Origin of the sequence: Nocardiopsis sp. JB363 (assembly GCF_900143625.1) — a bacterium.
In the GTDB taxonomy this organism is placed as follows: domain Bacteria; phylum Actinomycetota; class Actinomycetes; order Streptosporangiales; family Streptosporangiaceae; genus Nocardiopsis.
The window spans coordinates 55,583-112,784 of record NZ_FRFF01000084.1 but is presented as its reverse complement, the minus strand read 5'-3'; the positions used below and the strand labels follow the sequence as shown (position 1 = coordinate 112,784).

52 protein-coding genes and 1 tRNA gene (1 of these 53 only partly in view) are annotated in these 57,202 nt (G+C 67.9%); 27 read left to right on the top strand and 26 right to left on the bottom strand.

Going from position 1 to position 57,202, the window contains the following annotated elements; genetic code table 11:
- Window positions 1-102: 102 nt before the first annotated feature.
- Both BQ8420_RS12840 and BQ8420_RS12835 read right to left on the bottom strand, forming a co-directional pair.
- Entirely contained in the window at window positions 103-675 is a 573-nt protein-coding gene (locus BQ8420_RS12840; RefSeq protein WP_235006133.1) for a hypothetical protein, read from the bottom strand.
- Window positions 676-800: 125 nt separating this feature from the next.
- Window positions 801-1,445, bottom strand: a complete 645-nt coding sequence (locus BQ8420_RS12835) for a hypothetical protein (protein ID WP_235006131.1) — start codon at window positions 1,443-1,445, stop codon at window positions 801-803.
- Between the two features lie 272 nt (window positions 1,446-1,717).
- Here BQ8420_RS12835 and BQ8420_RS12830 point away from each other — a divergent pair, with 272 nt between their 5' ends.
- On the top strand, window positions 1,718-2,350 hold the full coding sequence (locus tag BQ8420_RS12830; RefSeq protein ID WP_235006130.1) for a DUF3558 domain-containing protein: 633 nt from the start codon (window positions 1,718-1,720) through the stop codon (window positions 2,348-2,350).
- Between the two features lie 76 nt (window positions 2,351-2,426).
- Here the strand turns inward: BQ8420_RS12830 and BQ8420_RS12825 are convergent, their stop codons facing one another.
- The 4 genes from BQ8420_RS12825 to BQ8420_RS12810 all read right to left on the bottom strand — a co-directional run bounded on the left by BQ8420_RS12825 (window position 2,427) and on the right by BQ8420_RS12810 (window position 6,513).
- On the bottom strand, window positions 2,427-4,112 hold the full coding sequence (locus BQ8420_RS12825; RefSeq protein ID WP_087098685.1) for a fatty acid CoA ligase family protein: 1,686 nt from the start codon (window positions 4,110-4,112) through the stop codon (window positions 2,427-2,429).
- A gap of 16 nt (window positions 4,113-4,128) precedes the next feature.
- Entirely contained in the window at window positions 4,129-5,031 is a 903-nt protein-coding gene (locus BQ8420_RS12820; RefSeq protein WP_087098728.1) for an alpha/beta fold hydrolase, read from the bottom strand.
- 51 nt (window positions 5,032-5,082) lie between these two features.
- Complete coding sequence (locus tag BQ8420_RS12815; RefSeq protein WP_087098683.1) at window positions 5,083-5,709, bottom strand: TetR/AcrR family transcriptional regulator; 627 nt, start codon at window positions 5,707-5,709, stop codon at window positions 5,083-5,085.
- A gap of 75 nt (window positions 5,710-5,784) precedes the next feature.
- Window positions 5,785-6,513 carry a class I SAM-dependent methyltransferase gene (locus BQ8420_RS12810; protein ID WP_087098681.1) on the bottom strand — a complete coding sequence of 243 codons (729 nt, stop codon included), beginning with the start codon at window positions 6,511-6,513 and terminating at the stop codon, window positions 5,785-5,787.
- Between the two features lie 194 nt (window positions 6,514-6,707).
- Here BQ8420_RS12810 and BQ8420_RS12805 point away from each other — a divergent pair, with 194 nt between their 5' ends.
- The gene (locus BQ8420_RS12805) at window positions 6,708-6,956 is read left to right on the top strand and encodes a hypothetical protein (protein ID WP_087098679.1); all 249 of its coding nucleotides are present in this window, start codon (window positions 6,708-6,710) and stop codon (window positions 6,954-6,956) included.
- Between the two features lie 131 nt (window positions 6,957-7,087).
- Here BQ8420_RS12805 and BQ8420_RS12800 read toward each other — a convergent pair whose 3' ends face one another.
- The 3 genes from BQ8420_RS12800 to BQ8420_RS12790 all read right to left on the bottom strand — a co-directional run bounded on the left by BQ8420_RS12800 (window position 7,088) and on the right by BQ8420_RS12790 (window position 8,784).
- On the bottom strand, window positions 7,088-7,411 hold the full coding sequence (locus BQ8420_RS12800; RefSeq protein ID WP_087098677.1) for a MerR family transcriptional regulator: 324 nt from the start codon (window positions 7,409-7,411) through the stop codon (window positions 7,088-7,090).
- A 631-nt stretch (window positions 7,412-8,042) separates the two neighbouring features.
- Window positions 8,043-8,228 (bottom strand): hypothetical protein, encoded by a 186-nt coding sequence (locus BQ8420_RS12795; protein ID WP_087098675.1) that lies wholly within the window; start codon window positions 8,226-8,228, stop codon window positions 8,043-8,045.
- 482 nt (window positions 8,229-8,710) lie between these two features.
- A tRNA-Gly gene (locus BQ8420_RS12790) sits at window positions 8,711-8,784 on the bottom strand.
- Window positions 8,785-8,931: 147 nt separating this feature from the next.
- Here BQ8420_RS12790 and dcd point away from each other — a divergent pair.
- From dcd to BQ8420_RS12765, 5 genes are all read left to right on the top strand, one after another.
- Window positions 8,932-9,522 carry a dCTP deaminase gene (dcd, locus tag BQ8420_RS12785; RefSeq protein ID WP_087098726.1) on the top strand — a complete coding sequence of 197 codons (591 nt, stop codon included), beginning with the start codon at window positions 8,932-8,934 and terminating at the stop codon, window positions 9,520-9,522.
- 408 nt (window positions 9,523-9,930) lie between these two features.
- Window positions 9,931-10,959, top strand: coding sequence for a glycine betaine/L-proline ABC transporter ATP-binding protein (locus tag BQ8420_RS12780; RefSeq protein ID WP_200815915.1), 1,029 nt, complete (start codon window positions 9,931-9,933; stop codon window positions 10,957-10,959).
- Window positions 10,956-12,179 (top strand): proline/glycine betaine ABC transporter permease, encoded by a 1,224-nt coding sequence (locus BQ8420_RS12775; RefSeq protein WP_087098673.1) that lies wholly within the window; start codon window positions 10,956-10,958, stop codon window positions 12,177-12,179. Before BQ8420_RS12780 ends, BQ8420_RS12775 begins: the two co-directional genes overlap by 4 nt.
- 44 nt (window positions 12,180-12,223) lie before the next feature.
- The gene (locus tag BQ8420_RS12770; RefSeq protein ID WP_087098671.1) at window positions 12,224-13,153 is read left to right on the top strand and encodes a glycine betaine ABC transporter substrate-binding protein; all 930 of its coding nucleotides are present in this window, start codon (window positions 12,224-12,226) and stop codon (window positions 13,151-13,153) included.
- 162 nt (window positions 13,154-13,315) lie between these two features.
- Window positions 13,316-14,221 carry a glycine betaine ABC transporter substrate-binding protein gene (locus BQ8420_RS12765; protein WP_087098669.1) on the top strand — a complete coding sequence of 302 codons (906 nt, stop codon included), beginning with the start codon at window positions 13,316-13,318 and terminating at the stop codon, window positions 14,219-14,221.
- Between the two features lie 97 nt (window positions 14,222-14,318).
- Here BQ8420_RS12765 and BQ8420_RS12760 read toward each other — a convergent pair whose 3' ends face one another.
- Window positions 14,319-14,927 carry a rhomboid family intramembrane serine protease gene (locus BQ8420_RS12760; RefSeq protein ID WP_087098667.1) on the bottom strand — a complete coding sequence of 203 codons (609 nt, stop codon included), beginning with the start codon at window positions 14,925-14,927 and terminating at the stop codon, window positions 14,319-14,321.
- A gap of 217 nt (window positions 14,928-15,144) precedes the next feature.
- A complete protein-coding gene (locus tag BQ8420_RS12755; protein ID WP_087098665.1) occupies window positions 15,145-15,618 on the bottom strand; it encodes a hypothetical protein in 474 nt (157 codons plus the stop codon).
- Window positions 15,619-16,256: 638 nt separating this feature from the next.
- Here BQ8420_RS12755 and BQ8420_RS12750 point away from each other — a divergent pair.
- From BQ8420_RS12750 to BQ8420_RS12725, 6 genes are all read left to right on the top strand, one after another.
- Window positions 16,257-17,960 carry an ABC transporter family substrate-binding protein gene (locus tag BQ8420_RS12750; protein ID WP_200815914.1) on the top strand — a complete coding sequence of 568 codons (1,704 nt, stop codon included), beginning with the start codon at window positions 16,257-16,259 and terminating at the stop codon, window positions 17,958-17,960.
- A gap of 83 nt (window positions 17,961-18,043) precedes the next feature.
- A complete protein-coding gene (locus BQ8420_RS12745) occupies window positions 18,044-19,054 on the top strand; it encodes an ABC transporter permease (protein ID WP_087098663.1) in 1,011 nt (336 codons plus the stop codon).
- Complete coding sequence (locus BQ8420_RS12740; protein ID WP_087098661.1) at window positions 19,047-19,964, top strand: ABC transporter permease; 918 nt, start codon at window positions 19,047-19,049, stop codon at window positions 19,962-19,964. Before BQ8420_RS12745 ends, BQ8420_RS12740 begins: the two co-directional genes overlap by 8 nt.
- On the top strand, window positions 19,961-22,108 hold the full coding sequence (locus tag BQ8420_RS12735) for an ABC transporter ATP-binding protein (protein ID WP_087098659.1): 2,148 nt from the start codon (window positions 19,961-19,963) through the stop codon (window positions 22,106-22,108). The genes BQ8420_RS12740 and BQ8420_RS12735 overlap by 4 nt, the downstream gene beginning before the upstream one ends.
- 210 nt (window positions 22,109-22,318) lie before the next feature.
- A complete protein-coding gene (gene dacB, locus BQ8420_RS12730; protein WP_087098657.1) occupies window positions 22,319-23,917 on the top strand; it encodes a D-alanyl-D-alanine carboxypeptidase/D-alanyl-D-alanine-endopeptidase in 1,599 nt (532 codons plus the stop codon).
- 426 nt (window positions 23,918-24,343) lie between these two features.
- Window positions 24,344-26,365, top strand: coding sequence for an AarF/ABC1/UbiB kinase family protein (locus BQ8420_RS12725; RefSeq protein ID WP_200815913.1), 2,022 nt, complete (start codon window positions 24,344-24,346; stop codon window positions 26,363-26,365).
- Window positions 26,366-26,555: 190 nt separating this feature from the next.
- On the opposite strand, the gene BQ8420_RS12720 is transcribed toward BQ8420_RS12725, so the two are convergent.
- Window positions 26,556-27,140, bottom strand: coding sequence for a TetR/AcrR family transcriptional regulator (locus tag BQ8420_RS12720; RefSeq protein ID WP_087098717.1), 585 nt, complete (start codon window positions 27,138-27,140; stop codon window positions 26,556-26,558).
- 40 nt (window positions 27,141-27,180) lie between these two features.
- On the bottom strand, window positions 27,181-27,504 hold the full coding sequence (locus BQ8420_RS12715) for a multidrug efflux SMR transporter (RefSeq protein ID WP_087098655.1): 324 nt from the start codon (window positions 27,502-27,504) through the stop codon (window positions 27,181-27,183).
- Between the two features lie 332 nt (window positions 27,505-27,836).
- Between BQ8420_RS12715 and BQ8420_RS12710 the strand changes: the two genes are divergently transcribed.
- Complete coding sequence (locus BQ8420_RS12710; protein WP_087098653.1) at window positions 27,837-29,153, top strand: Ig-like domain-containing protein; 1,317 nt, start codon at window positions 27,837-27,839, stop codon at window positions 29,151-29,153.
- A gap of 119 nt (window positions 29,154-29,272) precedes the next feature.
- On the opposite strand, the gene BQ8420_RS12705 is transcribed toward BQ8420_RS12710, so the two are convergent.
- Window positions 29,273-29,953 (bottom strand): TetR/AcrR family transcriptional regulator, encoded by a 681-nt coding sequence (locus BQ8420_RS12705; protein ID WP_087098651.1) that lies wholly within the window; start codon window positions 29,951-29,953, stop codon window positions 29,273-29,275.
- Window positions 29,954-30,122: 169 nt separating this feature from the next.
- On the opposite strand from BQ8420_RS12705, the gene BQ8420_RS12700 reads away from it, so the two are divergent.
- The 4 genes from BQ8420_RS12700 to BQ8420_RS12685 are packed head-to-tail and all read left to right on the top strand — an operon-like array spanning window position 30,123 to window position 35,893.
- Window positions 30,123-32,579, top strand: coding sequence for a beta-glucosidase (locus BQ8420_RS12700; protein ID WP_087098649.1), 2,457 nt, complete (start codon window positions 30,123-30,125; stop codon window positions 32,577-32,579).
- Window positions 32,580-32,619: 40 nt separating this feature from the next.
- Window positions 32,620-34,023, top strand: coding sequence for an ABC transporter substrate-binding protein (locus BQ8420_RS12695; protein WP_087098647.1), 1,404 nt, complete (start codon window positions 32,620-32,622; stop codon window positions 34,021-34,023).
- Window positions 34,020-34,982 carry a carbohydrate ABC transporter permease gene (locus BQ8420_RS12690; protein ID WP_087098645.1) on the top strand — a complete coding sequence of 321 codons (963 nt, stop codon included), beginning with the start codon at window positions 34,020-34,022 and terminating at the stop codon, window positions 34,980-34,982. Before BQ8420_RS12695 ends, BQ8420_RS12690 begins: the two co-directional genes overlap by 4 nt.
- Window positions 34,979-35,893, top strand: coding sequence for a carbohydrate ABC transporter permease (locus BQ8420_RS12685; RefSeq protein WP_087098643.1), 915 nt, complete (start codon window positions 34,979-34,981; stop codon window positions 35,891-35,893). Before BQ8420_RS12690 ends, BQ8420_RS12685 begins: the two co-directional genes overlap by 4 nt.
- 129 nt (window positions 35,894-36,022) lie before the next feature.
- Here the strand turns inward: BQ8420_RS12685 and BQ8420_RS12680 are convergent, their stop codons facing one another.
- Complete coding sequence (locus tag BQ8420_RS12680) at window positions 36,023-36,265, bottom strand: hypothetical protein (protein WP_087098641.1); 243 nt, start codon at window positions 36,263-36,265, stop codon at window positions 36,023-36,025.
- 256 nt (window positions 36,266-36,521) lie between these two features.
- Window positions 36,522-37,097, bottom strand: coding sequence for an NADAR family protein (locus BQ8420_RS12675; RefSeq protein WP_087098639.1), 576 nt, complete (start codon window positions 37,095-37,097; stop codon window positions 36,522-36,524).
- Between the two features lie 429 nt (window positions 37,098-37,526).
- Here BQ8420_RS12675 and BQ8420_RS12670 point away from each other — a divergent pair, with 429 nt between their 5' ends.
- From BQ8420_RS12670 to BQ8420_RS12650, 5 genes are all read left to right on the top strand, one after another.
- The gene (locus BQ8420_RS12670; RefSeq protein WP_087098715.1) at window positions 37,527-38,033 is read left to right on the top strand and encodes a MarR family winged helix-turn-helix transcriptional regulator; all 507 of its coding nucleotides are present in this window, start codon (window positions 37,527-37,529) and stop codon (window positions 38,031-38,033) included.
- Between the two features lie 190 nt (window positions 38,034-38,223).
- Window positions 38,224-38,670, top strand: coding sequence for a DoxX family protein (locus BQ8420_RS12665; protein ID WP_087098637.1), 447 nt, complete (start codon window positions 38,224-38,226; stop codon window positions 38,668-38,670).
- Between the two features lie 570 nt (window positions 38,671-39,240).
- Window positions 39,241-39,486: a hypothetical protein gene (locus tag BQ8420_RS12660; RefSeq protein ID WP_087098635.1), complete on the top strand. Its 246-nt coding sequence runs from the start codon at window positions 39,241-39,243 to the stop codon at window positions 39,484-39,486.
- Between the two features lie 2 nt (window positions 39,487-39,488).
- Window positions 39,489-40,157 carry a response regulator transcription factor gene (locus tag BQ8420_RS12655; RefSeq protein WP_087098633.1) on the top strand — a complete coding sequence of 223 codons (669 nt, stop codon included), beginning with the start codon at window positions 39,489-39,491 and terminating at the stop codon, window positions 40,155-40,157.
- A 3-nt stretch (window positions 40,158-40,160) separates the two neighbouring features.
- Window positions 40,161-41,630, top strand: coding sequence for a HAMP domain-containing sensor histidine kinase (locus BQ8420_RS12650; RefSeq protein ID WP_087098631.1), 1,470 nt, complete (start codon window positions 40,161-40,163; stop codon window positions 41,628-41,630).
- A gap of 33 nt (window positions 41,631-41,663) precedes the next feature.
- On the opposite strand, the gene BQ8420_RS12645 is transcribed toward BQ8420_RS12650, so the two are convergent.
- Window positions 41,664-42,614, bottom strand: a complete 951-nt coding sequence (locus tag BQ8420_RS12645; protein WP_087098629.1) for a TAXI family TRAP transporter solute-binding subunit — start codon at window positions 42,612-42,614, stop codon at window positions 41,664-41,666.
- 251 nt (window positions 42,615-42,865) lie between these two features.
- Between BQ8420_RS12645 and BQ8420_RS12640 the strand changes: the two genes are divergently transcribed.
- On the top strand, window positions 42,866-44,428 hold the full coding sequence (locus BQ8420_RS12640; RefSeq protein ID WP_087098627.1) for a DASS family sodium-coupled anion symporter: 1,563 nt from the start codon (window positions 42,866-42,868) through the stop codon (window positions 44,426-44,428).
- Between the two features lie 154 nt (window positions 44,429-44,582).
- Here the strand turns inward: BQ8420_RS12640 and BQ8420_RS12635 are convergent, their stop codons facing one another.
- The 9 genes from BQ8420_RS12635 to BQ8420_RS12595 all read right to left on the bottom strand — a co-directional run bounded on the left by BQ8420_RS12635 (window position 44,583) and on the right by BQ8420_RS12595 (window position 53,945).
- Entirely contained in the window at window positions 44,583-45,800 is a 1,218-nt protein-coding gene (locus BQ8420_RS12635; RefSeq protein WP_087098625.1) for an MFS transporter, read from the bottom strand.
- Window positions 45,801-45,977: 177 nt separating this feature from the next.
- Window positions 45,978-47,489: a DEAD/DEAH box helicase gene (locus BQ8420_RS12630; RefSeq protein WP_087098623.1), complete on the bottom strand. Its 1,512-nt coding sequence runs from the start codon at window positions 47,487-47,489 to the stop codon at window positions 45,978-45,980.
- A 238-nt stretch (window positions 47,490-47,727) separates the two neighbouring features.
- Window positions 47,728-47,931: a cold-shock protein gene (locus BQ8420_RS12625; RefSeq protein ID WP_087098621.1), complete on the bottom strand. Its 204-nt coding sequence runs from the start codon at window positions 47,929-47,931 to the stop codon at window positions 47,728-47,730.
- A 325-nt stretch (window positions 47,932-48,256) separates the two neighbouring features.
- A complete protein-coding gene (gene mnhG, locus BQ8420_RS12620; protein ID WP_087098620.1) occupies window positions 48,257-48,613 on the bottom strand; it encodes a monovalent cation/H(+) antiporter subunit G in 357 nt (118 codons plus the stop codon).
- Window positions 48,610-48,867 carry a monovalent cation/H+ antiporter complex subunit F gene (locus BQ8420_RS12615; protein WP_087098618.1) on the bottom strand — a complete coding sequence of 86 codons (258 nt, stop codon included), beginning with the start codon at window positions 48,865-48,867 and terminating at the stop codon, window positions 48,610-48,612. Before BQ8420_RS12615 ends, mnhG begins: the two co-directional genes overlap by 4 nt.
- The gene (locus tag BQ8420_RS12610) at window positions 48,867-49,244 is read right to left on the bottom strand and encodes a Na+/H+ antiporter subunit E (protein ID WP_087098616.1); all 378 of its coding nucleotides are present in this window, start codon (window positions 49,242-49,244) and stop codon (window positions 48,867-48,869) included. Before BQ8420_RS12610 ends, BQ8420_RS12615 begins: the two co-directional genes overlap by 1 nt.
- The gene (locus tag BQ8420_RS12605; RefSeq protein ID WP_087098614.1) at window positions 49,241-50,758 is read right to left on the bottom strand and encodes a monovalent cation/H+ antiporter subunit D family protein; all 1,518 of its coding nucleotides are present in this window, start codon (window positions 50,756-50,758) and stop codon (window positions 49,241-49,243) included. The genes BQ8420_RS12610 and BQ8420_RS12605 overlap by 4 nt, the downstream gene beginning before the upstream one ends.
- Complete coding sequence (locus BQ8420_RS12600) at window positions 50,755-51,063, bottom strand: sodium:proton antiporter (protein WP_087098612.1); 309 nt, start codon at window positions 51,061-51,063, stop codon at window positions 50,755-50,757. Before BQ8420_RS12600 ends, BQ8420_RS12605 begins: the two co-directional genes overlap by 4 nt.
- Window positions 51,060-53,945 (bottom strand): DUF4040 family protein, encoded by a 2,886-nt coding sequence (locus tag BQ8420_RS12595; RefSeq protein ID WP_087098610.1) that lies wholly within the window; start codon window positions 53,943-53,945, stop codon window positions 51,060-51,062. Before BQ8420_RS12595 ends, BQ8420_RS12600 begins: the two co-directional genes overlap by 4 nt.
- 603 nt (window positions 53,946-54,548) lie before the next feature.
- Between BQ8420_RS12595 and BQ8420_RS12585 the strand changes: the two genes are divergently transcribed.
- The 3 genes from BQ8420_RS12585 to BQ8420_RS12575 all read left to right on the top strand — a co-directional run.
- The gene (locus BQ8420_RS12585) at window positions 54,549-55,454 is read left to right on the top strand and encodes an alpha/beta fold hydrolase (protein WP_087098606.1); all 906 of its coding nucleotides are present in this window, start codon (window positions 54,549-54,551) and stop codon (window positions 55,452-55,454) included.
- A gap of 74 nt (window positions 55,455-55,528) precedes the next feature.
- The gene (locus BQ8420_RS12580) at window positions 55,529-56,125 is read left to right on the top strand and encodes a TetR/AcrR family transcriptional regulator (protein ID WP_087098604.1); all 597 of its coding nucleotides are present in this window, start codon (window positions 55,529-55,531) and stop codon (window positions 56,123-56,125) included.
- A 61-nt stretch (window positions 56,126-56,186) separates the two neighbouring features.
- Window positions 56,187-57,202: the 5' portion of a cytochrome P450 gene (locus BQ8420_RS12575; protein WP_087098602.1), read on the top strand. Its footprint extends 196 nt past the window's final position; the window shows 1,016 of its 1,212 coding nt (coding positions 1-1,016); the start codon lies at window positions 56,187-56,189; the stop codon falls past the right edge of the window.

The window sequence follows — 57,202 nt, the reverse complement described above, 5'->3', positions numbered from 1 at the left end:
CTCCGAGGGGGCGGGGGCACGCGGACGGGGGGAGAATCCGCCACAGATGCTACCGCCCGGCGGGCCCGCGACCGAAGGCAGCGGCCCTACCGGGCAGTAGAGTCAGCCCTCGTCCCCGCTGAGGTGTCGGACGAAGGAGCGGTAGTCGCGCAGGGCCAACCGCAGGACCTCGGTGTCGACACCCTCGGCTTCGTCCCAGGCGGCGCGCAGCGCCGTGCGCCGTTCCTCCAGGGCCGCGACCACCGCCTCGGCGACCTCGGCCGCCAGCGCGTCCGCCTCGGCCACGGAGGAGCGCGGATCGTCCACGAAGCCGATCTGCACCTCCTTCCAACGGTCGAGGACCCTGGAGCTCTCCAACCCTCGGGGTCGGAGCCGCCATGGCTCCCCGTCCCGTTTCGAGGGCCGCCCCGGGGTGGAGGGCTTCTCCGGGGCGGAACGGGCCGACGATGAGGCGCGTTCGGTGCCCGGGTCGGGGCGTTTCTGTGTGGCCGGGACCCGCTTGCGGCGTACCGCGCCGCTCTTGGGTTCGCGTTTGGGCAGGGGGTCGGGGTCCTTCACCTCGGCTTCGACCTCGGTGGTGGTGGGGTCGACGTGGTCGGGTGCGGGGATCCACGGGCCACTGTCGGTGGACGTGGCGTCCTTCGGAGGATCGTGCGGTTCCTTCGGGGTCTCCAACGGTCGTGCCTCCTGACCCGGTCGTGGAATCCTTGCGTGGTGCGCGCGCAGGGTCCAACGGGCTCCGCGCCCGGACCCTCCGGAACGGGCTCCGCGCCCGGACCCTCCGGAAAGGTCGGACCCGCTCACTGGCCCTCCTCGGTGGTGCTCTCGACGGCTCGTTCACCGGCCGGCGCGGGTTCCTTGCGTGGTGGGAGCCCGCCGAGCAGTGAGTCGGTGAGACCGCGGTAGGCCACGAGCGCCTCGCGCAGGTTCTCGGTCTGTTCCTGGTCGGCCTCGGCGAGGTGGCCGGCCGCGTGGGTACGGCGGAAGTCGGCGACGGCGGTCGGGTGGTCCACGGACAGGACCTTGGCCAGGCGTTCGAACCCGTCGTCGTCGGCGGTGACGGTCGGGACGTCGGGGTAGCCCGCGTCGCGCATGATGGTCTCGACCAGACCGCGGGCGTCGTGCACCGCGCGGACCGGATCGTCCACGAATTCCTGCTGTACCGAGGCCCACGTGTCGGTGTGGGTCCTGCGTTCCTCATCGGTGAGTTCGCGCAGTTCGATGCCCTTGCGGTGATCGAGCCGCTCCGCGAGGTCCTGTTCGGCGGCGGCGGTGTCACCGTGGGTTTCGACGGTGTGGTCGTACTCCGTGCCGAAGCGTTGTTTGAGCCGGGCGGTGCGCCGGGCCGGAAGGATCGAGGACCGCGCGGCGAACGCGATACCTCCGGCGAGGACGACCGCGACCACGACGACTATCGCGATGATGACCATGGTTTGGGTCTCCACGGGGGTACCTCCTGTGCGGCTCTTGCCCTCGCGCGCACCCACGAAACGCCGCCCGGACGGCGATGCGGTGTTCGTGCTGGTGAGAGGCCGTTTGGCAGGGGGCGGCCGGTTCGGCGGGTTTGCGACCAGCCGATTCTCCGGAGTGCACAAGGGGGTTTCGCCGTCACACAGGGCGCATGGATCACGTCGAGGTACACGGCCCCGGGCGATCGGTCCGTCGCTCTCGGTCCTAGGGTGGCGACGTCGTGCGAACCTCGTGAGAAAGGCCCTTCGTGCCCAAGCACATGTACGCCTCCGCCGCCCTCTCCTCGGGCCTGGCCCTGGCCCTGGTGTTGAGCGGCTGCGGTGGTGATCCGGAGACGACCGAACCGGATGCGGCCGCCGCCGACGCACCCGAGACGGAAACGGAACCGGAGCAGGGGGAGGACGATCAGCCGGAGAGAGACCTGGTCGACCCCCTGACGATCGCCCCCGAGAACCTGTGCACCGTACTCTCCGAGGAGACTCTGGACGACCTCCTCGGAGAGGAGGACATGCGCAGCGGCACAGAGGGGACGACGGGTATCCCCGACCCCGACGACATGGACGAGCTCGACCGGCTGCGGATGAGCTGCATGCTCGTCTCGGCGGCGGGCGGGACGATCCACTTCTCGATGGAGGTCCACGAAGGGCTCTACGTCGACAGCACCCTCGCCTCCTACAGCGAGGCGGACGCAGACCCGGACGTCGACCTCGGCGAGTTCGCCGTCACCGGTGAGGGCATCGGCGACGGGGCCGGGGTGACGGTCGTGGACGGTCAGGTCCTCGTGGAGGTGACCTACGACCGTATGGGCGAGGCGGACCAGGACGAACTGTCCGAGGGCGCGCTCCGGGTCGCCGAGGAGATCATGGCATCCATGGACTGACGGCGTGGCCGCGACCGTCGCGGGGCGGACCCATCCGGGCCCGCCCCGCGGTCTCAGGGGGAGGAAGGGGCGATGATCACCGCTTCCGGCGGCGGGCCAACGAGGCCCCCAACGCCGGCCGGTCGATCTTGGCGTTGTGCCGACGGTCCACGGGGAGGCGACGCACCTCGACGAACTCGGTGAGGCCCCGGGTCGCCTCGTGGCGCTCGGCCAGTGCGCGCAGTTCGGCTGCCACGGTCGAGGCGTCGCGCCGGTCCTCGTCGGAGCGTTCGACGCAGACGACCACGGCGATGCTCCCCGCGCGGGGCACGGCGACCAGGGCCGCCCGGTGGACGGCCGGGTGGGTCGTCAGGACCGGCTCGACCCGCAGCGGCAGGTAGATTCCATCTCGGGTGATGACCCGGTGCGAACGTCGTCCGCCCAACCACAGGCGGTCCTGGTCGTCGAGGTGGCCGACGTCCCCCAACCGGTGCCACACCGTGCCGTCCGGACCGGGGATCTTGTTCGCGGCGGTGGCGACCGGGTCCCGGAAGTAGTCCTCGCTGATGTGCGGACTACGCGCGATGACCTCGCCGACCTCGCCCGACGGTAGGGCCTCGACATCTCCGATGTTCGCGATGTTCCCCTCGGTCACCGGGATGATCCGGAGTTCGACACCGGGCAGACCCGGGCCCACGCACAGACCCTCACCGCGCTCGGTGCGTTCCCAGGTCTCCTCCAGCACCGTCGTGCCGTCGATCTCGCACAGCGGAAGTGCCTCGGTGGCCCCGTAGTTGGAGTACAGCTCGCCCTCGGGACCGAGCATGTTCCGTACCGCCGCGTACAGCGGCCCCTGGACCTCGGCGCCGCCCGCGACGATGCGGCGCACGCTGTCCACCGTGATCGACTCGCGGCGGGCATGCGCCGAGAGGTTCCGCAGCAGAGCGGGTGAACCGAACATCGTCCGGACGCCGCGCTCCTCGATGGTGCGCAGCAGCGCGGCGGGGTCGGCGTCGCCGGGCCCCTTCATGGTGAAGTCCATCGGGGGGACCACCACCTGTCCACCGGCCGACAGCGCGATGATCCAGAACATCGGGAACGTGGGCATGTCCACCACGTCACCGCCGTCACCGAGAGACCACTGGGCACCGACCACCTCGACCATGGCGGCGAAGTTGCGTTGGCGCAGCACCGTCGGCTTCGGCCGCCCGGTGCTGCCGGTGGTGAAGGCGATGACGGCCGGATCACCGGGTTCGACGTCCGCGGGTGTCGGCTCGGCCGGGGCCTGCTCCGACAACAGATCGTCCATCGAACGCACGCCGGGCCAGGCGCCGTCCACGACGTACTCCTGGCGCACCGTCCGCTTGCCCCAGCCGAAGAGCCGCTTGGCCAGGTGCGCGCGTGGCGTACCGAAGAACACCTCCGGGCCGATCCGGTCGAGGCACTGCCGGACCCGACGCATGCCGTGGCTGTAGGGCTCGACGCCCACGAGGGTGGCGCCGACGCGGAAGAGCGCGGTCCCGAGGACGAGCGCGTTGAAGCTCGGCGGGACCATGAACGAGCAGAGGGTGCCCTCCCGGATGCCGGCGGCGCGCAGACCGACGGCCAGGCGTTCGGCGCGGTCCGACAGTTCGCCGTAGGTCCGCTTGCGGTGGACCAGGACGCCGTCGCGGCCCTTGTCGGTCTGGACCATGGCGACGCGGCCGGGGTCGACGCGCGCCACGTCCAGGACCCGGTCGGCGACGAGGATGCGGTCGGGGGTGGTGGGGGTCGGTCCCGTCATCGGGGCACCTCCTGGCTCATGGGGTGTGGGAGTCGACGTTGTCCAGGAAGGAACGGATTTCCTGGGTCACCGTCTCGGGCCGTTCGAGCATGGGCATGTGGCCGGCGTCGGGGATGAGGACACGATGTTCCGAACGCAGCAGGGCGTCGAGGCGCACCCCGGCGACCGGTGACAGGACCCGGTTGCGGGCGCCCCAGATGGTGCACAGCGGAGGTCCGTCGGGCCCGCGCACGATGCGGTAACTGGCGGGCAGGTCGGTGAGAACGTCGGCGAGGGCCGGAGTCTGGTCCTCGCGAAGCATGCACGCCGTCAGTTCCGGGTCGTGGTGGAGCCCGGCGCGGATACCGGCGGGGCCCAACTGGAAGCGGAGCGCCAGGGGGATGGCGGCGCGGGGGACGCGAATCCGACGCAGCGCCGCTCGCACCGGAGCGGTCACGGGCGACCAGGCCGGGGTGGGCGCCATGAAGATCCCGAGACCACCGCGGCGGAACGTCGCGTCCGTCAGGGGGTTGACCATGACGAGCGCCCGCACGTTCTTCGGGTCGCGCGCGGCGACACCGGCGGCGATGGCCGACCCCATGCAGTTGCCGATCAGGGTGACCGGGGACAGACCGTCGTGTTCGATGAGGGCCGACACCAGGTCCACGTGCGCCGCGAGGTCGATCGGCCCGGGTGGCATGGGGGAGGCGCCGAAGCCCGGCAGGTCGAGGGCCACCACACGGTGATCGGCGGCGAGGTCGGCGATCTGGTTCCGCCAGATGCCGTGGGAGGTGCCTCCGTTGTGGAGCATGACGACACCGGGGCCCTTGCCGCCCGCACGTCGTAGGGCGACCTCGACCCCGTTGTGCCGGAACCGTTCGAGCGTCGCGTCGTCCGGTGGGCTTCCGGGATCGGAGGTCTTCTGCGTGCTTTCTCCCATCAAGGCCTCCATGTCTAATTTCAGAGAATGACCATTCTCTGAAATCGGAGGCTACTGGGATGTGATGGCCGCCACAACCCCCTGTGCGGGCGGAACGGCGCCGCGCAGAAGCCAGCCCACCGACTCGACGAGTTGCTCCGGCGACACCGCGTTCTCGTCGACCAGCCGCTGCATCGCGTACCCGTACGCCATCGCCTGCACCGCGCCGGCGATCCGTCCCGCCAGTTCGGAATCGGGTACCACACCGGCGTCGACGATGTTCGTCAAGAGGTTGGCCCGCACATCGGCCAACAGCCGCGCGACGGCCTCCTCCAACGGAGGATGCCGCAGCGCGTACAGCCAGAACTCGGCCATGAGGAGGACGATGTCGGGCGCGGTCTCGATCGTGGAGGTCCAATTGGTGACCATCCGGGCGATCAGCTCGTCGTGGTCGGCGGTGACGTCGGCGTGGTGACGACGAGAGGCCGCGCCCGCCTCGACCACGCGTCGGACCACGGCCAGGAACAACTCCTGCTTACCGCTGAAGTTCGCGTAGATCGCCCCGGTCGACATCCGGGCCTCGTGCGCGATCCGTGGAATGGAAGTGGCGCCATAGCCGTAACTCGCGAACACCGTCGCGGCGGCGTCGAGCAACGCCTCGCGGGTGCGCTCCTGGCGCTGTCTGCGGATCCCGACCACGTCTGAGTCCTCCTCGTATGTGTGCGGACACAGACTAGGCCGACGCGTCACTCGGTGGGAGGTGCTCGAAAGCGGTCAGGCCCGGGCGTAGACGCTCACGTGGAAGGGGCTGGAGGAGGTGAACGGTTCCCCGTGCCACCCGCCCGAACGCTCGACCAGCCGCAGGCCGGCCAGCCGCGCCATGAGGTCCAACTCCGAGGGCCAGACGAGCCGGCAGGAGATCGGCGCCATCCGAATGCCGTCGGCGCCCAGGCTCACGTGGTTCTCGTCGAGCAGCTGGGTGACGTGGTCGTACCGGTTCACGTCCAGGGTCACCGACCCCGGGGTCACACGTTCGACGTTGACGAACTGGTCTCCCCGGATCCAGGCCCACGGAGGCGCCGCCTCCACCACGAAAACGCCGCCTTCCTCCAGGTGACGGGCGGCGTTGACGAAGCACTCCACCTGACCGTCCTGGGTGAGGACGTTGTAGAAGGTGTTGTAGACGAGGTAGACGAGCGGGTAGACGCGGCCGGTGGTCTCGGTGGTCATGTCCCCGGTGACCACGTCGAGGCCCGCGCCCTCGGGCTTCTCCCGCAGCAGGGACACCATGTGCGGGGAGAGCTCGATGCCGTCGACCCGGACACCGAGCGCGGCGAGCGGCAGCGCGATACGACCGGTCCCGATCGCGAATTCCAACGCGCTTCGGTCTTGGGCGTGCCTCGCGAGGTAGGCGGCCGCTGAATCCTCGTCGCCTCGAAGATGGCCGTCGTAGTGTCGGGCGTTCTCCGGCCCGTAGGCCGTCAGGGGGTGGAAGTCGTCCATGGGCCGAGAGTGCCCGCCGGGCTTCGTCACCGGCAACGGGTTTTCCGGACGGCCGGGGCACGATGCGACTGACGCCGGTCGCATCACCCCCGGTCACACCACCCCAAAAGGTGAAATGTGGGCCAAGCGGACTCGTGCTTCCTTGGCGCGCTCACTCTTGGTCTTTCTCCTCGGGACTGTCGTCGGTCCCGAGGGTGCTGCTCAACTTCACGGTGGTGATGGTCGTGTACTTCGTGATCCGCCACGCCTACCGCCGCCGCGTCCTGGCAGCCCTTGAGCAGGAGGGTGAGAGGTTCGGTGTGAACAGGTCGGATGCCCGCGCCTTGGCCCGTAGAAGTGGTCGACGTAGGACGCTTCGCAAGCTCCCCGAGGCGGACCGTGCCAAAGCTGCGGAGCAGCAGGAACAACTTCTCGACACCGCCGAGGACCGCGCCGTCGGGTGATCACGCTCCGCCCGGCGCCGGTGACCTGAATGTGCGCTGCGTGGAGGAGACCGGGGCCGGGTCGGCGAAAGGGCCCCACCCGACGGACGGGTGGAGCCGGACCCGACCTTGTCCCGGACCCCGGTTCGATCTCACGTCCGGGGCGGGCCGGAATCGCGCATTTCCTCGTTGATGCGCAGGGCCTCTTCCAGCTGGTCCTCAAGGATGATGATGCGGCACGCGGACCCGATCGGAGTGCCTCCGTCGACGAGTTCACGGGCGCGGGAAGCGATCTTGAGCTGGTAGCGGGAGTAACGGCGGTGGCCGCCCTCCGAGCGCAAGGGTTCGATCAGTTTGGCCTCTCCCAGGGCGCGCAGGAAGGCCGGTGTGGCGCCGATCATCTCCGCGGCGGCGCCGACGGTATAGGCGGGATAGTCGTCGTCGTCGAATCGGTGACCGGTGTCGGGATGGGTCAAGTGCGTGTCTTTCCTTCTCGTGTACGCACGTCGAGGGCCCCGGCGCCATGTGGCGCCGGGGCCCGAGAGTTTAATACCACCTACCGGCTGCTGCCGGTCTTCCGTTTCCCGAAGTCAAACCGTGACGGGATCGCGGGGATCGCGGTTGTGTGACCGGGGACCACCTTCTTTCGAAACCAGGCCCTGCGGTACCCGAGCGGTGATTTCCCTCGCCCGGGCGATCCTGATGGCACCTACTCCTCTCGTGTCTCACTTCGTGCATTGCTTTCGACTACGGTCCTACCGGCTCCCGGCGCCGTACAACCGTGCGCCGGTCGAGCCCTACCGCGTCCTTCTTCCTACTGCGGTCTCCCCTGTGCGAGCGAGAGGCCGATACTGCGTCACTTCGGGTACTGCTCGACTTCCGTACTGCTGTCCTACCGGCCCCCGGCGTTGTGGAACCAAACGCGCCGGTCGGGCCATCCTGCTCACCACCGGCGTACCCGGTGGTCCAGCCGTGAAGCTCAGTGGCTATGACAGGAAATCTAGCAGCACGGATCAGTCATGTCTACTCTGGCCGCTACAAGTTTTCGATCTTCGCTGCGGGCGGTTTCCCTCAGGCCGGCACGGTGGTGAACCCGCGGAACCTGTTTCAGGCAAGATCGTCCAGAGGTCGGACCAGATTCTCGCGGCCCTCGGGGGCGTCGTCGGCCAGGTGTGCCAGCGCGTGGACGGCGCCCAGGATCAGCCAGACCAACAGAACCGGGGTCGTGCGCTTCCGATCGAGCCCGGTTGTCCCGGCGGCCAACAGCAGTGCGCAGACACCCAATACGGTCACGCGGGCCGCTTGTCCAGTGGTGAAACCGAGTAGGTGCCAGATCGCATCGGCCAGGGGTCAGAAGGCGACCACTGCCAAGGGCACACCGACCAGGATGGCGGTCCAGGATAAACCGGATCGTGTCCTCATCAGTGCGGAGAGTGCCATCAGTCGCTGCCGGAGGGTTGGCGAGGTAGGGGGGAGGGGGCTGGGGCCATGGTGCGACCGTAGCCAGGTTCAGGTGGACCGGTGGGGGTGGCCGGAGGCGGTCGGTGACGCTGTCGCTGTGTGGGTCGTTGGAAGGTGTGTGAGAGCCCTCGGAGACACCGGGTTTTGCTCACGGAGGTGGCGGACATCCGTGTACCCGGCTGCCCCCAACCGGGGGTGTATGACGGGAGCTGCGCGCGTCATCCTCTGGCCCGTGCACCCGCTGGTGCACCCCCAACGCGAAGACGGCCCCTGGTGTGCGAAGGGTCTTCGCAGGCCAGGGGCCGTCTTTCGTATGGAGCGGATGACGGGAATCGAACCCGCGCTATCAGCTTGGGAAGCTGAAGTTCTGCCATTGAACTACATCCGCGTGAGCGCGCCGGTTGTGGCTGCCAACGGTGATGATCCTATCCCAACTCGGGGTCGGATGGGCAAGTCGGCGTGGTGGTGACGTCCTCACTCAAGGTCCGTCGGGCTGTTCTCGCAGGCGGTGGGTTCGACCGGTAGGTTCGACATCGTGCTGCTCTCCGATCGTGACCTCAACAAGCAGATCGAGTCCGGGCGGGTCCGGATCGATCCCTTCGACCCCTCCTTGATTCAGCCGTCGAGCATCGACGTGCGCCTGGACCGCTACTTCCGGGTCTTCGAGAACCACAAGTACCCCCACATCGACCCCTCCGTGGAACAGCCGGATCTCACCCGGCTGGTGGAGACCGACGGGGAGGAAGCCTTCGTCCTGCACCCCGGTGAGTTCGTGCTGGCCTCCACCTACGAGGTGGTGACCCTGCCGGACGACATCGCCAGCCGGTTGGAGGGCAAGAGCTCCCTGGGACGGCTGGGTCTGCTCACGCATTCGACCGCCGGTTTCATCGATCCGGGGTTCTCGGGTCACGTGACCTTGGAGCTGTCCAACATGGCGACGTTGCCGATCAAGCTCTACCCGGGCATGAAGATCGGGCAGCTGTGCATGTTCGAGCTGACCTCGCCGTCGGAGCGCCCCTACGGTTCCGCCGCCTACGGCTCGCGTTACCAGGGACAACGTGGTCCGACCCCGTCGCGTTCGCACCAGAACTTCGTTCGGACCCGGATCACGGACGAGGAACGCTGAAGCGGGGGTCGCTCTGGAACCTCAAAAGGCCCTTACGGTACGGTCATGATTTGACACGTTCTGTTGTTTCGTCTGCCTGTCATGGGATTGTGACCCGTGTCGCCCTAGAATGGTCAGTGGTAAAGATCACATTGGGGCGCCCCGCGGGCTCTGGATCCCGCTCTATAGGTCGCCGGACGTGTTTTATGGCGATTAAACATGTTATCTGGTAGTGACATGCCGCCTGAACTGTGCGTTCACATCTCGGTAAGGTGGCGTCCCGACGTGAACCAGGTGATGGTTCCGCCCGTTGGCGGGCGCGCACGGGGGCTCTGCGCGGACCACTCACCTGTGGAAACCGCGGGCTCGTATTGAAGACCGACATCTTCAACGAGTCTCCGCGCCAGGGACAGCCCCGTAGAGGAGACCGTGCCAGCAGTACGCGCAGACCACCTGTACAAGGTGTTCGGTAAGCAGTCGAAGGTAGCCGTGGAACGGCTATCCGACGGCAGCCACCGTGACACCATCACCGACCTCGACGTGACCGCCGCCGTCATCGACGTGTCCTTCGAGGTCCAACCGGGCGAGATCTTCGTCGTCATGGGCCTGTCCGGCTCGGGTAAATCGACGCTGATCCGGATGCTCAACGGCCTTCTCGACCCGACCGCGGGGTCGGTCGAGGTCGACGGCGTGAACATCACCGCCCTCAACAAGAAGGATCTGCTCAAGCTTCGGGGCGAGAAGATCAGCATGGTCTTCCAGCACTTCGCCCTGCTTCCGCACCGCACAGTGTTGGAGAACGCGGCCTACGGCCTTGAGCTGCGCGGCCTTCCGCGCGCCGAGCGCTTCGAGAAGGCCAAGGAAACCCTCGCCCTCGTCGGGCTGGACGGGTGGGAGGACAAACTCCCGCAGCAGCTTTCCGGCGGTATGCAGCAGCGCGTGGGCCTGGCCCGCGCCCTCTCCGCCGACACGGACATCATTCTCATGGACGAAGCGTTCAGCGCGCTGGACCCGCTGATCCGCCGCGACATGCAGACGCAGCTCATCGAGCTCCAGGCGAGCCTGGGCAAGACGATCATCTTCATCACGCACGACCTCAACGAGGCCATGCGTCTCGGCGACCGGATCTGTGTGCTCCGGGACGGTCGTGTCGCCCAGATCGGTGAGGCCGCGGAGATCCTCAACTCTCCGGCCAACGAATACGTGGAACGTTTCATCGAGGACGTCGACCGGGCCCGGGTGCTCACCGCGTCCGCCGTCATCGACGCGTCAGTGGCCAGGGACGACTCCGCGCCGCAGGTCGACGCCGGTACCGCGGTCGCCGACCTGTACCCGACGGTGTCCACCGCGGACCGGCTTCGCGTGGTCTCCGACCAAGGCGAGGTCCTCGGCATGGTGACTCGTGAGTCCGTGCTGGCCTCCCTCAACACCACCACGAACGGGGAGGGGGACAAGTGACCCCCGTCGACTTTCCGCCGTCCCTACCCCTCGGACAGGGGTTCGAGGCGGTCAACTCCTGGTTGAAGGCCAACTTCGGTTGGTTCTTCGACCTCACCGGCGATTTCATCCGCTGGGCGGTCAACATCCTGTCCGGGTTCTTCGTCGAACCCGGGGCCGGGCAGTTGGCCTTCATCGCCGCGGTGATCATCGCCGCGCCGTTGGTGCGTTGGCGTCGTCTACCGCTGCTGGGCATCGTCATCGGTGTCTCGCTGCTGTACGTCCTCGAAGCGCTGTTCGGCATCGTGACGGCCATCGTCAACGCCGTCCCAGGGCTCTTCCTCTGGGCGATGGGGTTGTTCGACACCGTCGTGGAGCCCTATTTCGTGGTCTCCTTCGTGTTCCTGGTCGCGGTCACCGCGCTGGGGCTCGTCGAGAAGCGGACCCGGCTCCGCGCCGGGGTCGTCGCCGGTGGCTGGTTGATCGTGGTGCTGCTCGGCTGGCTGCTGCTGCCGATGGTCGTCACCAATGCGATGGCGCTGCTGATGATCCTGTTGCTGAGCCTGCTCGCGCTCTCGGTGGCCGGCTGGCGCATGGGTCTGTTCGCGGTGATCGCGCTGACCATCGTGGCCTCCGTCGGTCAGTGGGACAACGCCATGGACACGCTGGGTCTGGTCCTGGTGGCCAGCCTCGTCGCCGTGGTCATCGCGATCCCGATCGGCATCATCGCCGCCTACAACGATCTGGTCAGCAAGATCGCCAAGCCGGTCCTGGACCTGATGCAGACGCTGCCCGCGTTCGTCTACCTGATCCCGGCGATCTTCTTCTTCTCGATCGGCGCGGTGCCCGGTGTGGTCGCGACCATCGTGTTCGCGATGCCGCCCGGCGTACGCCTGACCGAGCTCGGCATTCGCGGTATCGACAAGGAACTGGTGGAAGCGGGTGAGGCCTTCGGCGCCCCCCGGAGCAAGATCCTCACCGGAATCCAGCTGCCCCTCGCCCTGCCCACGATCATGGCCGGTGTCAACCAGGTCATCATGCTGGGCCTGTCCATGGTCGTCATCGCGGGCATGGTCGGCGCCGGTGGTCTGGGCAGCGAGGTCTACCAGGGCATCACCCGCAACGACGGCGCGCTCGGTTTCGAGGCCGGTATCGCCGTGGTGATCCTGGCGATCTTCCTGGACCGCCTCACCGCCGCCGTCACCAAGAACAGCCCGCAGGCCCGTGTCGGCTCGTCCTGACACCGGTCCGCCCACACCAGCCACTAGGGAAGGGAATCCCGAAGATGTACAGCCGTAAGCGCATGACTGGTCTGGCCGCCGCCGGAATGAGCGGAGTGCTCCTGCTGTCCGCCTGTGGAGGTGGCGGAGAGGACCTGACCGGCGGATCGGACGCCGAGGAGGGCGGCCAGGACATCAGCATCGCGCTGATCGCCTGGGAGGAGGCCATCGCCACCACCGCCATGTGGGAGGTCATCCTGCAGGAGAAGGGCTACAACGTCGATGTCACCGACGTCGACGTCGCTCCGGCCTTCCAGGGCGTCGCCAACGGCGACGTGGACCTGTACCTGGACACCTGGCTCCCGGCCACGCACGAGCAGTACTGGAACGACTACGGCGACCAGATCGAGGACCTCGGTTCCTGGTACGACAACGCCATCCTGACCCTCACCGTCCCCACGTACATGGAGGACGTCAACAGCATCCCGGACCTGCTCGACCACGCGGACGAGCTGGACAACCGCATCGTCGGTATCGACCCGGGCGCCGGCCTCACCGACACCACCCAGAACAGCGCGATGCCGGGCTATGGCCTGGACGACGAGTTCGAGCTGGTGACCTCCTCGGGCGCGGCCATGCTCGCCGAGCTGGACTCCGCGATCACCGACGAAGAGCCCATCGTCGTCACCCTGTGGCGTCCGCACCCGGCCTACGCCCAGCACGACCTCAAGGACCTCGAAGACCCCGAGGGTCTGATGGGCGAGGCGGAGTCCATCCACTCCATCGGTCGTGAGGGCTTCGGAGAGGACTTCCCGGAGGTCGCCGGCTGGATCGAGGGCTGGACGATGGACGACGACGAGCTCGCCACGCTGGAGGTCCTCACCCTCGACGAGTACGAGGACGAGCCGCAGGAAGGCGCTCGCGTCTGGCTCTCGGAGAACCCCGAGTTCCTGGAGCGCACCCTGGGCGAAGACGCCGAGGGCCTTGAGTTCTAGTAGTCGTTTTCGCGCGTAAACTCGTAGTTTGAGCACATATGAGACGGTCGTTCCCGCACAGGGGACGACCGTCTCCGTGTGACGTCGCAGAACTCGTTTCGATGGCCGACCCCCCACATCGAACGGGCGCACAGTAGGACTTCGATGGTGAGGGCCCGATAGATGTACAGCCACAAGGGTTTGAAGGGATTGGCCGCGGCCGGGATGGGCGGGGTGCTCCTGCTGACCGGATGCGCCTCCGATGAGGCCGGTGAGGACCTCAAGGAAGTCGAGATCGCGCTGATCGGCTGGGAGGAGGCCATCGCGGTCACCCACTTGTGGGAGGTCATCCTGCGGGAGAAGGGCTACGAAGTCACGATCACCGAGACGGATCTCACGCCGGCCTTCCAGGGAGTGGCTGACGGGGAAATCGACCTGTACCTGGACATGTGGCTCCCGGTCACGCACCACGAGTACATGGACGAGCACAAGGGCCGGATCGAGACCCTGGGCTCCTGGTACGACAACGCCTCCCTCACCCTGACGGTCCCCGAGTACATGGAGGACGTGACCTCGATCGACGACCTGCCTGAGCACTCCGAGGATCTGAACGGGACGATCGTCGGCATCGAACCGGACGCGGGCCTGACCCAGGTCACGCAGAATCAGACGATGCCCGGCTACCTGCTCGACGAGGACTTCGACCTGGAGACGTCGACGGGCGCTTCGATGATGGCCGATCTGGGTGAGGCGTACGAGGCGCGGGAACCCATCGTGGTGACGCTGTGGCGTCCGCACCCGGCCTACGCCCAGTACGGACTCAAGGACCTCGAAGACCCGCAGGGGCTGATGGGCGAGGCCGAGACCATCCACTCCATCGGCCGATCCGGTTTCGGTGAGGACTACCCCGAGCTGTCCGAGTGGATCCAGAACTGGACCATGAACGACGACGAGCTGGCGGACCTGGAGGTGCTCACGGTCGCTCCCGGTGTCGAGGACCCCGCCGCGGGAGCCCGCGAGTGGCTGTCGAAGAACCCCATGTTCCTGGAGCGCACCATGGGTGAGGCGGCGCGGGGCCTGGAGTTCTGACCCCTCGCGCCGGGGGGACACGTGAAGCGGGGCCGTCATCCAGGTGGGATGACGGCCCCGCTTCTCATGTCCGCATGGGTTGGTCCGGTTCTGCGGTTCAGGGGGCGTAGTAGCCGCCCTGCGCGCCGCCCCCGGGGCTGATCCGACGGTTGGCCTCACGCTTGGGCAGGAGGTAGGCGGCGAGGAGTCCACCGACGAAACCGAACAGGTGCGCCTGCCACGAGACCCCGGGGTGCTGGGGCAGAACCCCCCAGATCATGGTCCCGTAGAAGATGATCACGCAGATCATGATGACGATGTCGACGGTTTTGCGCTCGATGATGCCGCGCAGGACGGTGTAGCCGAAGTAGCCGAACACGAGTCCGCTGGCGCCCACGGTGGGAACGCCGGGGACGGAGAACAGCCACACGCCCACACCGCTGACCACGGCCACGATCAGGGTGGTGAGCAGGAAGCGCCCTTGGCCGCTGAACGCGACCAGGGATCCCAGCACCAGGAACGGCAGCGAGTTGCCGATCAGGTGGGGGAAGTTGGCGTGCATGAGCGGGGCGGTCAGTACCGTCCAAGGGGCGCTCGTGTCCCAGGCGCGCAGCCCGAACTCTTGGTCGAGCCGCATGCCGGGGACGGTGTCGACGATCTCGAACACCCACATGGCCGCGAGCATCCCCGCTACGGTCAGGATGGCGGTAATTCTGGACTGCTTCACACCTTGAGAGTAAAGGAACAGCCCTTGTGGTGGTATGTCCGTCGCGGTGTGTGTGGCGAATCGAGAGGAATGTCTGACTGATCCTCGCTGCCGGCCGTGGGTTCGCACTGACTCCGGCCGCCACGCCATCGGGTTCCGGCCGGACCGGATGCGCGGGTTTCGGGGCCCGAGCCAGGCCTCGGGTGAGCCCTGTGGGGTCGGTGGACCCCGGTAGGAGTCAGGAGGCCAGGGACCGCTTGCGGGGCGGGATGCCGGCGACGGCCATGAAGGACTCGACCCTGGCGGGCTGGATCATCCCGGTCAACGGCAGGTGGCTGCGCGCGGTGCGGCGGCCGGACAGGGACGGGAAGCGCTTGGCTCGCCCGGTGATGTCGTACAGACCCAGGGAACGGATGCGTCCGGGCAGCAGGTGGTAGGAGCCGATCTCGTCGAAGGGGACGCGCACGACGTAGGAACCGCGTTCGTAGCGGAACTCGTCCTTGGAGATCTCCAGCACGGGCTTCCTGATCAGGTGGCCGTGGATGGCGGAGGCAGCGCCGCCGAGCGCGAGCAGGACGCCGAGGGTGATGTTGACCCAGTGGCCGGGATCGATCACCACCGCCACGAGACCTAGGGCCACCAGAGCGTAACCGGCCGATGTCTCAACGTACTTGCGACCTACAGGGCAGACCAGACGGACCGATTCGGACACGGCGGATGCCTCTCTCGCTGGGCTGGGCGTTGAGGGTGACGGAGGCCGTCACACGGAACCTTATCCGCTTCGCGTGTGAGGGGCCCCCGGTTTCGGACATCTCGACGAGGGGGTTCGGGACACGCTGGGTTCCATCTTCGGGTGTTCTGCGAATACAAGGTTCGATGATTGGTTCATCCTATGTTTCCAGGAGTGAAAATTACCCTGGTGGATTGTCATCATTTCGGGTTGCTTGGGCTAGATGTGGGTGCATGTCTGTTTCTCTCTTTGTAGTGGCGTGCGTCCTCGCCGTAGTTAAACATTGTTGACTTCTGCGTCGGGGCTGTTCGTGGTATCCGATTAACCGCAATCCTTTCGTTGCTCGTCCGAATCCCGCCGATCGGCGAAGTTTTTCAGGGACCTCTGGCCTGCGGTGATGTGAGGTGAAGCGACGCGTTGCCGGGGTATTGGGAAAACATGACTCGGACTTGGGATGATGGGCGCGAACCGGTTGCGGATGGGTCACGAATCCGGCATTGGGGCTATACAGACATTTCGCTAAATGGTCTTCTGATCGACTAATCGCCTAGTTTTGGCGGGGATTGCCCTTGGGGCATCTCCCCCGTGTCCTGTTCGCTTCAGTGATCAAGGGTGTGACTATGTTCAAGCGTCGAAAGACGCTGGCGCTCGCCGCGGCGGCGTCGTCAGCAATGTTGGTGGTCAGTGGCTGTAGTGGCGGAGAAGGGGAGGCAGACGACGGCGTCAGGGAAGCCACCTGGGTCATCGAGACCCTCCCCGGCGCATGGCAGTCCATCAGTGCGGCCGGTGGCAGCGTCTACGTCATCCAGATGCTCTCCGGCATTCTTCCGAGCACCGGCGGGTGGCTGGCCGACGCTGAGACCTACGAGTACGACATGGACGTCCTCGCCGAAGAGCCCACCCTCATCAACGACGACCCCGACGAGGGGCCGTTCGAGTTCAGCTTCACCCTCGCCGAGGACGCCGTGTGGAGCGACGGCGAGCCGATGACCGGTGAGGACCTGCGGGCCACCTGGATGATGTCCGCCGGGCCGGAAGAGGGCCACTGCAACGGTTGTGACTCCCGTTCCAGCACCAACCCCGACCAGGTCGAGGCCATCGAGGTCGACGGCAAGACCGCCACGGTCACACTGAAGGAGGGCCTCGCCAACGCAGAGTGGATGAGTCTGTTCGACTCGCACAGCGTCGCGGGCGGTTTCCTCCCCTCCCACCTGGCCGAGGAGAACGGCTGGGACATCGACGATCCGGACCAGCTGGGCGAGTTCTTCGCCTGGCTGCACGCCGAGCGCCCCGAGTGGTCCGGCGGCCCGTTCCAGATCGTCGAGGGAGACCTGGAGAACGAGGTAGTCAAGGAACCGAACCCCGAATGGTTCGGGGACGAGCCCGGCCTGGACCGTGTCACCTTCATGTTCAACACCGACGAGGGCACCTTCGTCAACGCCTTCAGCAACGATGAGATCCACGGCGGTAGCCCGTCCTCCTACAACGAGGACGTCTACACCCAGCTGCAGGACCTGCCCAACGCCGAGATGTCGATCGGTGAGGGCGCGGCCTGGGAGCACGTGGACCTCAACCTCAACAACGAGTTCCTCCAGGACGTCGAGCTGCGACGTGCCATCTTCACCGCGATCGACCGCGACGAGATCGCCTCGCGCAACTACGAGGCCGGCTACCCCGAGTACCAGCTGAAGAACAACCACGTCTTCGGCAACGACAGCCCCTACTTCGTCGACCACTACGAGGGCGAGACGCAGGGCACCGGCGACATCGACGCCGCCACCGAGATCCTCGAGGAGGCCGGCTACGAGGTCGGCGACACCCTCACCCTCGATGGTGAGGAGATCGGCCCCTTCCGTCTGCGCAGCACCGACTCCGTCGTGCGCAACACCTCGCTCCAGCTCATCCAGGCGCAGCTGGCCGAGATCGGCGTCACCGCCAACATCGAGGTGACCGACGACCTTGGCGGCACGCTCGCCGAGGCCGACTACGACATCATGCAGTTCGGTTGGCAGGGCACGCCGTACTTCGTGACGTCCGGTGCCCAGTACTGGCGCAGCGACAGTGACAGCAACTTCGGCGCCTTCGACAACGAGGACGTCGACGAGCTGGTCGACCAGGCGGCCAACGCCCCCGACCTCGACACCGCCGCCGATCACCTGAACGAGGCCATGGAGATCCTGGTTCCGGAGGCCTACGTCCTCCCGATCATGCACGAGCCGAACTACTCCTTCGTGAACAGTGACCGGCTCGCGGGGGCCGAGGACAACCTCCAGTCCAGCTACCGCTCCACCCACAACGTCGGTGAATGGACCATCGCCGACTAGGGCGGACCGAGTACCCAGGCCCGGCTCCGGGACACCCTCCCGGGGCCGGGCCGATCCTCGCCCATCCCTGAAGGATCACTTCCATGCTCGTTTACACGATGCGACGCGTCCTGGGCGCGCTACCCGTCCTGGTCCTCGCATCCATCCTCACCTTCGTGATGATCGACGTCTCCGGTGACCCGCTGGCGGACATCCGGATGCAACAGCCACCGCCCACGGAAGAAGTCATCCAGCAGGCGGAGGCGCGCCTCTACCTGGACCGCTCCATGCCCGAGCGGTACTGGCTGTGGATGACCGGAATCGGTGGCAACGGCGACATCGGCCTGCTCCAGGGTGAGTTCGGCCCGTCCACCCAGGGCCCGCACTACGAGATCGGCCCCGCCATCGCCGAACGTCTATGGACCACGCTGCGCTTGGTGGGCGCCGCCATGGTCTTCGCGTTGGGACTGGCGATCATCACCGGTGTCATCAGCGCTCTGCGCCAGTACTCCAAACTCGACTACACGCTCACCTTCGTGGGCTTCCTGGCCCTGGCGATGCCGACCTTCTGGCTCGCGGGCATCATGCAGGCGGCCGGGGTCAAGTTCAACCAGTTGGTGGACGAACAGGTCTTCGCCACCATCGGTGACGGACGCTTCCGAGCCCAGGGCGAACCGTTGGGAGACCAATTCCTCAACGCCTTCGCCCACATGGCACTGCCGACACTCGTGCTCATGCTGATCAGTTTCGCCTCGTGGAGTCGCTACCAACGCACCTCCATGCTGGAGGTGATGAACAGCGACTACGTGCGTCTGGCCAGGGCCAAGGGGCTGCGCAATCACGTCGTCATCCGACGTCACGCCCTGCGTACCGCGCTGATCCCGCTGACGACCGTCGTCGCCATCAGTGTGGCGAGCGTGATCGACGGGGCCATCCTGACCGAGGTGGTCTTCCAGTGGCGCGGTCTCGGCGATTTCTTCATCACGGCGGTCGACAACAACGATTCCTACGCGCTGATGGGCTGGCTGCTGCTCAGCGGCGTCATCGTGATCGTGGCCAACCTCGTCGCCGACCTGCTGTACGCCGTGCTCGACCCAAGGATCCGCTATGAGTGAGAACGGCATGTTCGGGAGCACCCGCAAGGGGGCGAAGAAAAAGGACAGTGCCGACCGGACCCAGCTGCAGACGATCCTGATCAGGTTCACGCGGCACCGTCCCGCGATGATCAGCCTGGTCATGTTGATCCTGATCGTCCTGTTCGCGTTCGTGGGGCCCTTCTTCTGGATGTGGGACCACACCGTCTACAAGGAGATCCCCAGCAACCTGCCGCCGGGCGGCGAACACCCCTTGGGAAGTTCGGCCGCCGGAAACGACGTCCTCGCCCAGCTGATGCGCGGGGCCCAACAGACCCTGAAGGTCGCCTTCACCGTCTCGCTGGTCTCCACCGTCGTCGGCTCCATGTGGGGCGCCACGGCCGGGTACTACGGCGGTCGCGTCGATGCGTTGATGATGCGGATCGTCGACATCTTCCTCATCGTCCCGTTGCTGGTCGCGGCCGCGGCGATCGCGGGCAACACCGGTGCGGGGGCCTCCTGGTCCGCCATCGCCATGATCATCGCGATCTTCTCCTGGGCCACCATCGCGCGTGTGGTCCGCGGCGTCGTCCTGTCCCTGAGGGAACAGGAGTTCGTGGAGGCGGCCCGGGCCTCGGGGGCCTCCGCGTCGTGGATCATCATCCGGCACCTGCTGCCCAACGCGGCCGGACCGATCATCGTCGCCGCCACCCTGCTGGTGGCCGTGGCGATCCTCGCCGAGGCGGGCATGTCCTTCCTGGGGCTCGGCATCCAGCTCCCGGACATCTCGCTCGGCCAGATGATCGGCAGCGCGCGCACGGCGGTGACCACGCGTCCGTGGCTGTTCTACCCGCCGGGTGTGCTGTTGGTGCTGATCTGCCTGACGATCAACTTCATCGGTGACGGCCTCCGGGACGCCCTCGACCCACGACAGACCAGGGTGCGGCGATGACGACTGAGTACATGAACGAAGAACACGCCACCGTCGAGACCGGTGACGACGTGGTGCTGGAGGTCACCGACCTGAGCGTCACCTTCCCCTCCGACGACGGTCCGCTTCCCGCGGTCCGTGAGGTCTCCTACGTGCTGCGCCGGGGCGAGGCCCTGGGCATCGTGGGGGAGTCGGGTTCCGGCAAGTCCGTGACCTCCATGGCGATCATGGGCCTGCTGCCCAGGAACGCACAGGTGGAGGGCTCCACGCGGGTCCTCGGCCAGGAGATCATCGGGCTCAACGACAAGGAGATCAGCAAGGTCCGCGGGAAGAAGATCGCGATGATCTTCCAGGACCCGCTGACCTCGCTCAACCCCGTCTACACGATCGGCTACCAGATCGCCGAGGCGGTGCTCGCGCACAAGAAGGTGAGCAAGCAGGCCGCCATGAAGCGGGCGTTGGAACTGCTGGAGGTCGTGGGCATCCCGTCGCCCGAGCAGCGGCTCAGGCAGTATCCGCACGAGCTCTCCGGCGGTATGCGTCAGCGTGTGGTCATCGCGATCGCCATGGCCAACGAGCCGGACGTGATCATCGCCGACGAGCCCACCACGGCACTCGACGTGACCGTTCAGGCGCAGGTCCTGGACGCGCTCCAGCGGGCCCGCCGGGAGACCGGCGCCGCACTGGTGCTCATCACCCACGACCTCGGCGTCGTCGCCGGTCAGGTCGACCGGGTCGGTGTGATGTACGCGGGCCGCATCGTGGAGATGGGGCCGGTGGAGGAGGTGTTCTACCGACCGCGCATGCCCTACGCGTTGGGGTTGCTCGGCTCGCTGCCCCGGTTGGACGGCGACGCCTCCGACCGGCTCACGCCCATCCTCGGAAGCCCGCCCTCCCTGCGGGACCTGCCTCCGGGCTGCGGGTTCGCCCCACGCTGCCCGATGGCGCGGGACCGGTGCCACGAGGAGGAACCACGGCTGTTGCTCACCACCGGTGACACCGGTGGGGAATCCTCCGCCGCGGACGACACCATCGTCCACAGGTCGGCCTGCCACTTCAGCGAGGAGTTGGCGGGAGTGGAGGCGACCGACCTGTTCCAGGCCGGTGAGGAGCGCGAGAAGGCGCCGAAGGACGCACCGGAGACCCTCGTGGAGCCGGAGGTGCTGCTCAGCGCCACCGACCTGGTCAAGCACTTCCCGATCCGGTCCAAGGGCATCCTGCGCCGCAAGGTCGGTGAGGTGCAGGCGGTCTCCGGTATCTCGCTGGACCTGCGGGAGAAGGAGACCCTCGCGCTGGTGGGGGAGTCGGGCTGTGGCAAGTCCACCACGGCGCGGCTACTGCTCAACCTCATCAAACTCACCTCGGGCGAGGTGACGTACATGGGGCAGCCCTTGCAGGGTCTGACCGACCGCCGGATGCGTCCGCTCCGCAAGGACCTGCAACTGGTCTTCCAGGACCCGTTCGCCTCTCTGGACCCGCGGATGACGGTCTCGGACATCATCGGCGAACCGATGCGCATCCACGGCGACGGGCACCGCGACGCGCGCAAGCGGGTCAAGGAGCTCCTGGAACTGGTGGGGCTCAACCCCGAGCACGGTTCGCGGTACCCGCACGAGTTCTCGGGTGGCCAGCGCCAGCGCATCGGCGTGGCCCGTGCTCTGTCGCTCAACCCCCGGGTGCTGGTCCTGGACGAGCCGGTCTCGGCCCTGGACGTGTCCATCCAGGCGGGTGTGATCAACCTGTTGGAGGATCTCCAGGACGAGCTGGGACTGTCGTACCTGTTCGTCTCGCACGACCTGTCGGTGGTCAAGCACATCGCCGACCGGGTGGCCGTGATGTACCTCGGCAAGATGATGGAGACGGCCACGACGGAGCAGTTGTTCAAGGCGCCCGCGCACCCGTACACCCAGGCGTTGATCTCCGCGATCCCGCTGCCCGACCCGATCAAGGAACGGACCAGGGAACGGATCATCGTCACGGGTGACATCCCGAGCCCGGCGAACCCGCCTTCGGGGTGTCGATTCCGGACCCGTTGCTCGAAGTTCGCGAACGAGCTCTCCGACGCCGAACGCACCAAGTGCGTCGAGGAACCGCCGGAGCTGCTGGACCGCGGCAGTGGCCACCGGGACGCCTGCCACTACTCCCAGGTGGTGGAGCTCATCTGAGGCCTTCCGGCGGTGCGCCGCCGGAAGTGACGGGAGCGTACCGGCGTCGTGGAGGAGCATCCTCCACGGCGCCGGTTTCCTGTGCCGATTTTCTGCCTTGATGACCTGCGGCGACACGCGAGATAACGAAAGTATCTGGTTTCCGAGACGCGGCTCCGTTACTTTCGACGCTCACGTTGTCTCTGACCGGCTTCCTCCGAAGGAGAATCCTTGGCACCCGCTGCCCCCCATCGGCCCACGCCGTTCCGACGACACGGAAGGTGGCCGGCGGCCACCTTCCTCACCCTCTCCCTCACCCTGGTGACCGCACCCGCGCTGGCCGACACCGCCGATCCGGCGGAGCGCGCGGACGAGTTGCGATCCGACATCGACGCGATCCTGGAGGATCCCGCGCTGGAGGGCGCGACCTCCGGTGTGGTGGTCGCCGACGCCGACAGCGGTGAGGAGCTCTACTCGGCGGACGCCGACACCTCGCTGTTGCCCGCCTCCAACATGAAGTCCTTCACCACAGCGGCGGCTTTGCAGGCGCTCGGCCCCGACCACACCTTCACCACCGAGGCCGTCGTGGAGGACGGCGCCGCCGAAGGAGAGGTACCCGGGCTGTACCTGGTCGGTGGCGGCGACCCGACGCTCAGTGCGGACGACCTCGACGCCATGGCCGCGGACGTGGCCGCCGCCGGGATCACCTCGGTGGACGAGGTGTACGCCGATGACACCTGGTTCGACGACCAGCGTCTGGTGGACGACTGGTGGCCCGAGGACGAGCCCTACGCCTACTCCGCGCAGATCTCGGCTCTCACGGTCGCCCACGGAGACCGCTACGACACCGGAGTGACGGAGGTGACCGTCACCGCCGCCGCGGACGGTGAGGCGGTGAGCGTGGACCCGGGCGCCGCCGAGGGCTACGTGGAACTCGACAACCAGGCCGTCACCGGCCCGGCCGGGGGAGAGAACACCCTGGCGATCGACCGTCCGGTCGGCACCAACACCATCGCGGTGACGGGGAGCCTGCCCGCCGACGCCGAGCCGACGGTGGAGCTGCGCACCGTCGACGAGCCCGCCGGGATGGCCGGACACGTGTTCGCCGAGGCCCTGGCGGAGAACGGGGTCGAGGTCGAGGGCGACGTCGCCCGAGGCGAGGTCCCCGAGGACTGGGACGAGCCGTACCCGGTCGCGGAGAACACCTCCATGCCCTTGGAGGAGATCCTCGTCCCGCTGATGAAGTTCAGCAACAACGGTCACACGGAGATGCTGGTCAAGACCATCGGCCGGGAGAACGCGGACGAGGGTTCGTGGGAGGCCGGACTGGTCGGGGCCGACGAGGCCCTTCAGGAGCTCGGGGTGGACACCTCGGACCTGGTCCTCAACGACGGTTCGGGGTTGTCCCGGACCGACCGGATCACCGCGGGTGGCATGATCGACCTGCTCACGAAGGTGCAGGACGCCCCCTGGTACGAGGCCTGGCACGACTCCCTGCCGGTGGCCGGGGACAGCGACCCGTTCGTCGGTGGCACCCTGGCCTCCCGGATGGACGGCACGGCGGCCGACGGCGTCGTACAGGGCAAGACCGGCACCATGAGCGGTGTGAGCGCCCTGTCCGGCTACGTGCAGGGTCCGGACGGCTCGGAGCTGTTCTTCAGCGTCGTCAACAACGACCACGCCGGTTCGGCGCCCCTCCACGTGCAGGACGCCATCGCGGTCCGGCTCGCCGAGTACCTGGGCAACCAGACGCCGGAGGGCACCGCGTCCCTGCGCAGTGCGCCCACGGTGAGCGGGGAGCTGGAGTGCTCCTGGGAGCTGACCTGCTGACACCGGTGGTGACACCTGTGACGCCGCCCTGAAGGAGCGTCGCGCGAGTGGTGACGAGGGCCCGTCGAGGATCGGCGGGCCCTCGTGCCGTGTCAGCCGAAGTCCACCCCGTCGCGGCGTTCCGCACGACACCTCGTCGTGTTGGCGAAGAACCCGCACAGGAACCGCGATGGGGACTTCCCGTCGCCTTGCGGCGCACCACCCGTCCTGAACGCCGCATCGTCATGGGCGAACCCCGACCGGCGCGGCACCGGCTCATACGCGGGGTGGTCAGGGCCGGCCGGTGGAGTTGTCCACAGGCTGGGGACGCGGGCTGTCGCCGGTCGTCCGGAGCCGGCACTGTGGATCACGGCGGGGCTCGCCCGTCACCCTGTTCCTCCCACAGCGCGACTCCCCGCCGCGCCGTGCCGCAGAAGGGCTTTCCGTGTGGAACCGCTGAACGTCACATCGGTGCTGGGCATGATCTTCGGGCAGGTCTTCTCCCTGTTCATGCTGATCCTGGTCCTGCTCGGTCTGGGCAAGCTCGCCAGTCGGCTCATGGACGTGCCCTTCAACCTGCCACGCCTTGCGCTGTCCGCGCTGCTGGGCGCACCAGCCGGATCGGTGGGCGCGATTCTGGCCTACTACGGCTCCTTCGACGCGTTGAACAGCACGGACCCGGCCCGGATGGACCAACCGGGTTTCATGGCGCTGATGTTGTTCGCGATGGCGGTGGGCTCGATGCTCGCGTTCGTCGCCTTCGAACTCCTCATGCCACGGGGCACCCGGGTCCGGCCGGTGGCCATGCTCCGGGAGACCAGCGACCTGTTCGGAAGACTGGGCCGGTACCGCAGGATCCTGTGGATCCTGGTCCGGCACGGCCTGGGCGGATACGTCATCGGCCGGCGGGAAGGGGTGGAGGACACCTCGGTGCAGCGCAGGCTGGCCCGATCCCTGTCCCGCTCCATGGAGGAGGCGGGGGTGGTGTTCGTCAAGCTCGGTCAGGCGGTGGCCACCCGACGTGACCTGCTGCCACCGGTGTTCGTCGAGGAACTGAGCCGGTTGCACAGCGAGGTGGCCCGGGTCCCCTACGACGAGATCCGCGACTGCGTGGCGGCCGAACTGGGGCGGGGCATCGACGAGGTGTTCGCCGACTTCACCGCCGAACCCCTGGCGGCCGCGTCCATCGCCCAGGCACACCCGGCGCGGCTGCTCGGTGGTGAGGAGGTCGTGGTCAAGGTGCAACGACCAGGGATCGGCCCGGTGGTCCGGCGCGACCTAGACATCATCCGCCGCCTCGCCAAACGAATGGAGGAGCACACCGCCTGGGGGCCGGCGATCGGGGTGCGCGACCTCGCCGAGGGGTTCGCCGACGCCCTGCTGGAGGAGTTGGACTTCGAGGTGGAGGCGACCAACATCGCCGCCGTCGCGGAGGCCTCCGTCGACTCACCGGTGCGCATCCCCCGGGTGTACGAGGCCTACACCAGCCGTCGGGTGCTGGTGATGGAACGACTGCACGGGAACCAGATCGACGGGACCGGTCTGCCGGAGGAGCGCGGGGAGGAGATCGCCAAGACCCTGCTGGACTGCCTGTTGGAGCAGGTGCTCGTCGGCGGGATCTTCCACGCGGACCCGCACCCGGGCAACATCCTGCTGCTCGACGACGGAGGGGTGGGTCTGCTCGACTACGGGTCGGTGGGGCGACTGGACGCCCGGACCCGCGAGGCGTTGCAGATGATGCTGCTGGCCATCGACCGGGGTGACGCGGTCCTGCTCACTGACACACTCCTGGACGTGGTGGACGACCCGGGCGAGATCGATCCGGAGCGGCTGCGCAGGTCGCTCGGTCAGTTCATGGCGCGCTACCTGCACGGCGGAGCCACGGCCAGCATGCGGATGTTCACCGAGCTGCTCATGCTGGTCACCCGATTCGGGCTGGTCCTGCCCGCCGAACTGGCGGCGGTGTTCCGGGCGCTGGCCACCCTGGAGGGCACGCTGGTGTTCCTCGCCCCAGGCTTCGACACCGTGTCCGAGGCCAAGCGGTACGCGGGGGCGCGGATGTCGGAACAGTTGGACAGCGGCAACCTGAGGGAGCTGGCGACCGGTGAGCTGTTGGCCCTGTTGCCGACCCTGCGCCGACTGCCACGCCGGTTGGACCGGATCACCGATCAGCTCCACAAGGGGCGGTTCACGGTGCAGGCGCGGCTCTTCGCCCACCCGGAGGACCGAAGACTCCTGCGCTCGGTGGTCCGTCGTGCGGTCATGACCGTGCTGGCGGTGGTCACCGGGTTCATGTCGGTGGGGCTGTTCAACGTGACCGAGCAGACCGGGGTGGCCTGGTCCGACCTGGCCACGCACACCCAGGCGCTCAACCTGTTGGCCTGGATCCTGCTGGCAGCCACCGCGATGTTCGTGCTGCGGCTGCTGGTGGACATGGTCCGGGACGGGGCGGAGAACAGACGACGCTGAGGGGAGCCGCCACGATCGGCTCGGGACGCGGGGTGACCAGGGGTCGTGAGTCGGACTGTGGGTCGGTGCCGGGCGAGGTGATCCGGTGTGGGGCAGGGCGGGCGGCCCGGGGCCGTGATCGGTGCCGGGCGGCGAGACACGGTGGGTCGGTCCACGCGGTGTTCGCGGTCGGTGTCTCCTTCGCGAGCGGTCAGGCGGCGCGGTCGATCAGGCGACGTAGGGCCCGGTACACCTCTTCGGCGGAGGGCGGTGGTTCCAGGAGACAGCAGCGCAGGAAGTAGCCGTCACAGGCGGCGGCCACTCCGGCACGGGACTCCGCGGTCGGCAGGTAAGGGGAGAGGAAGGCGTCCATGGCGTCGTGCCAACGCGCGACCTGAGCCCGCAGAGTGGGTCGCCGGGCGGCGATGAGGAACAGTTCCATCTCCGCCAGGGCGTGGACGCGGTCGTGTCCGACACCCTCGGCGATGAGTGCCGCGAACCCGCGCAGCGCCGCGTCCGGTTCCTCGGGAAGGGTCTCCACCACCGAGACGTAGGCGTCGTTGACCCGGGTGAGCGTTTCGACGAGGAGGTCGTCGATGGTGGCGTAGTAGTAGGTGACGGTGCTGGGTGGGACGGCGGCCTCTGCCGCCACCCGACGCTGGCTGACCGCGGTGACGCCCTCCCGGACGATGACGGCCATGGTGGCGTCCAGCAGGGTCCGGCGACGCTGTTCACCCTTGCGGCGACGGCCGTCGCCGATGTTCTCCGGGTCCTCGGTGGGGCGCACGGTGCTCACGGTGTTCCGCTCGTTCGCCGGTCGGCCGGGGTGTACGGGTTCAATGCTGCCCACCCATCTCCAGGGCCATGACGCCTGCTATGACCAGGGCGATGCCGCCGACCTGTACCCAAGTGAGGGACTCTCCCAAGAAGACCGCTCCGATGATGGCGACCAGGGCGACCCCGATGGCGGCCCAGGTCCCGTAAGCGATCCCGAGGGGCAGACCCCCGGCGAGCGCCTGGGAGAGCCCGTAGAACGCGCCGCCGTAGCCCACGACCACGATGATGGAGGGGAGCAGACGGGTGAACCCCTCGGAGAACTTCAGCGAGGTGGTGGCGATCACCTCCAGGATGATCGCTCCGGCCAACCACATCCACGGCATGGCACCGCTCCTTCGTGTCCTTCGGGCCTCCCGAGGGAAACCTGCTCGAATGCTCAGTTTGTGTTCGACAGGAAACCTGATCGAACGAACAAGATTCTACACGGTGCATGATGGAGGAGGCGGGACAAGGGCTCTTCGGATGGCCGAAAAACCACCCCCTGGCGGACCGTCCACGTACCCCCTGGGTGTATTCTCGGCGGTTCCGGACGAGGTGGATCGGACACCATCCGATAACCGCTCCATACCGATACGCCGGAGTTCAGAACCTTTTCCGGGCTGAAGCGTCTAACTGACGTAGGCCGGGTATCGAGAAGTTCTATGGAGGTCCAGACGTGACGGGCAAGACCCAGTCGGCGGTGAAGCGCCGGTTCGGCATCGGACTCGTGGCGCTCGCGCTCGTCGCGACCGCGTGCACTTCAGGCGACGCCGAGACGCAGAGCAACTCCGACTCCGCCGCGGACGCGGAACCGGCCGAGCTGAGCATCACCCCGGAAGAGGGCGGCGAGGAGATCGCGCCCAACACCCCGGTCCGGGTCAGCGCAGAGTTCGGGACCATCAGCGACGTCCGGATCGACCAGACGGTGGTCAGCGAAGCGGCCGTCCCCGATGGTGGCGAGGCCGACGGTGAGGACGACGAGGCCGAGCTGTACGACATGACCGGCACCCTCAACGAGGAGGGGACCGAGTGGGTCAGCGACTGGAACCTGCGCCCGGGCTCGGAGATCGTGGTCACCGCGACCGCGGAGAACGAGGCCGGTGAGGAGACCGAGGTCACCAGCGAGTTCAGCACCCTCGACGCGGTCGCCGGACAGCGTCTGGAACTGGCCTCCAACTTCCCGAGCTCCGGCGACACCGTCGGCGTCGGCATGCCCGTCGTGATCAACTTCGACATGCCGGTCAGCAACAAGACCCAGGTCGAGAACTCCATGAACGTGGTCGCCGAACAGGAGATGTCCGGTGCCTGGAACTGGGTGACCGACCAGATGGCGGTCTTCCGGCCCGAGGCGTACTGGGAGCCGCACCAGAACGTCACCGTCGACCTGAACCTGGCCGGGGTCGAGGCCTCCGACGGTGTCTACGGTGTGCGCAACTACCAGATCGACTTCGAGGTCGGCCGCGAGCTCATCGCCACCATGCACGTGCCCGACCACGAGATGGAGATCGAGATCGATGGTGAGCACGAGCGCACCATCGATGTGAGCAACGGTGCGGCCAACCGTCGTTTCGACACCACGACCACCGGCGTGCACGTGCTCATGGAGCGCTACGACACCATCACCATGGACTCCAGCACCGTGGGCATCCCCGAGGACGCCCCGGGTTCCTACCGCGTGGACGTGAACTACGCGGTCCGCACCTCCAACAGCGGCGAGTTCGTGCACGAGATGTCCAGCAACGGCGCCATCGGTTCGGCCAACACCTCCAACGGCTGCACCAACCTGGGCATGGACGACGCGGTGTGGTTCTTCGAGAACACCCTGATGGGCGACATCCTCGACACCACCGGCACCGACCGCGAGTTCGAGTGGGACAACGGCTGGGGTTACTGGCAGAAGTCCTGGGACGAGTGGCTCGATGGCAGCGAGACCGACGAGGCGCAGATGACCACCGACGGGACCCCCGGTTCCGTTCACGGTGAGGACCTGTAGGAAGCGCCGTCGTCACCGGCCCCTGACGGGGGCCGGGCGGAGACGACACGGGGGCGCCCGCGGTGCACGGCACCGCGGGCGCCCTTTCGTGTGCCCGCCCGCGAGGCCGCCGAGCGGGTTCAGGCCTCGACGGGCCCCGAAGTCCCCCCACCATCCGCGGCGCGCAGCCGGGCGATCAGGGCCTCTATCACCAGCTCGGTGACCGTGGCCATCTCCACCGCGTCGGGGTCCAGCAACCACTGCACCTGGAGACCGTCCATGGAGGCCAGGATCGCGGTGGCCGCGGAGTAGGCCGGGGTGTGACCGGTGGGTCCGGGGGTGTTCGCCGCGTCGCGGTACCGCGGTCCGATCCGGTCCAGGACCGCCTCCTCCACCTCTTGGCGCAGCACGGTGTACCGGTCGCGGAACCACTCCTGCGCGGGATGTCGGGCGGTGGCGCTCTCAGCGGAGAGCACCGCGTACAGCTGGGTGGTGCCGGGGCGTTCGGCGTTGCGCTCGGCGGTGGTGACCAGGTGGTCCAGCATGCCGCCGCCCGAGGGTGCGGGGTCGTTGGTGTCGCGGAGCTCCAGCACCGCGGTGAGCAGTTCGGTCTTGGAACCGAAATGGTGCAGGACCCCCGCGGGGGTGATGTCGAGCGTCGCCGCGATGTCGGCCAGCGACGTGTTGTTGAACCCCTGGGCGGCGAACACGTCGGCGGCGGTGCGCAGGATCCGCTCGCGACGATTGACCCGCCTGCGCGGGGCCGGGGAGGACGGATCGCCCCCGGGAGAACGCGTGCCGGTGGGGGTCGTCTCGCTCATGGTCGGTTCTCCACTTCCTCGTACCGCGCGGGTACCCCGGGCCTGTGGCTGGGGGTCTTCGGGCCCGGTCGCGTCCACGTTACCGATGTTCCCTTACCCCTCTTGCTTAATGAACATTAAGTAAGTAACGTCTCGCGTCAAGAGACGTGGATCACAGGGCTAGGGGCTCATGACTTCAGACCTTCACCAGCGCGTCACCCGCCTGTCCCTGGAGGACAAGGCACGCCTGCTCACCGGCCGGACCGGCTGGGTCCTGCACGCCGCCACCGAGATCGGCCTGCTCCCGATCACCGTCTCCGACGGGCCCGCCGGGGTCCGAGGGACCGAGGCCACCCAGGACGAACACTCCGCGGGTCTACCCAGCCCCACCGCGGTCGCTGCCGCCTGGGACACCGAACTCATGGAACGGGTGGGTCGCTTCTTCGCCGCCGAGGCCCGCCGCAAGGACGTCGACGTGGTCTTGGCCCCCGTGCTCAACCTCCACCGCTCCCCGGCGGGCGGACGACACTTCGAGTGCTTCTCCGAGGACCCCCACCTGACCGCCGAACTCGGTGCCGCGTTCGTCCGCGCCGTCCAGGGCGAGGGCGTGGGCGCCTGCCCCAAGCACTTCATCGGCAACGAGACCGAGCACGAACGCACCGGATACGTCTCCCGCATCGACGAGCGCACCCTGCGCGAGGTCTACCTGCCGCCCTTCGAGGCCGTGCTCGACGCCGGGGCCTGGACCATCATGGCCGCCTACAACGGCGTCGACGACGGGGTCGAGACGTCCACCATGACCGAGCACCGTCGACTGCTCACCGACCTCCTCAAGGGCGAGCTCGGGTTCGACGGCGTCGTGTTCAGCGACTGGGCCGCCACCCGGAGCACCGCCCCCTCCGCCGACGCCGGGCTCGACATCGTCATGCCCGGCCCCGGCGGCCCCTGGGGGCGGGTGCTCGTGGACGCGGTCCACGCCGGTGAGGTCGACGAGTCCGTCATCGACGACAAGGTGGTCCGACTGCTCCGACTGGCCGGACGGGTCGGCAAACTCGACCGGGACACCACCACGGCCGTCGAGGGCGAGGGCGAACGCGTCATCCTGCGCGAGGTCGGCTCGCGCGGCCACGTCCTGCTCCGCAACGAGGGCGACGTCCTGCCGCTCTCCGACTCCGTGCGCACGGTGGCCCTGATCGGTCCCAACGCCGTGGACGCCTACACCCAGGGCGGCGGCAGCGCCCACGTCAACGCCAAGTACCTGGTCGACCCGGCCGAAGGGCTGCGGGAGGTACTGCCCGAGAACGTCGAGGTCACCCTCGTCCGCGGCGGCGACCCCCGACGCCTCCTACCGGTCGTCACCGCCGAACACCTCACCGAGGCCGACCTCACCCTCTACGACGGCGATGGCGAGGCCATCGACCTCCCCGAGGTGCCCGGCGGGGCCTTCCACATCAACGCCCGGGAGGGCACCGAACGGGCCGAACTCGTCGCCTCCCTCACCCTCACCGAGCCCGGGACCCACCGGGTCGAGGTCGCCGCCGTGGGCGCGCACACCATCCGGGTCGACGGCGAGATCGTCTCGGAGAGCGACCACCGTGCCTCCGTGGACGACATCCTCGAATCGCGCCACGCCCACCCCGAAGGGCCGCGCGTGGAGATCGAGGTCCCCGAAGGCGCCGAGCCGCGCACCGTGGGGATCGGCGTCGACATGGAGGTCGGCGACTTCGGCGGGTTCGGACGCGGCGTCATCGTCCAGATCCGACACGCGCCCCCCGGCCCCACCGTGGAAGAGGAGATCCAGGAGGCCGTCCGCGCCGCCGAGACCTCCGACGCCGCCATCGTCGTGGTCGGCACCAACAACGAGGTCGAGTCCGAGGGCTACGACCGCCCCACCCTCGACCTGCCCGGAAGCCAGGACGAACTCGTCCGACGGGTGTGCGCCGCCAACCCGAACACCGCGGTGGTGGTCAACGCGGGCGCACCCGTCCTCCTGCCCTGGCTGGACGAGGTGCCCGCCGTCCTGTGGTCCTGGTTCGGCGGTCAGGAGTACGGCCACGCACTCGCGGACACCCTCACCGGCCGCGCCGAACCCACCGGTCGGCTGCCCTGGACCCTGCCGCGCGACCACGACGACGTGCCCATCCTGGACACCCACCCCGTCGACGGCGTCCACGACTACGACGAGGGGGTGTTCGTCGGCCACCGCGCCTACGACCGTGACGGGATCGAACCCCACCGCCCCTTCGGATTCGGCCTGGGCTACACCGACTGGCGGATCGACGACGCCGCGCTGTCCGCACCGCACACGACCGCGGGTCCCGACGGTCTGGTCACCGAACCGCCCACGATCACCGTCACCCTCACCAACACGGGCCGGCGACCCGGACACCACGTCGTGCAGGTCTACCTGGAACCGCCCGTCGACGAAGACGGGCTTCCTCGTCCCCCGCGCTCCCTGGCCGCCTTCGCGTCGGTGCGCGCCGCACCCGGCGAGACCGTCACCGCCCACCTCGACGTCCCACCTCGTGCCCTCGCGATCTGGGATCCCGCAGAGCACGCACGGCGCACCCCGGAGGGCGCCTACCACCTCGCGGTGGGCTCCTCCAGCCGTGCCATCGCGCACCGTCTCTCCTTCGACGTGCGCTGAGTCCACCCCCCCCACCGCAGGTTTTCCCAAAGGAACCAGCATGAAAGTTCCCCACCCCCCAAGGGGACGCAGCGCCGCCCTCACCGGTCGAGGACTCACCCGCCGCGGACTGCTCCGCGCCGGCGCCACGGCCACGGCGTTCGGCTCGGTGGCGGCGCTCGGCGGTTGCGCCGCCACCGTCGGCCCCGCCGGAAGCCGCCCGGTCGTCCCACCGAAGGACCCGAACGAGAACATCGCACTCGACTACTGGACCTGGTGGCCCGGCTTCCAGACCGTGGCCGACATCTGGAACGAGGAGAACCCGGACATCCGCGTCCGCGCCGTCACCATCCCCGGCGGGCTGGACGGCGGATACGCGATGATGTTCAACTCGCTCGTCGCCGGTAACCAGCCGGACCTCGCCCAGGTCGAGTTCTTCCAGATCCCGTCCTTCCTCCTGGAGAACGGGCTGGAGGACCTGAGCCGGTACGGGGCCTTGGACCACGCCGACCTCTACGACGAGTGGCAGTGGTCGCAGGCCGCCTACATCGACGGTCACTACGGCATCCCCGTCGACTCCGGGCCCGTGCTGTTCTTCCACCGTGCGGATAAGTACGAGGAGTGGGGGATCCAGACCCCCGCGACCTGGGGCGAGTACGCCGAAGCGGCTCGGAAGGTGGCCGCCGCCGAGGAGGGCGCCGCCATCGAGTCCTTCCCCGTGGGGGACGCCGACTGGCTGGCCGCCATGTGCATGCAGGCCGGGGCGCGGTGGTTCACCTCCGAGGGAGGCGAGTGGTCCGTCGACTTCATGGACGACGGGTCGGTGAAGGTGGCCCGCTTCTGGGAGGAGCTGGTCCGCGAAGGGGTTCTCAACCTCACCCACACCGTGTGGTCCACCGGATGGTTCCAAGGGCTGCAACAGGGCACCATCGGCACCTGGACCGTGGGCAACTGGGGCGACGCCATCATCCAGGGCAACGACCCCGACAACCCCGGCGCCTGGGCGGTCTCCGGTCTGCCCCAGTGGGAGGGCGAACCCCGACGCGAAGGTACCTGGGGCGGGTCGGCCTCCGTGGTGCTCAACGGTGCCCCACACCCGCACGAATCGGTGCGGTTCGCCAACTGGCTGGCCACCGACCAGCGTGCGGTGGACGCCATGATCACCGAGTGCGGCATCGGATGGGCGGCCTCCCAGGAGGTCAACGAGAACTCCGTGCGCAACCAGGGGCCCGACCCCTACTTCTCGGAGCAGAACTACACCGACATCGTCGCCGAAGCCACCGAGTACATCCCCACCGACTGGATGTGGGGGCCGACGCTGAGCGCCACGAAGAACCACATCGGCGACGCGTTCCGGGCCGCGGTCACCGACGGGACCTCCTTCGTGGACGCGCTCGCGACCGCCCAGGCCAACACGATCGGCGACATCCGCGCCAAGGGGTTGTCGGTCAGGGGTGGGCCATGACCACGACGACCAGGCCCCACTCCGACCCCACGCGCCCCGAACGCCGGTCGGGGCCGCCGCCCAAGCGCCGGTTCAAGGCGGGTGCCCTCACCCCTTGGGGGTTCCTCGCACCCTTCCTCGGCCTGTTCGTGCTCTGCTTCGTCCTGCCGATCCTGTACGCGGTCCACCAGAGCTTCGTCCAGGTCCGACGGCACGGACTCTTCGGTGAACTGGACCGCGAGTCGGTCTTCGCCGGCTTCGGCAACTACGCCCGGGCACTCGACCAGGACGCGTTCGTGGACTCCATCGGTCGGGTGCTGCTCTTCGGCATCATCCAGGTGCCGGTCATGCTGGGGTTCGCCCTGGCCCTGGCACTGCTCCTGGAATCGGCCTCCGCGAAGTGGCCGGGCTTCTTCCGGGCGATGTACTTCATGCCCTACGGCGTCCCCGGCGTGGTCGCCACCCTGCTCTGGGGCTTCCTGTACGTGCCCGGCCTGTCCCCGATCGTGGACGTGGCCGGCCTGGTCGGCATCGAGCTCGACCCGCTCGGCGACGGCACGGTCCTGTGGTCGATCGCCAACATCATCACGTGGCTGTTCATCGGCTACAACATGTTGATCCTCATCGCCCAGCTGAAGACGATCCCCAGCGAGCTGTACGAGTCCGCGCGGATCGACGGGGCGGGCCCCTTCCAACTGGCCCGGCACGTCCAGTTGCCGCTGATCCGGCCGGCCCTGGTCCTGACCACGATCTTCTCGATCATCGGCACCCTGCAACTGTTCGCCGAGCCACAGATCCTCGCGGGCTTCACCGCGACCATCGACTCCGCCTACACACCCAACATGGCGGCGTACAACTCCGCCTTCACCGACAACGACTACAACGTGGCCGCCGCCCAGTCGGTCATCGTGGCGCTGACCGCGTTCGTGCTCTCGTTCGGCTTCCTCTGGTCGGTCAACAGGAAGGACCGGCAACGATGACCACGACCAAGACCCCCACCGGTAAGGGCGGGCCCGCCGGCCGATCCGCGGGCAAGGGCACCGCGACCGGTGCGCCGCTGCGCTCCAAGATCCTGGTCACCGCGATCCTCGCGGTCGCCACGTGCTACTTCGTCCTCCCCGTGTACTGGGTGTTCGTGGCGGCCACCAAGACCACCTCGGACCTGTTCAACACGCACGGGTTCCTGCTGGGTGACACGTTCGCCCTGTGGGGCAACATCGCCGACGTCCTCACCTACCACGACGGCATCTTCTGGCGCTGGACCCTCAACAGCGTCTTCTACTCGGTGTTCGGTGCCCTGCTGGCCACGCTGTTGGCGGCCGCCGCCGGGTACGCGCTGGCCAAGTACGACTTCCGCGGCCGGGAACTGGTGTTCGGCATGGTCTTGGGCGGGGTGCTCGTCCCGGCCGCCGCCACCGCGCTGCCGCTGTACCTGTTGTTCAGCCAGATCGGGCTGGCCAACACCTACTGGGCGGTCCTGCTGCCCAGCCTCATCTCCCCGTTCGGCCTGTACCTGTGCCGGATCTACGCCGACGCCTCGGTACCCGACTCGGTCATCGAGGCGGCCCGCTTGGAAGGCGCGGGCGAGGGGCGCATCTTCTTCGGCCTGGGCCTGCGCATGATGGCGCCGGCACTGGTGACGGTGTTCCTCTTCCAACTGGTGGGCATCTGGAACAACTTCTTCCTGCCGCTGGTGATGCTCGCCGACGAGGAGCTGTACCCGATCACTCTGGGCCTGGTGACCTGGCAGTCCTACCAGGGTCGGGACATCGAGATGTACATGCGGGTCGTGACCGGTTCCATGCTGTCGGTCATCCCGCTGATCATCGCCATCATCGTCCTCCAGCGCTACTGGCGCGGAGGTATGACCGCGGGCGCCGTCAAGGGCTGACCCGTATCGAACGGCGGGGCCCCTGAACGAGCCCTTCGGGGGTCCCGCTCTCCACTATCGGCCGCGAAGACGGCCGGGCCCGGAGAGCCAGGGGCTCCTGCCCTGGTGCGGGTTCCTCCGGCGGGGCGGTCACCAGGCGCGCACGCCGCCCACGGGTGCGGGCAGCTGTTCCTGGAGCCAGGTCCAGCTGCCGTCGTTCTCGGTGAACCGGCGCTGGACGCGCTCGACCCCGGTGATGGGGTTGCTGAACACCTCGCGCCAGTCGCCCGCCGCGTGCTCCTCCAGGTAGAGGCTGCGGACGTCGGTCCGCATGCGCACCGCCTGGAGGGTGTGACTGCTGCCGTCGCTGAGTTGGACGCGGTAATAGGCCATGGGAATCCCCTGGGTGTGGTCCTGGAAGAAGCGAGGACGGTGTCCCGGGGCCGATCGACATGCCGTGGTGCCGGGGCACCGTGATGTTCGCGTGCTCGGACTCTACTCCGGTGGGGTGGGCGTCGAAGGGTGATCGGCCAGACCCGGGGTGAAATCGGGGAGAACGGCCGATCGGGATGGGGCCTAAGGGACGAAACGGGCCCGGAGGGGGACCCTCCGGGCCATTCGGCGGTGGATGTCGCTCAAGGAGATGGGTTCAGGCGGCGGTGCGTTCGGCGGCTAGTCGGGCACGGGCCTCCATCAACGCGAAGCCCAGCAGGTTGCGTCCCCGCCAATGCCGGGGGCGTTCCGCGTTCTCGTCATCCCAGCCCATCCCGATCCCCCACACGCGGTCGTGGGGACTGGCCTCGACCAGGACCCGTTCCTTCGTGCCGAGGAGGAACTCCAGCAGGTCCTCGTTCTGACCGAACTTGGCGAGGTTGCCTCGAACGACGATCTCGAAGCGTTCCCGCTCCCAGGTCTCCTCGTCGAAGTCCCGGACCTCGCGGCCGAGTTCCTTGGCCTGTTCGGGGTGTGCGGCGGCGATGATCCGTTCGGCGGTCTCGGTGTCGCCGAACAGCCGTGCCTTCTCGGCCATCATGAAGTGCTCGGCGGTGCGGTAGGTGAGTCCGTCGATGGTGAAGTCGGCCGACCACCACTGGGAGAGGCTGGTGGCCGTGACTCCGTCAGGTGATGGCTCATGGCCCCAGAAATACACGTACTTGATCCGTCCGTCGATACGGAGCAGATCCTCCACGGTCCTTGCTTCGGCAGGGTTGCGTGTGCCCGTCATGCTGGGGAGTCTCCCAGAACCGGGCCGGGGTCGGTAGACCTTTTCGTGTGTTTGATGGCTTTGTGCGCTGGGAAGACAGCCCGTTCGGTCGAACGAAAAGGACTGTTCGGTGAGTTTGCGCGGGATATCCGAGGGCGGGGCCGCCGGTGGGCCGTGGCACCTGGACCGGTCACGAATCCGGGTACGCGTGTGACGGGTTCAGGCGTGCCCGGGCTGTCGCACGTTACGTCGTAGTAACGTTGCGGAAAGCCCCGGAAGCCATAGTCAGCGGGGTGTGATCGGCCGTGGCTCCAAGGGTGAGAGGAGCGTCCTCCAGTGCACGGAGACGATGAGGATCGCCCTGGCCTGGACCAGACCAGTGGTCCCGGCCGGCTCCGGTGGCGCGGTGGCACGATCGAGCGTTCGAGTAGTGCGGAGGGTTCGGGTCCGATGACCGAGACACGGTGGCTCGACGATGACGAGCAACGGACCTGGCGCACCTTCCTCATGGCCGTCCACTTGCTGGACGGGGCGCTGGACCGCCAGCTCAGGTACGACTCCGGGATGCCGCACGCCTATTACCAGATCCTCGCGATGCTCTCCGAGGCCCCGGGCCGGGAGCTGACGATGACGCGCCTGGCCCGTCTGCTGCGCTCCTCGCCCAGCCGGTTGTCGCACGCCGCCGCGCGCCTGGAGGCGGAGGAGATGATCCGCCGCTTCAAACGCCCGGGGGACCGGCGCACGACCCTCGTCGAACTCACCGACAAGGGGATGGAGACGTTGCGGGAGGCGGCCTCCGGGCACGTGCGTGAGGTGCGACGCCTGGTGTTCGACGTGCTCACCCGAGAGCAGGTAGGGCAGCTGAGGGAGATCTCCGAGGCGATGTTGGGTTCGCTGGATCCCCACGACGAAGAGCCTCGGTACTCGGACCCGAAGGGTATGGAGACCCGGAACTGAGCCGGATTCTGTTATCTGCCCTGAGCAGGGCGGTCGTGTGAGGATCACAACTTCTCCGGCGAGCACGCTATGTGCGCGGCCGGATACGTATTACCCTGTTGTTTCCCGGCAAAAGGTTGTGATCTCAAGTGTTGGAACCGGACACCGATCTCGACCACCGGGACACCCGCTCACAGAACAGGAACGCACCATGATCGAACAGACACCCAAAAACCGGATCAGCGACCTGACCGCCCTGCTCGCGCGCGTCGTCGTCGGTGTCGTCTTCATCGCCCATGGGCTGCCCAAAGCCACCGACCTCCAGGGCACCGCCGCGGGTTTCGAAGCGATGGGCATCCCCTTCCCACAGTTCGCCGCCCTGCTGGGCGCGGGCATCGAGGTCGGGGCGGGGGCGGCGCTCCTCATCGGGTTCGCCCTGCCCGTCGCCGGGGTGCTCCTGGCGCTCATGATGGGCAGCGCCTACTTCTTCGCCCACGTCGGTGACCCGCTGGTCGGCGGCTTCGAGATGGTGCTGGTCCTGGCCGTCGCCGCGCTGGCCCTGGGCTTCGCCGGTGGCCGCTTCGCCGTCGACAGCATGATGCCCTGGGGTCGTCGCCGTGTCCGCTCGGAGGAGAAGGAAGCCGTGCACGCCGCCTGATCCTCCTTTCGACACGGCCGCCCACCAACGACGTTGGGCGGCCGTTGTTGTTTTCTCGGATCCATTCTCCCGAAGGGGTTTCTCTTCTAGCCTCGTGCCCAGGAACCAGGGAGAGCGGGGCCAGGCGTGACGGATCGGCACGAGACGAACAACGCGGCGAGAGACGTGCGGGAGGGGCCTCGCTGATCCAGGTGAGGGACATCGAGCAGGTCATCCTCAACTCGGGGACCGAGGCTGGACCCGAGCCGGAACGTGATCCCTGGGTGGTCTGCGCCAGAACTTTTCCACAGGCTGTGGAAAACCGGCCGGGTCAAGCACTTCCTGCACAGTCTGCGCCTGGGACCTGGGGTCTGTAACCCCGCATATCTCGAAGGGTTGCGTGAGGACGAGTACGTACCTGTCGAGGGTGCGCAACAGCTACGAGAGCGGTGGCTGGGTCTGATCCTGGCCCTGGGGTTCGGGACGTCCTCGGAAGCGGTATCCCCGCCGGAGACGGATCCTTGAACACCCGGCGATCCCCCATCCTGTTGATCTCGTGCGGTTGCAGGAGACCGCGGAGACCGCCAGGGTGTGGACGACGACGGCCGCGCCTACGTGGACCGCATCGACAACGGTGTCGGCATGGGTGAAGCAGAGCTGCGTGGGGTCTTCCCCCACGCCGGATCCCGGCTCGCTGAACAACCGGACTTCCTTCGGGAGACTATAGGGTTCCCGACCTGGAAAAGTTGCTTCCTGACGCGGTTCGCCACATCCCTCGGCGGGGGTGAGGGCGTGGGGAGGGGGCCGCTCGTGCTCAGTACTGCCTACTATGGCTAGCCATGCGCATTCTCGTGGTCGAGGACGATGACCGGGTGGCACGCGGGCTGGTGACCGCGCTGCGCTCCGCCTCCTTCGACGTTCAACGGGTGGCCACCGCGGAGCGGGCGCTCACCGCACCACCCGCGGACGTCGTCCTGCTCGACCTCGGACTCCCCGACGCCGACGGCATCGACCTGCTCCGTCGCCTGCGGCAACGACCCCAGACCGCGATCATCGCGGTGACGGCGCGCAGCGAGGAACGCGACCGGGTTCGAGGCCTTCGTGCCGGAGCCGACGACTACGTGGTCAAGCCCTTCGGGGTGGCCGAACTCCTCGCCCGGATCGACGCGGTACTACGACGCACCCGGTCGGCGCGGGCCGAACCCGAGCCCGAGGACCCACCGCTGCGAGTCGGCGACCTGGTCATCGACGTCAACTCCCGGGGAGCCAGGCTCGGCGGCGAACCCCTGCAACTGACGCGCAAGGAGTTCGACCTCCTCAGCCTGTTGGTCTTTCGCGCGCCGAACGTGGTGGCCCGGGACCAGATCCTCGACCAGGTGTGGGGCGCTGCCTGGGAGGCCTCCTCGCGCACCCTGGACACCCACATCGCCTCGCTGCGGGGCAAGGTCGGAGACGCCGTGCACATCCGTACGGTGCGCGGGGTCGGCTACGTGCTCGACGGGGGCTGACCCATGCTCCGGCGTCTGCTGACGATCCTGTTGCCGGCGGCGTTCGTGCTGGTCGCGGCCATCGTCACGCCTCTGGGCGCGGTGATCGCCCAGCAGGAGACCCAGGAGGTGTACGTCGACCGGTTGGGGGACGCCGGTCGTTTCGCCGCGCTCGCGCGCACCGCGTTGGAGAGCGACCGGGACAACGCCCTGGCCCAGGAGATGTACCGCTACGAGCAGCTCTACGCGATCCCGGTGGTCGTGGTCGCCCCCGACGGTGAGGTCGTGACCGGATCCGGGGACCTGGAACGGATGCGGGACCTGGTCACGGAAGTGGACATGGGCGCGGGGATCACCGCGGCCCTGGCCGGGGAACGACCGGAGCCGCCGTCCACCGTGTGGCCGTGGATCTCCGAACCGATGGTGGTGGCCGAACCGATCGGTCGTGACAGCGAGGTCGCCGGTGCCGTGGTGCTGGTCTCCTCCACCGAAGGGCTGGCCGCCGACATCCTCACCGCGTGGGGCTGGATGGCCCTGCTCAGCCTGGTTCCGCTGGCCCTGTTGGTGGCGGCGTCGTTGCCGCTGTCCTGGTGGGTACTGCAACCGATCCGGCGGCTGGACGACGCCACCACCGCGGTGACCGCCGGCGACTTGGACGTGCACGTGGACGCCGAGCGCGGCCCACCCGAGCTGCGCAGGCTCACCGACTCCTTCAACACCATGGTCGACGTGGTGCGCCGGGCCCTGGAACGGCAGCGCGCGTTCGTCTCCGAGGCCTCCCACCAGCTGCGCAACCCCCTGGCGAGCCTTCGGCTGTCGGTGGAGAACCTGGCGCCCTACCTGAAGGGGGAGGACGCGCGGGAGGCGCACGCCGTGGCGATCGACGAGACCACGATGATGCACCGGATGCTGAACTCGCTGCTGGCCGCCACCCGGTTGGAGAGCGTCACCGGCGCCGAGGCGGTGGAGGTGACGGCCCTGGTCGAGACCCGAGTGCCCAGGTGGCGTGCCCTGGGGGAGTCGCGCGGCATCCAGGTCGCCACCGACCTGCCGGAACAGGTGTGGGCGCACGCTCCGGCGGGTGGTCTGGGCAGCATCCTCGACGAGCTGTTCAGCAACGCCATGCGACTTTCCGGCGGCGATCGGATCGAGATCCGGGTCGAGGACGCCGAAGAGGTGCGGATCGGAGTGCTCGACAACGGTACGGGGTTGCCGGAGGAGGAACGTGAGGCCGCGCTGGGCCGGTTCTGGCGCTCTCCGAGTCACCAGAACACCGAGGGGACGGGACTGGGCCTGGCGATCGTCGCCGACCTGGTGCGGGAGTCCGGGGGACGGCTCACCCTGGGCGATGGTCTGAGCAATGGGCCGGTCGATGAGGCGGTCGACGTGGTGCACCACGGGCTCGGGGTGGTCATCATCCTGCCGCCGGCCGACCCGACGAAGGAGACCGAAACCGAGGACGAAGCCGAGGCCGGCGAGCCTCCCCGCTCCTGACCTGGCACTCGTTCCTGACCCTGTGCCCGAACACTAAGCGGGCTTGCTCTCCCGATACCACTGCTCCGCCCCGGGATGCAGGGGCACGATGCCGGTGGAGATCCCGGTGCGCACGTTGATCTGGGCGGCTTCCGGGCGCTGTTCGGCCAGGACCGACGCCCCGGTGTACACCGTTTCGGTCACCCGACGAACGAGTTCGTCCGGCAGGTCCCGGCGGCACAGGAGCAGGTTGGGGATGGACATGGTGGGGCAGGCCGGAATCCCGCTGTAGGTGGTGGCGGGGATGGTCGCCGGGAAGTACGACTCCGGGTACACGCTGACCATCGCGTCGGCGGTGTCGGCCAGGTCGACCAGCCGCAGGGTGCGTTCCCCGGCGAGGTCGGCGATGGCGGGCGTGGGGAGCCCCGTCAGGGAGAACATCGCGTCGATCTCCCCCGAGTCGAGGGCGGCGGCGGATGCGGCCTGGTCGAGCCGTACTTCCCGGGGCCGCACCCCGGTCACCTCCAGGATCTCCTCGGCGGTGAACTCGGTGCCGGAGTTGACCGTGCCCAGGGAGACCCTCAGCCCCTCGATGTCGGAGAGCGACCGCACGGGGGAGTCGTCGCGGACGGCCAAGTGAACGAAGCTGTCGAAGAGCCTTCCCACCGCGCTGATCGCCGACTCCTCCGTGGCGATGTCGGTGGCGAGTATGGAGTCGAGGTTGGCGAGGCCGAGGTGGGCCTGTCCGTCGTCCAACAGGTGCAGGTTGTCGTGGGAGGCACCCGTTTCGACGGCGACGAGTTCCTGATCGGGCAGGTGTTCGTCCAAGAGTCGCGCGAGAGCCGCGCCGATCTCGCGGTAGACGGCCCCGGGGGGACCGGTGGCGACGACGATCCGACCGATCTCCGGGGCGGGGTCGTTCGTGCAACCGCTCACGGTCGCGATGGAGAGGGCACCGAGACCGCCCAGGAGGGCGGCCCGTCTGGTGGGTCCGGGCGATCGCATACCCGCAGCTTAGACGGGGGAGGGCGTGGGGTCAGGGGGTGACCCCACCTCACTCCGTGTTCCACGGAACACACCGAACGTCGCCCAATGTCAGAGGAACCCCAAGAAACCGTGAGTTGCGTTGCACACACCCACTTGTGAGCTGACCATCTGTTGAGTCAAGACGTAACCCGGAGGCAACCCCGCGGCAATCCGCGAGTTGCCCTCCGCAGACGGGCGCCACCCAGGGGCGCTCGATGGAGGAGGAACCCATGGCGACCCAGAAGGGCGTCGATACCCCCGACACAGCGTTGGTCAAACCCGAGGAGAAGTCCTCACAGGGGTTGACCCGCGGTCGTGTCATCGGACTCGTTCTCGGTCCCCTACTCGCTCTGCTGGTCTACCTCGTGATGCCGGAGATGGCGTTGCCACTGGGTGACGGCGAGACCGAAGAGGTCATGTCAGTCAACGGCGCGGTCGTCGCCGCGGTCACCGTCTGGATCGCCATCTGGTGGGCCACCGAGGCCCTGCCGATCCCCGTGACCTCACTTCTCCCCTTGGTGCTCTTCCCCCTGATGGTGGAGGGCGCGGAGGTCGGGGACGTGGCGTCCGCGTACGGCTCCGACACGATCTTCCTGTTCATGGGCGGCTTCATGCTGGCCCTGGCCATGCAGAAGTGGAACCTGCACAAGCGCATCGCCCTGACGATCGTCTCCAAGGTCGGCTCCAACACGGTCGGCCTGGTCGGCGGTTTCATGATCGCCACCGGTTTCATCACCATGTGGGTGTCCAACACCGCCACCGCCGTGATGATGCTGCCGGTCGGTCTCTCCGTCGTCGCGCTGATCGCCCAGTTCCGTGGCGGACGTACGGACGCGAACTTCGCGACCGCCCTTATGCTGGGCATCGCCTACTCCTCGTCCATCGGCTCGGTCGCCACCCTGATCGGTACCCCGCCCAACGTCCTGATGGTCGGTTACCTCGCCGACACCCACGACATCCAGATCGGCTTCGGCCAGTGGATGATGGCCGGTGTGCCGCTGGCAGCGGTCTTCATGCTGATCGCCTGGTTCGTTCTGACCCGCCTCTTCAAGCCGGGGGTGAAGAAGGTCGAGGGCGCTCAGGAGCTGATCCGCGAGGAACTCACCAAGATGGGCGCCATGTCCCGTGGCGAGAAGCTCGTCCTGGCGGTGTTCGCCTTCGCGGCCCTGTCCTGGATCTTCATTCCGATGATCGCCGACCTGGGACCGGTCGCGGCCGTGGCTCCCTGGCTCGGTAACGTCACGGACGCGGGTGTCGCGATGACCGTCGCGGTCCTCCTCTTCCTCCTGCCGGTGGACCGCAAGACCCCCCTGATGGACTGGGAGACGGCGGTCAAGCTGCCCTGGGGCGTGCTGCTCCTCTTCGGTGGTGGGTTGGCCATCTCCGCCCAGTTCACCGACTCCGGGTTGAGCGCCTGGGTCGGCGCCCAGGTCTCCTTCCTGTCCGGGGTGCCCACCTGGGTGCTGATCCTGGCCGTCAGCGCGCTGGTCCTGTTCCTCACCGAGCTGACCAGCAACACCGCGACCGCGGCGACGTTCCTGCCCATCATGGGCGGCGTGGCCATGGGCATGGACATCGACGTCCTCGCCCTGGTGGTCCCGGTCGCGCTCGCCGCCACCATGGCGTTCATGCTCCCGGTGGCGACCCCGCCGAACGCGATCGCGTTCGGTTCGGGCTACGTCAAGATCGGCGAGATGATCAAGGGTGGCGTCTGGCTCAACCTCGTGGCCCTGTTCCTCATCCTCGGCACCATGTACGGCCTGATGACCTGGGCACTGGGCATCTCGCTGTAGCCGTCGACCACGGATCGCTCGAAGCAGAGAGCGGGCGGTCCTTCCCTGGGTGGTGTTTCCTTCTCTCCCGGGCACCACCCGGCACTCCCAGGGCGCCCCTACGTCTTCCGTCACCGTCCGACGGCGGACGCAAGGGGCGCCCTTCGCCTTGCCGCTATCGGTCGGTGTGCTCCCCACTGGGGGTCCGCTCGGGACGGCCGGCCAACAGGGAGACGCCTAGCTGCACCAGTGCGAGGGCTCCCACCAGCAACAGCACCGGTTCCCACACGCCCATGGTCTGCCCGAGCGTGCCCGCCGCCACCGGGCCACCGGCGGCCAACAGGTAGCCCATGGACTGCGCCATCCCGGACAGGCGGATGGTCCTTCCGTGCGTGCCGCCACGGAGCGCGATGAGCGCCAGCGCCACCACGATGGCGCCACCCGTGCTCGCCCCCGCCAACAGGATCCACAGCAGCCCCCACCCGGGGGCCCACACCAGCCCGGTCATGGCCACCACCATGGTCACGCTCACCACCAGGCAGGCCGGACGCTGCTCGGCCCGGCGACCCATCAGCGTGGTAATGGCCAGGCCCGCCACGATGCCCGCCAGCTGGAAGCCGAACAGGTGCCAGCCGGCCGTGGTGGGAGCGACGCCCCGCGAGGCCTCCACGGTGGGAAGCCAGTTCATGAGGGTGAAGTAGGTGGTGGATTGCAGACCCATGAAGACGGTGACCTGCCAGGCCTTGGCCGAGGTCCACACCGACCGCTCGGGTTCCTCGCGTGTGGTGCCGACCGCACCGATCGTCTCGGACCCGGGTACCCGGCGCATCCGCACCGCCCACACCAGGACGGCCACCGCCACCAGGCCCGCCCACAGGCCCAACGCCGGCCGCCAGCTCCCCAACAGCAGGGACAGCGGCACGGCGAGGCCGGCGGCCAGGGCGGCCGACGCGTTCATCACCGAGGTGTTGACCCCGGTCAACAGGGAGATCCGGGAGGGTTGGTCTCGCCGGATGATGGCGGGTACCAGGACGTTGCCGACCGCCACCGAGGCGCCGATCAGCGCGGTGCCGACCCACAGGGCGGGGAGCGGCGAAAGGGAACGGATGATGATCCCCGCGCACAGCACCACCATCGCCACCAGCACCATCCGGTCCACCCCCCAGCGGGCAGCCGGCCCGTGGACCAGGGGTGAGACGACGGCGAAGCCGAGGAGTGGAAGGGCGCCCAACAGCCCCAACGCGGAACCGGACAACCCCGTGGTGTCGCCGATCTGCCCCAGGACCGAACCCACCGAGGTCAGGGCCGGGCGCAGACAGGCGGCGACCAGGAAGAGGGCCGCGAGGACCAGCGCGCCTTGGGACCCGGTACGGACGGTGGTGCTGGAATGCATGGAGCCTCGCTGTGGGGGTGCGGATTGAGGCATCCGATGAGCGGATGGCACGGCTCAGGGCAGGCTAGCGTCTACGCTCCCCACCGGGAAGGGAGCACGACGAAGAACCCCGCCCCTCCAAGTCGAATGACCTGGTGGGACGGGGTTCTCATGCGTTCGTGTACGCGAGCCGGGAGGTTAGTCCCGACCACGGTTCGCCGAGGGGCGACGCGGGCGACGGTTGCGCCCACCGCCCTGACCCGAACCGCCGTAACCGCCGCCGCCGTAGCCACCGCCGCGCGGACCACGACGAGGGTTGTCCTCGCGGCCACGGGGCAGTGTCACCGGCACGCCGGAGGGCTCACGGGCACCGGTGATGCGGGCGAGCTCCGGGTCCTCGGCGTGCACCTGAGCGACCTGGGCGTCGACACGCGCCTGGTACATCATGCGGGCCATGCCGCGACGCTGGCTCGGCAGCACCAGGGTGACGACTCTGCCGGACTGTCCCGCGCGGGCGGTACGGCCGCCACGGTGCAGGTAGTCCTTGTGGTCGGTGGGCGGGTCCATGTTGACCACCAGGTCGAGGTCGTCCACGTGGATGCCGCGCGCCGCGACGTTGGTGGCGATCAGCGCGGTGACCGTGCCCTCCTTGAACTGCTTGAGGGTGCGGGTGCGCTGGGGCTGGGAACGGCCGCCGTGCAGGGGCGCGGCCCGGACCCCGTTGTCCAGCAGGTGCTGGGCCATCCTGTCCACGGCGTGCTTGGTGTCCAGGAAGATGAGGACCTGACCGTCACGGGCGGCGATGCGGGCCGCCGTGGCCTGCTTGTCCGCGGGGGACACGTGCAGGATGTGGTGCTCCATCGTGGTGACGGTGCCCTCGGAGGGGTCGACCGAGTGCACCACCGGGTCGTTGAGGAACCGGCGGACCAGACGGTCCACGTTGCGGTCCAGGGTCGCCGAGAACAGCAGGCGCTGGCCGTCCGCGGGGACCTCTTCGAGGATCGCGGTGACCTGCGGCATGAAGCCCATGTCGGTCATCTGGTCGGCCTCGTCCAGGACGGTGGCCTCCACCTGGCTCAGGACACAGTCGCCGCGCTCCATCAGGTCGCGTAGACGTCCCGGAGTGGCGACGACGAGTTCCACACCCTGGTGCAGGGAGCGCGCCTGGCGGTGGATGGGCATGCCGCCCACCACGGTGGCCATGCGCAACCGCAGTGAACGGGCGTACGGGGTGAGCGAGTCGGTGACCTGCTGGGCGAGCTCGCGGGTCGGGGCGAGCACCACCGCGAGGGGGTGTCGCGACTCGGCCTTACGACCGTCGAGACGGGCGAGCAGGGACAGCCCGAAGGCCAGCGTCTTGCCCGATCCGGTCTGGCTGCGGCCCAGGACGTCGCGGCCCGCCAGCGAGTTCGGCAGGGTGGCTGCCTGGATCGTCGACGGGGTGGTCAGACCCTGGCGGGTCAGCGTCGTCTTCAGCGGCGCGGGCATCTCCAGGGCCTCGAAGGACTCCACCGGGTCGAGCCCGGGGGTGACGGTGACGGGGAGGGCGAACTCCCCGGAGGGGCGACCGTTGCCGAAACGGCTCCTGCCGCCTTCCCGGTTGCCGCCCTGACGGGGACGACCGCCACCGAAGGAGTTGTTGGGCCTCTTGCGGCCGAACTCCCCGGAGGGACGGGGGCGTCGGGTGTTGGTACGGGACGTGTGGTTCAAAGGAAACCTTCCACCGACGACCCGTGCCGGGCGTGGAGGTCGTCTGCGACCTCGACGCTGAGCACCGGCGGCGCCGGGATAATTCTGCGAGATCCACTGCACACACGGAGAACCCGGGGCGTGGTTGATGGCCGGTGCCGGTCGAGACGCGACGGCGAGAAACCGGCCCTAAAAAAAGAAAGGCAGAGGCCCTGCGCCCTGAGGGCGGGCCCCTGCTGTTGAAAGAGCCTTAGCTCTCTCAGGCCAGGGTGATGTTGTCGGCCTGAAGGCCCTTGGCACCCTGGGTGACGTCGAACTGCACAGCCTGGCCTTCCGCGAGCTCGCGGTAACCGTTGGCCTGGATGGCGGAGTAGTGGGCGAAGACGTCGGGGCCGCCGCCGTCCTGCTCGATGAAGCCGAAGCCCTTTTCGCCGTTGAACCACTTGACGGTACCGGTAGCCATAGAGTGTTCCTCTCGTTCGGGAGCATGGAGAAAACCGCAAATGACGATTTTCCTGTCACCGCGGTGAGCGCCCGAAAAAGATGGAGATTTTCTGCGGGGTCACTACTGCAACTTCAAACAATCTAGCACACGGTTTGTGTCGAGCCTGAAAAACCCGGTGTGTTGTAACGCATCACAAAACCTGGCATCGGATCGCGTCGCGCCCGTGTTGGGTGGGATTTTCGGGGCACACGGTCCCGCCATCGGGTGACCGTGTGCCCACGCGGACGGGCCCCGCCTTCCCCTCACAGACGGGACCCGTTCGCTCCGGTGGTGGCCGCGGTGGCTACTGTTCACCCTCGCTACGGCCCTCGATGTTCGTCGTGGCCAGGTCGTCGAACTTCGTGTCCGCGGTGGGTTCCACCCCGGTCAGGTAGCCGGCTCGCGCGATGGCGTTACCGCCCACCGCGGCGGTCGACAGCTGGATCAACAGGGCGAGGCCGATCTTGATGGTGTTCTCCACGGTCGGGTAGTGCAAGAGGAGCCCGAGCAGGAGGAGCGCGGTCCCCAGGGCGCCGGCGATGGTGACACCGCTCAGCCGGGCGTAGAAGTCCCGGAGCCGCAGCAGACCGACCGCACCGACCAGGAACACCCCGGCGCCGGCGATCATGCAGACGACTCCGAGCGGGTACAGCACGTTCATCGCTTGCCTCCGGTGATCAGTCGGGCCATGGAGAGTGCGGCCAGGAACCCGACCAGTGAGCAGACCAGCACGATGTCCACGACCAGTGCGGTGTCCAGGCGAAAGCCCAACATGGCCACCAGGCCGACGAACCCGAAGAAGATGACGTCGGTGGCGGCGCCACGGTCGGCCGCGGAGGGACCGATGAGAATGCGGTAGGTGGCGATGACCATCGCCACCACGATCGCGGCCAGACCGATGTCGATGACGTGCATCAGCGGGTTCCTCCCTCGGAGGTGGTCGATTCCGCGGACCAAGGCGTCCGGGTGAACGCGAGGATGCGGTCCTCTATGGCGTGGATGTCCTCGCGGAACGACTCGCGGTCCTGCACGTACAACCCGTGCACCCACAGGGTGGGGGGCTCGTGCCGTACGGCCACCGTGACCGTGCCCGGGGTCAGGGAGATCAGGTTGGCCAACATCGTCACCTCGAAGTCGCTCCGACCACGGATCGGCACCTCCACGAAGGCGGGTGTCGCCGCGCTGCCGGGGGTGAGGACGTCCCACATGACCTGGAAGGAGGTCTTGGTGATCTCGACCCCGGCGTAGAAGGGGAACCAGAGCAGCCGAAGCGCCCACTTCAGGTAGTTCATCGTCCCAGCACCGCCTCGACGTAGGTGGACGTGTCCAAGAGGTTCGCGGCGGCCTGCGCGCTCAGGTCGAGCAGGAACTCGGCGCCGAGCCCGAGACACAGGGTGGTCGCGGTCAGCACCAGACCGGGAAGGAGCAGTGTCGTCCGGATCTTCGACCTCGTCGCCGTCTGGACGGAACCCCCGTTGGCTCCGGTGATCATCGGAACACCTTCCTCCGGAGAGGGAGGCTCCTTGCCCCAGAACACCCCGCCCCAGATCTTGAGCATGGACATCAACGTGATGAGGCTGACCGCGATCATCACGGCCATCACGGTCCACTGCTGCTCCTCGACGGTGGCCAGGACCAGGGACAGCTTGGCGACGAACCCCGAGAACGGTGGGAGGCCGGCCAAGGACAACGCCGCTCCCATGAACACCAGTCCGATGAGGGGTTGGCGTCTGGCGATGCCGCCGAGTCGGTCCAACGCGCCGGTGCCGTGAGTGTGCTCGATGGCTCCGGTGGACAGGAACAGCGACGCCTTCACGATCATGTGGTGGATCAGGTAGAAGATGCCCGCCATCAGGCCCAGTTCGGTGAACAGGGCCACGCCCAGCAGGATGTACCCGATCTGGCTGATCATGTGGAAGACCAGGATGGAGCGGGTGGTGTTCTCACCGACCGCTCCCATGACACCGATGATCATGGTGAGGGTGAAGGCCACCACCCCGATCCACAGGAACCGGGAGTCGCCGTCGAAGACCACGGCGTACAGGCGGTAGATCGCGTAGATGGCGACCTTGGTGTGCAGCCCGGAGAACAGGGCCGTGATGGCCGGGGAGGTCGCCGGATAGGTGCGGGTCAACCAACCGTGCACAGGGACGACCGCGGCCTTGATCGCCAGCGCGAGGATGACCACGCCCATGCCGGCCGCCACCAACGGTGACTCTTCGGCCGCCCCGGCGAGCTCGCCCAGGTGCACGGTTCCGGCGACGGCGTAGACCAGGGCCACACCGGCCAGGAAGATCGTCGAGGTCAGCAGGTTGACGGTGACGTAGATGCGTCCGGCCTTCAGTCGACCCAAGGCTCCCAGCATCGCCAACAGCCCGTACGAGGGCAACAACATGACCTCGATGAACACGAACATGTTGAAGAGGTCGCCGGTGAGCAGCGCGCCGGACACGCCGGCCGTGAGCACCAACACCAAGGGGGAGAAGAAGGACTGCCGGTCGTCTCCCGTGGCCACCGCGAACATCGAGCACACCAGTGCCAACAAGCACGTCGTCCACAGCATCAGCGCGCTGAACACGTCGGCGACGAACGGGATGGCGATCCCGTCCTGCCACAGACCCACGTTGTGCGCGAACACCACACCGTCGCGGGTGAGCCAGATCAGTCCACCGCCGCCCAGCATTCCCGCCGCGCTGGGAGCCAGCAACAGGACCCTGCGTAGCCAGCGTGGGCCGGGTAGCACGATGAGCAGTCCCGCCCCGATCAGCGGGACCGCCACGAAGAGGGGGAGCAACGCAGGGATCATGAGTTCCCCTCCGTGTCGTCGTCGCTGCCCGAGGCGGCGAGGGTGAGCATGTAGATCGCGATGGAGAAGGCGATGACGATGGCGGTCAGCACGAACGCCTGAGGAAGCGGGTCGGCCGCGGTCAAGGCGGTGCCGAACTGCAACAGCGGCAGGTCCCTGCGGAACACCCCGCCCGCCGACATGATCAGCAGGTTGACCGCGTGCCCGACCAGGATCAGGCCGAGGACGATGCGCACCATGCCGCGCTGAAGCATCAGGTAGACACCGCCGGCGACCATGATGGCGATGGTGATGGCGAGGGTCATCGCTTACCTCCGGTGGTGGAGTCGTCCATGGGGGAAGCGTCGTTCGTGTCGCCCACCGGAATCTCGCCCTCCTGCGGTGTCGGAGGGTCTTCCCGACTCCCGCTGGTGTCGGACCCCCGCTCCAGACCGAGTTCGTTGAGGGCGGTGAGCAGAACGCCCACGACGGCCAGGTAGACACCGATGTCGAACACGAACGCCGTCGTGAAGTGGAAGTGACCGCCCCAGGCCAGCGGGATGTCCGCGTGCAGTGGCTTGAGGAAGGAACCGTCCACGAAGCCCAGGACGCCTGAGAACGCCGCGACCAGGACACCGGCCCCGATGATCACGGGGTAGGTCAGGCGGATGCGCGCGTCCCGGTCGCTGGGTGCGGCCAGGTAGACGAGGGCGAACCCAGCGCCACCGACCAGACCGGCGATGAATCCGCCGCCCGGTTCGTTGTGGCCACGGAACAACAGGTAGAGGGACCACAAGACCAGCAGCGGCATGAGGAATCTACCGACAGTGCGCATGAGCACCGTGTTGTCGGCCGGATCGTAGGCCGCGTTGGTCGCACCGACGATGATTTGACGCGAGCCGTGAGTGGGCAGCAGGTCGCTGGAGCGCAGCACCGCGATGATGATCAGCCCGGCCACACCCAGGACGGTGAGTTCGCCGAGGGTGTCCAGGGCCCGGTAGTCCACGAGGATGGTGTTGACCACGTTCGTGCCGCCGGTGTCCTCGGGTGCGTTGTCGAGGAAGTAATCGGCGGCCGGGGACAGCTCACGGCGTCCGGTGAGCGCGAAGGCGGCCACTCCGGCGCACAGGCCCGCGCTGACCGCCACGGCCGCGGTCAGCACGGTGCGGCGACGCTTCACCGAGTGGAAGCGACGGGGGAGCCGGCGCAGGACCAGGACCGCCACGACCACTGTCAGGATCTCCACCAGTAGCTGTGTGAGGGCGACGTCGAAGGCGCCGAGGAAGAACAGCCACAGGGCGGTGGTGAAACCGGCGACACCCACCAGCGCCAGGCCCGCCATCCGGGACCGGGTGACGACGGCGGAGCCGACGGCGACGGCCATCAGCCCCACCAACAGCCAGTCGAGACCGAGTGCGGTCTGCCCGGCGACCGGGGGCAGTTCCAGTCCCACCACGGCGATCACGGAGGCCAGCCCGATGATGACGATCATCGGTACGCCCAGGTGGTAGGCGGGCGAGTCGAACCTGGTCAGGTCGCCCACGCGCCTCCCCACACGGATGATTCCACCGTAGAGGGCTTCGAAGATCCCTACTCCGGTGAACGGAACGAGGTCGCGTCCGGCCATGGCGTCACCGGCCCGGGACCGCCAGGCCAGCAAGGAGCCGAGGCCGACCGCCGCCATCGACATGAACAGTGCGGCGTTGAACCCGTGCCACAACACCAGATGGGTGTCGACCATCGCGTGTGTGGCGTCGGTCGCCACCGTGTTGACCAGTGGGTCCAGGACCGGCACGGTCAGGCCCAGCAGCACACCGCCGAACGCGGCGATGATGGCGGGGGTCCAGAAGCCGATCCGGGCCTCACCGGCGGTGGCCTCCTCGGTTCCCTCCTCGCTCCGGGAAGCGCCGAAGAAGGTGCGGTAGACGAACCGGAAGGAGTAGGCGAACGTGAACACCGAGGCGCCCACCGCGACCACACCGGCGAGCGGACCGAACCAGCCCGGACCGGGGGCGTGCAGGAACGCCTCGAACAGGTTCTCCTTGCTGATGAAACCGAGCAGGGGTGGGATGCCCGCCATGGACAGGGCGGACAGCGTGGCGATCGTCGCCGTGACCGGCATCCGGTGGCGTAGACCCCCCAGTCTGCGAATGTCGCGTGTGCCGGTCTGGTGGTCGACCAGGCCGACCGCCATGAACAGGGCCGACTTGAACAGGGCGTGGGCCACGGTGTGCACCGACGCGGCGACCAAGGCCTCCGGGGTGCCCACACCGATCACCGCGATCAGCAACCCCAGTTGACTGACGGTGGAGAAGGCGGCCAGTCGCTTGAGGTCGTTCTGCTGGAGCGCGAAGAACGCGCCCATCAGGGCGGTGACCAGACCCGCGGTGATGAGCATCGCGTTCCACAGGAACACCTCCGCGAACGCCGGAGTGAACCGCATCGCCAGATAGATGCCGGCCTTGACCATGGCGGCGGCGTGCAGGTAGGCGCTGACCGGGGTGCTCGCGGCCATGGCGTCCGGCAACCAGTAGTGGAACGGGAACTGGGCCGACTTGGTGAACACCGCCACCATCACCAGCAGCGCCACCACGGAGACGAAAGCCGGGTCCTGGGTCCAGGAGGGGTCGGCCAGGATCACGCTCAGCTGAGTCGTTCCTGTGCGTATGACCAGGAGGGTGACGGCGCCCAACAGGGTCAAGCCGCCCATCGCGGTGAGAAGGAAGGTGCGGATCGCCGGTCGGTCGGCGGTGAGCCCGGAGAGACCGATCAGGTAGAACGACGCGATCGTGGTGAGCTCCCAGAAGACGAAGAGCAGCACGACGTCGTCGGCCAGGACCAGACCGGTCATCGCGAACGCGAACACGCTCATCAAGCAGTAGAAGCCGAGTCTGCGCCCAGGGGGGAAGTACCGGGTGGAGTAGGCCATGATCAGCGTGCCGATACCGGTCACCAACATGGTGAACAGCCAGCCCAGGCCGTCCATGCGCAGGTGCAGGTCGACTCCCAGGCTCGGCATCCACGGCCGGGTGTATTCCACGGGGGTGCCGGCGCCCAACACCTGAGGCGCCTGGAGGGCGACCAGCACGGTCAGGGCGAGGAACACGGTGGCGATGGGCCAACCCGCGTTCCGGCCCAGGAACCTGTCCAGTAACGGAGTGCTCGCGACGGTCACGGCGAGCACGATGAGGAGAAGCAGCAGCACCACGCCACTGTCCTTTCACGACTGAGCACCGTGAACCTGCCCGGGGTGACCCGGACGGTGAACACGGTGTGACGGAGCGGAAGGTGGGTTACGGGGGTGGCGTCAGTGGGGCCCGGGCGGGCAGGCACTGAGTTCCCCGTGTGCGTTGGTGCCCCAAGAGGTGGTGTAGCCGTTGGTGCCGAGGGGGAGACCATGTTCGTCCGGTAGTTCGGACGGTTCCGAGAATCGAGCTCTGCGCAGGCTGCGTGACAGCTCGGGATGGTTCGGCGTCATGGTGTCGGGCTCCGGTGACATGAGTCGGTAAGGACGCCGACCAGTCTTCCCGGCACACCTGTGGCGTCGTGTGACGCCGCGCCCATAGTCGTTGATGGAGACGATTATGTCCAGTTCCGGCCGAATTGCCCCTGTTGCGGGCAGGCCGGAGAATCCCATGGGCGCTGGTGCCAATATAGCTTCTGGACAGGTTAAAGTAACCGTTTGTCCGCGAGCGGGTCCTGAATTCCCCTTGGGGTGGCCGGGGCCAGCTCGTGGGCGTAGAGTTCCTGACCAGGTGTGCCGGGAAGACTGGTCGGCGAAGGGCGACCCCTACCCGAAATCAGGTGCCTGATGACCGAGACCACCTTCCACGGCGCGCGCGTCTACCGGTCGGAGGCCGCGGAGCGGACCGTACGCGACTGGTGCGAGGCACGCCTTGCGGAACTGCCCGGACTCCGGTCACTGCCCGAGCTCTCCACGTCCATCGGACCCACCCGGGCCTTCCGTTTCGAGGGTGGTCCCGGCGCCCCGGTGGTGGTGCTCAGCGGTACCAACTTCAATAGCGCTCTGAGCGCCTCGCCGGCCTCCGACATGTCCGCCGAGCGGGACGTGATCCTGGTGGACCTGCCCGGACAACCGGGTCTGAGCTGCGGTAAACGCCCTCGCGGCCACCGTGCCCAGGCCTACGGGGACTGGCTCGACGAGGTGCTGCCCCGGCTCGTGGATCGCCCCGCGATCGTCCTGGGACACTCCCTGGGCGCCGCCGTGGCCTTGGCGGCCGAGCCGAGTCCCCTGGTCAAGGGGATGGTGCTGGTGGGGGCGGCGGGGCTGACCCCACCGGCGACCTCCCCGGAGCTCATGCGGGTCACCCTGCCGTGGATGATCGGTCCGAGGGAGGACAAGAGCACCCGGCTGTTGAACTTCATGAGCGGACCCGACTTCCGGTACCCCGTCCACCCGTTCGCGTCCTGGATGACGATGGTGGGCAGGTACTGTCGGACCAGCTTGGCGCCGGGGCCGTTGCCGGCCGAGTCGTTGCTGGCCTGGCAGAGGAAGAACGTCACCGTGGCGACCGGCTCGGACGACGTGTTCTTCTCGCCGGCGCGTCTGCACGGCCCGGCCAGGCGGTTCCTGAACACCGACGTGGACGTGCTGGAGGGTGCGGGTCACCTGGCCCCCTACGAGTTCTCCGAGCGGATCCGCGGCCTGGTCACCCGGGCCGACGCGCCGGTGGAGGAAGCCGACCCGGCCGACTGATCGGGGTGGGGGAGGCTTTCATGGCCGACTTCCGGCCTTGATTCATTACAGATGTGTCATGTAAATTATTTGGTATGACACAGCCGAGCCCGTCCAGACCCGGCCGTCCCCGAAGCGGTGAGGCCGACGAGGCCATCCTCAAGGCCGCCTCGGACCTGCTGATCGAGGCGGGTATCGACGGCGCGGGCATCGACCAGGTCGCCAAACGCGCCGGGGTGAGCCGGCCGACGGTCTATCGGCGCTACAGCGATCGAACCGAACTGCACATCGCGGCGATCCACTGGACCTTCGGGTTCCGACCGAAGGAGATACCCGAACCACGGGACATCGAGGAACTGCTCGGTTGGTGGGCCCGGTCGTTGGAGGCGCCCGAGAACGAGCGGATCCGCAGTCTGACACTGCGCCTGATGCCCGCGGGACACGACCAGCCGGAGTTCGCCGCGGTGTTCAGGGAGCTCAGCGTCGAGCCGCGTAACGCGGTGATCCGCGAGGTGTTGCGCAAGGAGAAGGAGCGCGGCCGGTTCCCGCAGGACACCGATCTGGAGGTCGTTCGGCAGATCCTCGCCGGTGCGGTCGTGATTCACCTGAACACCCACCCCAAGGGTGGCACGGTGCGTGAGGCCGAGGAGTTCTTCCTCGCCGTGCTCCACGAGACGAGGTTCCGCCCATGAACCCGCGGGCCGTGTCCGCGACCCGAGTCGGTGACCGATGAGTTCCAGGGGAGATCCGAAGATGACCGAGCACACCACCCGGCCCACCCCACTGCCCACACAACGCCCGACACCCTTCGACCCTCCCGTGGAGCTGGCCAGGCTGCGCGGCGAGGACCCGGTCAGCCGACTGGCCTACCCGGACGGCCACACCGGTTGGCTGGTGACCGGGCACGCGCAGGTCCGACAGGTCCTGGCCGACCCCCGGTTCAGCACCCGCAACGAGATCCGGCACGACCCCTCACCGGGGACGGACGTCACCGCGCCGCCCCGACCGGCGCCACGCGGTATGTTCCTCAGCCACGACCCGCCCGAGCACACCCGCTACCGTCGGCTGCTCACCGGGCAGTTCACCGTCCGGCGGATGCGCCGGCTGACCGCGCGCGTCGAGGAGATCACCGAAGAACACCTCGACCGGATGGAACACCAGGGCCCGCCGCTGGACCTGGTGGAGGCGTACGCCTCACCGGTACCCGCCCTCGTCATCGGCGAGCTCCTAGGGGTTCCCGAAGGGGACGTGGACCGGTTCCAACGGACCGTGGCGGCGGTCTCCCGGGTGGACTCCTCCAGGGAGGACAAGATGGCCGCCTTCGTCGCGATGCAGGATTTCCTGAAGCGACTGGTGGACGACAAACGCGCAGAGCCCACCGACGACCTTCTCGGCGGGCTTGTCGCGGGGGGCGAACTGGAGGAGGACGAACTCACCAACATCGCCTTCCTACTCCTCGGGGCGGGGCTGGACACCACGGCCAACATGATCGGCCTGGGCGCCTTCCACCTGCTGACCCACCCCGAGCAGGCGGAGGCGCTGCGTGACGAACCGGACAGCGGTCCCCGCGTCGTCGAGGAACTGCTGCGGTACCTGAGCATCGTTCCCCACACGCTGCGGACGGCGCTGGAGGATCTGGAACTGGGCGGGCACCGGATCCGGGCGGGGGAAACCGTCACGGTGTCGATCGCCGCGGCCGACCGCGACCCGAAGGTGTTCCCCGAACCGAACACGGTCGATCCGCACCGGTCGGCCGGCGGACACCTCGC

Bases quoted from the DNA above. Each gene is read 5' to 3' on its own strand.
- BQ8420_RS12750 (WP_200815914.1), top strand. From the start codon at position 16,257: ATGTTCAAGCGTCGAAAGACGCTGGCGCTCGCCGCGGCGGCGTCGTCA.
- BQ8420_RS12715 (WP_087098655.1), bottom strand. From the start codon at position 27,504: ATGCCGTGGATGTGGTTGGCCGGAGCGATCATCCTGGAGGTGATCGCC.
- BQ8420_RS12735 (WP_087098659.1), top strand. From the start codon at position 19,961: ATGACGACTGAGTACATGAACGAAGAACACGCCACCGTCGAGACCGGT.
- BQ8420_RS12665 (WP_087098637.1), top strand. From the start codon at position 38,224: ATGATCGAACAGACACCCAAAAACCGGATCAGCGACCTGACCGCCCTG.
- BQ8420_RS12625 (WP_087098621.1), bottom strand. From the start codon at position 47,931: ATGGCTACCGGTACCGTCAAGTGGTTCAACGGCGAAAAGGGCTTCGGC.
- BQ8420_RS12655 (WP_087098633.1), top strand. From the start codon at position 39,489: ATGCGCATTCTCGTGGTCGAGGACGATGACCGGGTGGCACGCGGGCTG.
- BQ8420_RS12640 (WP_087098627.1), top strand. From the start codon at position 42,866: ATGGCGACCCAGAAGGGCGTCGATACCCCCGACACAGCGTTGGTCAAA.
- BQ8420_RS12685 (WP_087098643.1), top strand. From the start codon at position 34,979: ATGACCACGACCAAGACCCCCACCGGTAAGGGCGGGCCCGCCGGCCGA.
- BQ8420_RS12615 (WP_087098618.1), bottom strand. From the start codon at position 48,867: ATGCACGTCATCGACATCGGTCTGGCCGCGATCGTGGTGGCGATGGTC.
- BQ8420_RS12670 (WP_087098715.1), top strand. From the start codon at position 37,527: ATGACCGAGACACGGTGGCTCGACGATGACGAGCAACGGACCTGGCGC.
- BQ8420_RS12810 (WP_087098681.1), bottom strand. From the start codon at position 6,513: ATGGACGACTTCCACCCCCTGACGGCCTACGGGCCGGAGAACGCCCGA.
- BQ8420_RS12690 (WP_087098645.1), top strand. From the start codon at position 34,020: ATGACCACGACGACCAGGCCCCACTCCGACCCCACGCGCCCCGAACGC.
- BQ8420_RS12820 (WP_087098728.1), bottom strand. From the start codon at position 5,031: ATGGGAGAAAGCACGCAGAAGACCTCCGATCCCGGAAGCCCACCGGAC.
- BQ8420_RS12605 (WP_087098614.1), bottom strand. From the start codon at position 50,758: ATGATCCCTGCGTTGCTCCCCCTCTTCGTGGCGGTCCCGCTGATCGGG.
- BQ8420_RS12675 (WP_087098639.1), bottom strand. From the start codon at position 37,097: ATGACGGGCACACGCAACCCTGCCGAAGCAAGGACCGTGGAGGATCTG.
- BQ8420_RS12680 (WP_087098641.1), bottom strand. From the start codon at position 36,265: ATGGCCTATTACCGCGTCCAACTCAGCGACGGCAGCAGTCACACCCTC.
- BQ8420_RS12600 (WP_087098612.1), bottom strand. From the start codon at position 51,063: ATGACCCTCGCCATCACCATCGCCATCATGGTCGCCGGCGGTGTCTAC.
- BQ8420_RS12700 (WP_087098649.1), top strand. From the start codon at position 30,123: ATGACTTCAGACCTTCACCAGCGCGTCACCCGCCTGTCCCTGGAGGAC.
- BQ8420_RS12580 (WP_087098604.1), top strand. From the start codon at position 55,529: ATGACACAGCCGAGCCCGTCCAGACCCGGCCGTCCCCGAAGCGGTGAG.
- BQ8420_RS12770 (WP_087098671.1), top strand. From the start codon at position 12,224: ATGTACAGCCGTAAGCGCATGACTGGTCTGGCCGCCGCCGGAATGAGC.
- mnhG (WP_087098620.1), bottom strand. From the start codon at position 48,613: ATGAACGTGCTGTACCCGCTCGGAGTCGTCTGCATGATCGCCGGCGCC.
- BQ8420_RS12610 (WP_087098616.1), bottom strand. From the start codon at position 49,244: ATGAACTACCTGAAGTGGGCGCTTCGGCTGCTCTGGTTCCCCTTCTAC.
- BQ8420_RS12585 (WP_087098606.1), top strand. From the start codon at position 54,549: ATGACCGAGACCACCTTCCACGGCGCGCGCGTCTACCGGTCGGAGGCC.
- BQ8420_RS12635 (WP_087098625.1), bottom strand. From the start codon at position 45,800: ATGCATTCCAGCACCACCGTCCGTACCGGGTCCCAAGGCGCGCTGGTC.
- BQ8420_RS12765 (WP_087098669.1), top strand. From the start codon at position 13,316: ATGTACAGCCACAAGGGTTTGAAGGGATTGGCCGCGGCCGGGATGGGC.
- BQ8420_RS12740 (WP_087098661.1), top strand. From the start codon at position 19,047: ATGAGTGAGAACGGCATGTTCGGGAGCACCCGCAAGGGGGCGAAGAAA.
- BQ8420_RS12825 (WP_087098685.1), bottom strand. From the start codon at position 4,112: ATGACGGGACCGACCCCCACCACCCCCGACCGCATCCTCGTCGCCGAC.
- BQ8420_RS12695 (WP_087098647.1), top strand. From the start codon at position 32,620: ATGAAAGTTCCCCACCCCCCAAGGGGACGCAGCGCCGCCCTCACCGGT.
- BQ8420_RS12650 (WP_087098631.1), top strand. From the start codon at position 40,161: ATGCTCCGGCGTCTGCTGACGATCCTGTTGCCGGCGGCGTTCGTGCTG.
- BQ8420_RS12645 (WP_087098629.1), bottom strand. From the start codon at position 42,614: ATGCGATCGCCCGGACCCACCAGACGGGCCGCCCTCCTGGGCGGTCTC.
- BQ8420_RS12745 (WP_087098663.1), top strand. From the start codon at position 18,044: ATGCTCGTTTACACGATGCGACGCGTCCTGGGCGCGCTACCCGTCCTG.
- BQ8420_RS12705 (WP_087098651.1), bottom strand. From the start codon at position 29,953: ATGAGCGAGACGACCCCCACCGGCACGCGTTCTCCCGGGGGCGATCCG.